Genomic DNA, 40,654 nt, shown 5'->3' with positions numbered 1-40,654 from the left:
CCGGCCGGCCGGCCCCAGGGCGCGGCGCGCAAGCGCCCGGCCCGGCGTCCGTCGCGCGCACCGAAAACGGCGCAGCGGGCCTGAACCGGCCACGATACGCGCAAACGTGAGCCGCCGCGACATCGCGGCGGCTTGCGACTTTCCGGCCGGCGCGTCTATCTGCCGCCATGGCCAAGCTTTATTTTCATTATTCCACGATGAATGCCGGCAAGAGCACGCTCTTGCTGCAGGCGTCCTACAATTACCGCGAGCGCGGCATGGCGACGCTGCTTCTGACCGCGGCGCTGGACGACCGCGCCGGCCCCGGCCGGATCGCCAGCCGCATCGGCATCGCCGAATCCGCGCTGGGGTTCACCTCCGAGGCCGACCTTTTCGCCATGGTCGAGACCCGGGGCCGCGGCGCCGCCTGCATCTTCGTCGACGAGGCGCAGTTCCTGACCGAGGAGCAGGTCTGGCAGCTGGCCCGCGTCGCCGACGACCTTGGCCAGCCAGTGATGTGCTACGGGCTGCGCGTCGATTTCCGCGGCCGGCTGTTTCCCGGCTCGGCGGCGCTGCTGGCGCTGGCCGACGACCTGCGCGAGGTGCGCACCATCTGCCATTGCGGGCGCAAGGCCACCATGGTCGTGCGCCAGGACGAACAGGGCCGCGCGCTTCGCGAGGGCGCGCAGGTGCAGATCGGCGGCAATGAAACCTATGTCTCGCTCTGCCGGCGCCATTGGCGCGAAGCGATGGGAGAAATCCGATGAAAGCCAGCAATACCGCCCGCGCCTATGGCTGGGTCGCCCGCATGTTCCACTGGACGGTCGCCGTGCTGATCCTGGCCGCCATCGCCATCGGGCTTTACGCGGACACCCTGCCCGAGGGCGGGGAAACGCAGCTGCAGACGATCTTCACCGCCTATTCCGTGCACAAGACCGTGGGCATGGCGGCGCTGGCCCTCGCCGCCCTGCGCGTCGTCTGGACCCTGACCCAGCGGAAGCCGCGCCCGCTGCATCCCGAGCGGCGGCTGGAAAGCTTCGGCGCCGAGGTGGTGCATTGGGCGCTGTGGATCGGCATGGTGGTCATGCCGCTGTCCGGCTGGCTTCTGCATTCCGCGGCGCCGGGCGGCTTCGCCCGCATCCTCTGGTCCTTTGGCCAGCGGCTGCCCCTGGTGCCCGAGGACGCGGCGCTGTCCGGGCGTTTCGCGGCCTTCCACGAATTCGGCTGGTGGCTGCTGGCCGGGCTGATCCTGCTGCATGTCGCGGGGGCGCTGAAGCACGCGATCATCGACCGCGACGGCACCATGCGCCGCATGGCCGGCAATCCCGAGCGCGCGCCCGAGCCCCCGGTCGCGCAGCCCCACCTCCTGCCGCATGTCCTGGCCGCCCTGGCGGGGCTGGCGATCTGGGTGGGGGTCGCCTTCATCCCGGCCGACACCCCGGAGGCGCAGGAGATGCCCGCCGCCGCATCCGCCCCTGCGGCCGCGGCCGGATCGGGCTGGGCGGTCGAACAGGGCGCTTTGCAGATCGAGGTCATACAGGCCGGCAACACGGTCACGGGGCAATTCGGGCAATGGCAGGCCGATATCGCCTATGACCCGGAGACCCAGACCGGGCGGGTGACGGTCGATGTCGACATCGCCTCGCTGACGCTGGGCGCGGTCAGCGACGCGGCCAAGGGACCGGATTTCCTGAACGCCGCCGCCCATCCCACCGCGCGTTTCGAGGCCGAGATCCTGCCGCCCGCGGCCGAGGGCCAGCCGCATGCCGCGCAGGGCCGGCTGACCATCGCCGGCCAGACGGTCGAGGCCGATTTGCCCTTCGAGCTGACGCTTCAGGGTGACGTGGCGCAGGCGAAGGGGCAGATGCGCGTCGATCGCCGCGATTTCGGTATCGGCGCGAGCTATGCCGATGAAAGCACCGTGGGATTCGGCGTCGAGATCGGCTTCGAGCTGACCGCGAGGCGGCAATAGGAGAAAGGGCCGCCTCGATGGGCGGCCCTTTCCTTTGGGTATTTGGGGAACGAAGAAGCCGGGGCTCAGCCGACCAGTTCGAGGCCCGAGAAGAAGAAGGCGATTTCTTCCTTGGCGGTTTCCGGCGCGTCGGAGCCGTGGACCGAATTCTCGCCAACCGACAGGGCGAATTCCTTGCGGATGGTGCCTTCATCGGCATTGGCCGGGTTGGTGGCGCCCATCACTTCGCGGTTCTTGGCGATGGCGTTCTCGCCTTCCAGCACCTGCACGACGACCGGGCCCGAGGCCATGAACTCGACCAGTTCACCATAGAAGGGGCGGTCCTTGTGGACGATGTAGAACTGGCCGGCCTGGGCGGGCGACAGGTGGATGCGCTTCTGCGCGATGATGCGCAGGCCGGCATCCTCGAACTTGGCGTTGATCTTGCCGGTCAGGTTGCGCTTGGTGGCGTCGGGTTTGATGATCGAGAGCGTGCGTTCGATGGCCATATCGGTCGTCCTTTTTCCTTGTTCCGGCCGCAATGGCCAGGAAATCCGCGCCCCGTTAACACGCGCCGCGGCGCTTGAAAAGCCGGCGCGGCCCCGGCTTGCACCTTGGCATCGGCCCTTGATGTCGGCATTGACGCCCGCCGCGGCTTGCGCCATGCGGTGGCCCATGCTGCGCATCGACGACATATCCTATTCCATCGCCGGACGGCCGCTGTTCGAGCACGCTTCGGCCACCATCCCCGACGGCCACAAGGTCGGCCTGGTCGGCCCGAACGGCGCCGGCAAGACCACGCTGTTCCGGCTGATCCGGGGCGAGCTGGGCCTTGACGGCGGCGCCATCACCCTGCCGCCCCGCGCCCGCATCGGCGGCGTCGCGCAGGAGGCGCCGGGCACCGCGACCAGCGTGCTGGAGACGGTGCTGGCGGCCGACACGGAACGCGCCGCGCTGCTGGCCGAATCCGCCAATGCCACCGACGCCCATCGCATCGCCGAGATCCAGACCCGCCTGGCCGATATCGACGCCTGGTCGGCCGAGGCGCGGGCCGCGACCATCCTGCGCGGCCTGGGCTTCTCGACCGAGGACCAGGCACGGCCGACCGCCGACTATTCCGGCGGCTGGCGGATGCGGGTGGCGCTGGCCGGGGTGCTGTTCTCGCAGCCCGACCTGCTGCTGCTGGACGAGCCGACCAACTACCTGGACCTGGAGGGCGCGCTGTGGCTGGAAAGCTATCTGCAGCGCTATCCGCATACCGTCATCGTCATCAGCCACGACCGCGACCTTCTGAACCGCGCCGTCGGCCATATCCTGCATCTCGAGGAGCGCCGGCTGGTGCTCTATTCCGGCGGCTACGACACCTTCGCGCGGACCCGGGCCGAGAAACGCGCCTTGCAGGCCGCCGAGGCGAAGAAGCAGGACGCCCGCCGCGCGCATCTGCAAAGCTTCGTCGACCGTTTCCGCGCCAAGGCCACCAAGGCCCGGCAGGCCCAGGCCCGCATCAAGATGCTGGAAAGGATGGAGCCGATCACCGCCCCGGAGGAGGCGAAATTCCACCGCTTCGGCTTTCCGCAGCCCGACCAGCTGTCGCCGCCCATCGTCTCGCTGGACGGGGTGACGGTGGGCTATGACGGCCGGGCCGTGCTGCGGCGGCTGGCGCTGCGCATCGACCAGGACGACCGCATCGCGCTGCTGGGGCGCAACGGCCAGGGCAAATCCACGCTCTCGAAGCTGCTTGCCGGCCGGCTGGAGCCGATGGAGGGGCGGATCGCGCGATCCGGCAAGCTGCGCATCGGCTATTTCGCCCAGCACCAGGTCGATGAGCTGGAATTGGACGAGACCCCCATCGCCCATGTCCGCCGGCTGCGCCCGGACGAGCCGCCGGCGAAGCTGCGCGCCCGGCTGGCCGGCTTCGGGTTGATGGAGGCCCAGGCCGAGACCAAGGTGAACCAGCTTTCGGGCGGGCAGAAGGCGCGGCTGTCCTTGCTGCTTGCCACCATCGACGCGCCGCATCTGCTGATCCTCGACGAGCCGACCAACCACCTGGACATCGAGAGCCGCGAGGCGCTGACCGAGGCGCTGAACGACTATACCGGCGCCGTGGTGCTGGTCAGCCACGACATGCACCTGCTGAATCTGGTGGCGGACCGGCTGTGGCTGGTCGATCAGGGCGGGGTCAGCCCGTGGCAGGGCGACCTGGACGATTATCGCCGCATGCTGCTGGCCGGCGAGGACAGGCCCGAGCCGAAAGCCGAGGCGAAGCCGGCGCCGAAACGCCCCGGGCGCGACAGGATCCTGGAGCTGCGCGCCGAGGCGAGGCGCGCCGAGGAGCGGGTCGAGAAGCTGTCCGCCATGCTGGAGAAGCTGGACGCGATCATGGCCGATCCGGCGACCTATGACGACGCGCAGAAGGCCGAAGCCTGGGGCCGCAAGCATGCCGAGGCCAGCGAGGCCATGCTGCGCGCCGAGACGCTGTGGATGGAGGCACTGGAGCGGCTGGAGGCGGCGGAACGCGCCTGAATGCCACACGTTTCCGCTTTTCGTCCCCTGCGGCGCATTGCGGACTTGCCCCGCTGGCCGGTTTCGCCCAATGGGTTCCGACAAGTTCGATAAGGATTCGCCCATGACCCGGATGATCGCATTCGCCCTGCTCTCTGCGACCGCGCTCGGCGCGCCGGCCATGGCGCAGTCGCTGTCCGGGCACGAATTCTCGGTCGATGCGGGGTTGGGGGTGAAATACAGCCCTGAATTCATGGGCTCGGACAACCTGGACCCTTCGCCCTGGTTCATCCTGCGCAACGCCGATGCCGACCGCGACAAGCCGGACGGGTTCTCGATCCTGCCCTCGCTGAACTATGTCGGCAAGCGCGACGCCGATGATTACGATGACCTGCGCGGCATGGACGACATCGGCTATGCCGGCGAGATCGGGGTGAAGCTGTCCTATCGCATGGGCGAGCTGACCAGCTATGGCGCCATCCGCAAGGGCTTCGGCGGCCATCACGGCGTGGTGGGCGAGCTGGGCGCGAAATACCGCTTCGAGGCCAGCGACAAGCTGACGCTGTGGACCGGGGCCGAGCTGGGCATGGGCAGCGACGACTTCACCGGCACCTATTTCGGCGTGACCTCGGACGAATCGCTTTCCAGCGGCCACCGCGCCCATGATCCCGACGGCGGCGCCTATATCGCCCGGCTCAGCGTCGAGGCACGCTACGAATTCATGCCCGACACGGCGCTGATGGGCCGCGTCACCTATGGCCGGCTGCTGGGCGATGCCGGCGACAGCCCGCTGGTCGAGACGCGCAACCAGCCCTCGATCAGCATCGGCGTGGCGCGGCGGCTGAACTTCCGCTTCTAGGCAGCGCACTGGACCCTGCCCTGTCCAGGTCCTATATACGGGACAGGCTTTTGACAGGACGCGCCGCATGACCGAAGACACCCTCAAGGAAGGCGATCCGCTGATCGCGCCGTCAACCACCGAGCATCCGCTTTACGAAAGCGTGGTCGAGGCCTGCAAGACCGTCTACGACCCCGAGATCCCGGTGAACATCTTCGACCTCGGGCTGATCTATACCATTGACATCAGCCAGGAAAACGCCGTACGCATCGTCATGACCCTGACCGCGCCGGGGTGTCCCGTCGCGGGTGAAATGCCCGGCTGGGTCGCCGATGCCATCGAGCCCCTGCCCGGCGTCAAGCAAGTGGATGTCGAAATGACCTTTCAGCCACAATGGGGCATGGACATGATGTCCGACGAAGCCCGACTGGAGCTTGGATTCATTTGACGGCGCATGAGGACATGCTGGCCGGCCGCCCCTATGAACCGGGCGACGGCGAGCTGGTGGCGATGCGCAGGGTCGCGCAGGGCTTGATGCGCGACTACAATGCCACGATCATCGGCGACAAGACCCGCGCCCGCACCCTGACCCAGCTGCTGGGCACCTGGAACGGCACGGTGATCCGCGCGCCCTTTCATGTCGATTACGGCAAGCATATCCATTTCGGGCCGGATTGCTTCGTCAATTACGGCTGTTTCTTCATGGATATCTGCGAGATCAGGATCGGCGCGCGCTGCCAGTTCGGCACCGCCGTGCAGCTGCTGACCGAGGACCGGCCGCGTGACGCCGCCAGCCGCGCGGCGGGGGTGGAATGGGGCAAGCCCATCACCATCGGCGACGATGTCTGGGTCGGTGGCGGCGCCATCGTCCTGCCCGGCGTGACCATCGGCGACGGCGCCATCGTCGGGGCCGGCGCGGTGGTGACGCGGGACGTGCCGCCCAATGCCACCGTGGTCGGAAATCCGGCCCGTCCCCTGCCGCCCCGCACCTAGTAGAACACCCGGTGCCGGCCACGGCTGACGAGATGCAGCGCGCCCTGCGTCACCGGCATCTCGGCCAGGCGCTCGCGGGGCAGTCCCATCGCCACCAGCCGCAACATGCGCAGGGTGATGCCATGGGTGACGATCAGCGCCGGGCGGTCGAGCTCCTGCAGGAAGGACCGGACGCGGGCCTCGAGCCCGGCGAAATGCTCGCCCCCCGGCGCAAGGTCGTACCAGTCCAGCCCGCCGCCCGCAAAGATCTCGGGCCGCTCGGCCCGCAGCTCGTCCCAGAGCCGGCCGGTGAAATCGCCGATGTCGATCTCGTGCAGCCGCGCGTCGCTGGTGAAGTCCTGCCCGGCGAAGACGATCCGCGCCGTCTGCTGCGCCCGCCCGGCGGTGCTGGCATAGCGCGCCACGCCGCGCAGGTCGCGCACCAGCCAGCCCTGCCGCCGCGCCTGCGCCAGGCCCAGCGGCGTCAGCGGCGAATCCAGCCGGCCCTGCATCCGCCCCTGGGCATTCCATTCGGTCTGGCCGTGCCGCATCAGGTAAAGGTCGGGCCAGCCCGGCATCAGACCCATTTCGCCAGCGGCGGCAGGCTCATCAGCACCGCCTCGGGGTCGTGGCCGGTGGCCAGGCCGAACTTGGTGCCGCGGTCATAGACCAGGTTGTATTCGGCATAAAGGCCGCGATGGATCAGCTGCGCATCCTTCTCGGCCTCGCCCCAGGGCTGGGCCATGCGCTTTTCGGCGAGCGGCAGGAAGGCGGGCAGGAAGGCCTCGCCCACCGCCCTGGTAAAGGCGAAATCGGCATGCCAGTCGCCGGTGTTGAGATCATCGTAGAAGATGCCGCCGACGCCCCGCGCCCGGCCGCGATGCGGGATGAAGAAATACTCGTCCGCCCAGGCCTTGAAGCGGTCGTAGTAATCGGCGCCGTGGGGGGCGCAGGCGTCGCGCAGGGTGGCGTGGAAATGCGCGGTGTCCTCGGCAACTTCCAGGCAGGGGTTCAGGTCGGCGCCGCCGCCGAACCACCAGGCGCCGGGGGTCCAGAACATGCGGGTGTTCATGTGCACCGCCGGCGCATGCGGGTTCTGCATATGCGCGACCAGGCTGATGCCCGAGGCCCAGAAGCGCGGGTCGGCCCCGATCCCCGGCACGCCGCGCGCCGCCATGGACTGGCGGGCGGCGACGGACAATTCGCCATGCACGGCCGACCAGTTCACGCCCACCTTCTCGAAGACCCGGCCGCCGCGCATCACCGACATCAGGCCGCCGCCGCCCTCCTCGCCGCGCTTCGTCTCGCGGATCTCGAACCGGCCGGGTGGGGCGGTGCCGGGACCGCGATCCTCGAGCGCCTCGAAGGCCGCGACGATCCGGTCGCGCAGGGCCCGGAACCAGGCCGCGGCCTCCTGTCGCTCGTCCTGCATTTCCATGGGCTTGCCTCCGGATTCGTGAATTGCCCTGCCGCGGGGGCAGGCTTATGCTTCCGGCGAAACAACTAGAGATCCCCGCCATGACCCGCAACATCCTGCTTGCCCTGATGCCTGTCCTGGTCGTCGCAGGCTGCGGCACGCCGCAGGAGCAGTGCATCGGCCGCAACACCCGGGAATATCGCACGATCTCGAGATTGCTGGCCGAGGTCGAGGGCAACCTGGCCCGCGGCTATGCCTGGGAGGAGCGTACCGTCACCCGCACCGAATGGGAATCCTGCCCCTATGTGCTGCGCGACAAGGAGGGCAATGCTCGCATCCTCCATCGCTCCTGCATGCGCGACGTGACAGATACCGAACGCTACCGGGTGCCGATCGACCCGGCGGCCGAGACCCGCAAGCGCGACAACCTGCTGACCCGCAAGCAGGCGCTGGCGCCCTCCGCCCGCGCCGCGGTCCAGGCCTGCAAGGCGGCCTATCCCGAAGAGGAGCGGTCCTAGTAGACCCCCGGCGCCAGCGGATCGCCCAGGCTGCGCCCGCCATCGACGCGCAGGATCTGGCCGGTGACGAAGCTCGACGCCTCGCTGGCCAGGAACTGCACCGTCGCCGCCAGCTCGTCTGCGCCGGCGATGCGGCCCAGGGGCGTCGCCGCGACCATGCGGTCGCGCAGGCCCGGATCCTCGCGCAGCTTCAGCTGCATGTTGTTCGACATGATGCTGGCGAAGGCCACGCCGTTGACGCGGATGCGCCGGGGCGCCAGGGCCGAGGCCAGCGAGCGCGTCGCCTGCGCCTGCGCGGCGCTGGCGATGGAATAGGCCAGCATCTGCGGCTGCGGCCAGTCGGCGGCCAGCGAGGTCAGGTTGACAATGGCGCCGTTCTGGATCGCCTCGGCTTCCTCGGCATCGGCCTGCGCCATCATGCGCTTGGCGACCATCTGCGACAGGCGCAGCCCCGAGATCATGTTCTGACGCAGCATCTCGCCCAGCTGGTCCTCGTTCACCGCCAGCGGGTCACAGCCCTGCACCATGCGATGCGCGTTCACCAGGATATCCACCCGGTCGAAGGCGTCGATGGTGGCCGAGACCAGATTGGCCAGCGTCAGCTTCTGGCCAAGATCGCCGGCAAAGGCGCGCACCGGCCCGTCGCCGGCGGCCTCGGCGCCCAGCTCGGCATCCAGCGCTGATTCGTCGCTGTCGGCGAACATGACATTGGCGCCCGCCTCCTCGAAATGCCGGGCGATGGCCAGGCCGATGCCGCGCGCGGCGCCGGTCACGATGGCGGTCTTGCCCTGGATCGACAGGCTCATCGTCTTCCACCTTTCGGCTGCGTCCGACCGGCCCCGGCGCGGCGCGCGCCCGAAGCGGTCAGGATCTTGAACCGGGAATCGCCGCCCAGTTCCGTGACGTCGGCGAAGCAATCCCGCAGCGCCTGCTCATAGGGCAGGTGCCGGTTGGCGACCATCCACAGCCGCCTGGCCCCGGTCAGCAGCCCCGCCGCGGCACGGATGAACCCCGCACCGATCCGGGGATCCGCCGCACGCCCCTCGTGGAAGGGCGGGTTCATGATGACGCCGTTCACCGGCTCGGGCAGGCGGAAGTCCAGCGCATCCGCCCAGTGGAAGCGCGCCCGCGGGTCGGTCACGTTGCGCCGCGCGCAATCCAGCGCCGCGGCATCGGCCTCGACCAGATGCAGCACCTCGACGCCGGGATGCTTCAGGATCTCGGCCGAGAGCCAGCCCCAGCCCGCGCCCAGATCGACGATGCGGGTCGGCAGCTTCTCGGGCAGCGCCGCCGCCAGCGCCTGCGAGGCGGGATCCGGCCCGTCGGCCGAGAACACCCCCGGCCGCGTCACCATGCCAGGCGCCGCCTCGTGATCGCTTGCCGCCCAATCCGCGGGCAGCCAGCCGGCGGCGGGCAGGGTCACGCGGAAGATCTTGCCATGGGCGCGGGAATGGATCTCCTCGACCGGCGCCAGCGCGCGCATCTCCTTCAGGACCGCGTCGACGCCGTCGGTCTTCTGCCCGTCGATCCACAGCGCCGCACCGGGCGCCAGCCGCGAGGCGGCCTCGACGATGCGCGCCCGCGCCGCGGCCCGCGCGCGCGGCAGGAAGACCACCGCGGTGTCGAAATCGCCGGCCGCCTCGGTCACCGCATCGAAACCGCGGGCCTTCAATGCGCTGTGGTCGGGATAAAACCCCTGCAGGATCTGCGTCCTGCCGGCGTCGAAAGGCTCAAGATCGGTCGCGGCGCCGGCGCCGACAAGCAGCATGCGCCCTTCGGGCGGCGTGCCGCCAAAGACAAGTTCCAGCCGTGATCCAGCCAATTTCTACTCTTTTTCCATGGTGCATTGCAGCGGATGCTGCTGACGGCGGGCAAGTTCCATCACCTGCGCCACCTTGGTCTCGGCGATCTCATGCGAGAAGACGCCGACCACGGCCACCCCCTTGCGATGGACGGTCAGCATGATCTCGATCGCCTGGGCGTGGCTCATGTTGAACAGCCGCTCGAGCACATGCACGACGAATTCCATCGGCGTGAAATCATCGTTCAGCAGCAGGACCTTGTACATCGGTGGCCGCTGCGTGCGGGGACGGGTCTTCACCCCGAGCTCGACCTCGTCGCGGTCTCCGGGTCGGTTGGTCATCAGCGGATTGGTCACGACACTTGTAACGGATGTGGACGGGATGTGGACGTTCTGCGACCGAATATAGGAGTTTTCGCCGGGCTTGATAACCCCCGCCCCGCCGCCCTGTCCGAAAGCCGTTCGCAAGCTTGCGCAACCCAGGGAAGATTGCGCCGGAAGCCCTGCAAACTTACGGTTTCCGTGCGAAGAAAGCCGTGTTATTGTGCTTTTATTAACGAAGGGTCCGCATAATGAACGGGCCCTCAGAGGCAGAAAGACCGGGACCGTGAGCAGAATCACCAAACAAGTCCGCTTGGGACTGATGATCCTAATTGCCTGGGCCATGCCCCTGGCCGTGGCCGCAGCGCCTTTCGCGGCCTTCGTCATGGATGCGCGAACCGGGCAGGAGATCTATGCCCGCAACGCCGATACGCGGCTGCATCCGGCTTCGCTGACCAAGATGATGACGCTCTACCTGGCCTTCAGCGCCATCGAGCGCGGGCAGGTGCGGCTGGACAGCAAGTTCCTCGTCAGCAGCCACGCCGCCGCGCAGCCGCCGTCGCGGCTTGGGCTCAAGGCCGGGCAGCGGATCGAGCTGCGCTACCTGATCCGGGCCGCGGCGGTGAAATCCGCCAATGACGCCGCCACGGTGATCGGCGAGGGGCTGGCCGGTTCCGAAGCAAAATTCGCCGCGCAGATGACGCAGATGGCCAGGGCGCTCGGCATGCGCAACACGAAGTTTCGCAATGCCAACGGCCTGACGACCGAAGGGCATTATTCGACCGCCCGCGACATGACCATTCTCGGCCGCCGGCTGTTCTACGACTTCCCGCAATATTACTCGATCTTCTCGCGCCGCTCGGCGGATACGGGCATCGCCACCGTCTCCAGCACCAACCGGCGCTTCCTGGACAGCTACGAGGGCGCGGACGGCATCAAGACCGGCTATACCCGGGCGGCCGGATTCAACCTGACCGCCTCGGCGAAGCGCGGCTCGAAGCGGATCGTCGCCACCGTGCTGGGCGGCACCTCGACCGCGCAGCGCAACGCCATGATGGCGCAGCTGCTGGATGCCGGATTCGGAAAGGCCCCCAGCCGTGTGCGTGAGGTAAGGCCTGCGCCTCCGGTCTTCGTGGCCGAAAGAAAGGTGCGTCGCACCGTGCAGGTCGCCAGCACCGTGCCGGGTACCGCCTCCCGCGCCTCGACCGTGCGGCTCTCGTCCTCGGACCGGCCGGTCGCGCGGGCCTCGACCGTCGCAGTGGTCACGCCGGCGGCGATTTCCGCCGCCGTGGCGCGGGCCCAGGCCGCTGCCGCACCAGAACGCCGCGGCACCACGCTTGCGGCCAGCGCCCGGCCCAGCCCCAAGCCGGGCACCGGCACGGTCACCAATGCCTCGGTCGATCCCGAGGTTCTGGCCCGCGCCGCCCGTCCCGAAGCCCGCCCCGAGGAAGGCGATGCGGCCGATCGCAGCGTAAGCGAGATCGGCTCGGCCCGCCCCACCCCGGCACCGCGCGACGACCGCTCGGCCAGCCTGGCCGCCCCCCCCGCGCCCGCCGATCCCGGCTCGCCTTCGCTTTTCGCGCAGACGGCCAGGCCGCAGCCGGAAAGCATGGCCCTGCTCGCGGCACCGGCACCGGCGCCGCGCTCGGACGCGATCATCCTTACCTCGCTGGCGCCCGAGCCCGGCAGCGAGCCCGAGACGACCGAGATCGTCACCCGCGAAGCCAGCGCCGGCGGCGGGGACTGGGGCGTGACGCTGGGCCTGTTCCGCTCGCAGCGCGAGGCCGAGCAACTGCTGCTGAGAACCGCCCTGCAGGAAAGCGCATCGCTGGGCAGCGCGCTGAGCCGCGTCGCCAATACCAAGCGCGGCTTCGAGGCGAATTTCGTCGGCATGTCCAAGGAAACGGCCGATCTGGCATGCGACCGCATCGCCGCCCGCCAGCAGGATTGCCGGGTGATCGGGCCCTGATCACCGGGCCCTGATTCCGGTCGCCATCGACACATTGCACGAACCCCGGCCGCAGGACCGGGGTTCTTCTTTTGCAGCGGCCCGGTCAGCGGGCGGCCATCATGTCGGGCGAAGTCTTTCCTTTGCAGCGCACGGCGGCGGCCCGGTCAGGGCTTGGGATGGTCGTCCCATTCCGAACTGAGGATGCGGCGGGCGTCGCCCTTGGGATCCTCGTACTGCCGGCCGCGCAGCGCCCAGATGAAGGCCAGCAGGCCAAGCCCGCCCAGGCCCAGCGAAACCGGAATCAGGATGCCCAGGATCTGCATGCTCTTTTCCTCCTAGCGCAGCCGCAGCGCGTTCAGCGTCACGCTGATCGAGCTCAGCGACATGGCTAGCGCCGCCATCAGCGGCGTGGCGAAGCCGGCAATGGCGAATGGCACCGCCACCACGTTGTAGCCCAGCGAGATGGCGAAGTTTTCCTTGATCCGACGCCTGGCGCTGCGCGCAAGGTCAAGCGCCTCGGCCACCGGAACAAGATCACTGCCCATCAGCACGATATCCGAAGCGGTGCGCGCCGCATCCAGCGCCGAGGCGGGCGAAATCGAGACATGCGCCTCGGCCAGGGCGGCGGTATCGTTCAGCCCGTCGCCGACCATCAGCGCATGCAATCCCTGGGCGCCGAGATCGCGCAGCGCCTGCGCCTTTTCCAGCGGCGTCACGCCGGCGCGCCATTCCGCGATGCCCAGCCGCCGGGCCAGATCGCAGACCACGGGCGCGGCATCGCCCGAGAGCAGCAGCACCCGGCGGCCCGAGCCCAGCAGCCGCTCCACGCAGGCCTCGGCCCCCGGCCGCAGCCGGTCCGAGAACTCCAACCGGATCGGCGCCCCCTGCCCCAGCGACAGCCAGCTTGCCGAAAGGGTCGCATCGCCATGCTCGGCCCCCAGCCAGTCGGCGCGGCCCAGCCGCACCGCGCGGCCCTGCCAGGTCCCGGCGATGCCATGGCCCGGCACCTCGCGCAGATCGGCCAGCGCGGCGGGCTCGGTGCCGGCCTCGCGCAACGCCTGCGTCAGCGCCTGCGACAGCGGATGGCTCGAACCCTGCGCCAGCGCCAGCGCCAGCGGGCGGGCATCCATCGGGATCGGATCCAGCGAGACCAGCTGCGGCACGCCCATGGTCAGGGTGCCGGTCTTGTCGAAGACCACGGCATCGACCTCGGCCAGGCGTTCCAGCGCGGTGCCGTCCTTGATCAGCATGCCGCGCCGGAACAGCCGACCCGAGGCGGCGGTGATCACCGCCGGCACCGCCAGACCCAGCGCGCAGGGACAGGTGATGATCAGCACCGCCGCCGCCACGTTCACCGCCAGCCGCGGGTCACGCGTCGCCAGATACCAGCCAAGGAAGCTGCAGAAGGCCAGAAGATGCACCAGCGGCGAATAAAGCCGCGAGGCGCGGTCGGCGAGCCCGGTGTAATGGCCCCGTGCCGATTCCGCCGCCGCCACCAGCGCCGTCAGCCGCGCCAGCGAACTGTCGCGCCCAGCCGCCGTCACCCGCATGACCAGAGGCCCGGTCAGGTTCACCTCGCCCGCCGAAAGCGCCAGGCCGGGTCCGGCCGCAACCGGGATGCTCTCGCCGGTCAGGAGCGAGCGGTCGATCTCGCTGCTGCCCTCGGCGATCTCGCCATCGGCGGGGATGCGGGCGCCGGGGCGGATGCGGATCAGGTCGCCGGGGCGCAGCTCGGCCACCGGCACCGGCTCGTCGCCGGTCGGGGTGATGCGGAAGGCGCGCGGCACCTCCAGCGCCGTCAGCTCTTCGGCGGCGGAGCGGGCGACGGCGCGGGTGCGATAGTCCAGATAGCGCCCGATCAGCAGGAAGAAGCACAGCATCACCGCCGCGTCGAAATAGGCGTGATGGCCGGAATGCAGCGTCTCGTAGACCGAGATGGCGCTGGCCAGCACCAGCGCCAGCGAGATCGGCACGTCCATCCCCAGCCGCCCGTGCCGCAGCGCCCGCCAGGCGCTGGAAAAGAAGGGCTGGCCGGCAAAGGCGACGGTCGGCAGGGCGATGGCGCCCGAGATCCAGTGGAACATGTCGCGCGTGGCGTCCTCGGCCCCCGACCAGACCGCCACCGACAGGATCATGATGTTCATCATCGCAAAGCCCGCGACGCCGATGCGCATCAGGATGTCGCGGCCCTGACGGTCGGCGGCGCTGGCCGACAGCGCCGCGGGGTCGAGCTCATGCGCCTCGTAGCCGATGCTCTCGACCACGGGAATCAGTTCCTCGGCCGTCAGGCCGGGCGCGTCCACGGTCACGCGGCGCAACGTCAGGTTGACCCGCGCCTCGCGGACGCCGGGATGGCGGTTCAGCACCCGCTCGACATCGGTGATGCAGGTGGCGCAATGGATGGTCGGCAGCGACAGGATCACCTCGGCCTGCCCACCCTTGGCCCCGGCGATCCGCTGCGCCAGCGGCGCCGCGTCGCAGGCCGGGCAGGCCGAGAGCCGGCCATCGTGATCGTGCAGGGCGGCGTCCGACATCTCAGTTCACCCGGTTGCCGTGATAATGGTCGATGCGCTGGCGAAACAGCGTGCCGTCCGGCGCGGTGGCGGTCAGATGGATGTTCCACAGACCGGGCGCCAGTTTCAGCGGCGCGCGGAACAGCCCGCCCTGATAGGTGAATTGCGGATGCTGATCCTCGCGCACATGGGTCGGACGGCCGACGGTGACCTCGAGCGTGCGGACCGGGGCCGGGTTGCCCTGGCCGTCGCGGATCGCCAGCACCAGCTCCTGCCCGTCGTAATCGGGCGTCACCGTCCAGTTCAGCGCCGCCTGGGCATTGCGGTCGCGGTCGAAGCTTTGCGAGGCGACATAGCTGTTCCTGACCTCGAGCCCCGGAAAGGTGCCGACCGCCTTGACCGCCATGAACAGGTTCACCGCGATGATGGTGCCGAAAGCGGCAAGGGTGATCATCAGCACATGGCGGCCGGTCAGTTCGCGAGGCATCATTCGCTCCTTCCGTGGAAGACGGTATCGACATGGGCGCGCTGCCCATCGGTGGCATCCTCGACCCAGAGCGTCAACTCTGCCTGCCCACCCTCGGCCAGGGCCGAGCCCTTTTCGGCGGTGATATAGAGCCGCTGGGTATGGGTGCTGTCGGCCGGCACGCTGACCGCGGCCCCCGGCAGGCCCTCCAGCGCCAGGCCGACGCCCTGCGGCGCGGCGCCGTCGGGGCCGGCGACCGAGACGGTGAAGTCGCGCGCATCCCCCTGCTTGTTGCGCAGCCGCAGCGCATAGGTGTTGCGAATCGCGCCGTCGGCCATGGTGACGTAAAGCGGGTTGCGCACCGGCGTCACGTTCAGATCAAAGGGCGAGCGCAGGAACAGCGCCACCACCAGCGCCACGCCGATCCCGGCCCAGAGCGTGAAATACAGCACCGTGCGCGGCCGCAGGATGTGCTTCATCAGTGGCTTGGGCACGGCGCCGGCGCGCTCGGCGGTCTCGTCCTTCAGCGCCATGTAGTCGATCAGTCCGCGCGGCTTGCCGATCCTGCCCATCACCTCGTCGCAGGCGTCGATGCAGAGGGCGCAGGTGATGCATTCCATCTGCTGCCCGTCGCGAATGTCGATGCCCATGGGGCAGACGTTGACGCAGGCCATGCAGTCGATGCAGTCGCCCTTGGCGCCGCCGTCGGATTTCGTCGCTTCGCCCTTGTGCAGCTTGCCGCGCGGCTCGCCCCGCCAGTCACGATAGGCGACGGTCAGCGTGTCCTCGTCCATCATCGCGGCCTGGATGCGCGGCCAGGGGCAGGCATAGATGCAGATCTGCTCGCGCGCGAAGCCGCCGAAGACGAAGGTGGTCGCGGTCAGGATGGCCATGGTGGTATAGGCGACCGGATGCGCCTGGCCGGCCAGCAGGTTGCCCAGCAGCGTCGGCGCGTCGGTGAAATAGAAAATCCAGGCACCGCCGGTCGCCAGCGCGATCAGCAGCCAGAGCAGCCATTTCGTCAGCCGCAGCCGCAGCTTCCTGGCGTCCCAGGGCGCGTTCCACAGCCGGACGCGGGCGTTGCGGTCGCCCTCGACCCAGCGCTCGGTCAGGATGAACAGGTCGGTCCAGACGGTCTGCGGGCAGGCATAGCCGCACCAGACCCGTCCCAGGGCCGAGGTGAACAGGAACAGCCCCAGCCCCGCCATGACCAGCAGCCCGGCGACGAAATAGAATTCGTGCGGCCAGATCTCGATCCAGAAGAAATAGAAGCGGCGGTTGGCCAGATCGACCAGCACCGCCTGGTCGGGCATGCCGGGGCCGCGGTCCCAGCGGATCCAGGGCGTGACGTAATAGATCGCCAGGGTCACCGCCATGATGATCCATTTCAGGTTGCGAAACCAGCCCTTGACCCGGCGCGGAAAGATCGGCTCTCGGGCGGCATATAGACGTGGCGGGTCGATGTCGGGACTCGACATGATTGGCTCCTGTTTCGCGTGTCTCGGGTATAGGACCTGACCGCGCGGGCGCATTGATCTGAGTCAAGCGCGGGCGCGTCGGCTTATACCGGGGGCGAAACCGCTGCGGCATGGGCCGCATTGTCGCATCTCGCAGACAAAAGGCGGGGTGCCGGCTTGCACCGGACCCTGCCCTGGCCTTTCATAAGAGCACCGGCCCCCCTGGAAACGCGCGAACAGGACGGGGGGCCGGTGCCTCCGGGGCCGGTCGCCCGGCCGCGGATCTCGGGATTTCTGAGCCTCGGCGGCCTATTCGCCGCCGCCGAGGCTGTGGACATAGGAGGCCACGGCACGGATGTCTGCCTCGGACAGCCGCCCGGACCAGGCCGGCATCACCCCATAGGGGCCGTCATGCACGATCCGGGTGATCGTCGCCGGGTCCGAACCATAGAGCCAGACCGCATCCGTCAGGTCCGGGGCGCCTTGGGCACGGTCGCCGGTACCGTCCTCGGCGTGGCAGGACGCGCAGTTGTCGGCAAAGACCGTCTCGCCCTCGGCCGCCAGCGCGGGGTCATGCGGCAGGCCGCCCAGGGCCAGCACATGGTTCACCACCTGGCCGATCTGCGCATTCTCCAGCAACTCGTCGGTGCCGAAGCGCGGCATCTCGGAATAGCGGGTCTCCTCGTCCTTGGGATCGCGGATACCGTGCTGGATGGTGGTGTGGATCTCCTCCAGCGTGCCGCCCCAGAGCCAGTCGTTGTCGAGCAGCGTCGGATAGCCCGAAGCCCCGCCGGCGCCCGAACCGTGGCATTGCGCGCACCAGGTGCGGAAGATCGCGGCACCGGCATTGGCGGTATAGTTCGCCAGTTCCGGGTCGCCGGCGATCTCCTCCAGCGGCGTCTCGACCAGCTTGGCCTGGATCGGGGCGTTGGCCTCGTTGAAGCGCTGGATCTCGGCCGCGACATCGGCACGGTAGTTCTGGCCCAACAGGCCCTGGGTGGCGCCGTTCACCAACGGGATCGCCGGATAGGCGACGACATAGGCCAGTCCCCAGACGATGGTGGCGTAGAAGGTCCAGAGCCACCAGCGGGGCAGCGGGTTGTCGTATTCCTCGATCCCGTCCCAGCTATGGCCGGTCGAGGGCACCTCGACCACCTTGCGCGCGCCCTTGCGGTCGCGGACGACGCGGGTGGCACCGGGGCGGGGCACCGGCTTGTGCAACGGCTCGCTCTCGGGTCCCTCGGGTGGATGCGCGGCGATCTGCGCCTTGTGCTTCTCGTCCGCGGCCAGACGTTCCAGTCCGATGCGGTTGTCGGGATTCTGGGGGCTGGTGTGCTCGTCATCGGTGTCGGCCATCACTCGACCTCCTCTTGGCTCGCGGCGGCGGGCTTTTTCTCATTGCGGAAGATGCTCTCGGCGGCATCGCGGTGCAGCGGGTGCGAGCCGGGCCGGAAGGCGAACAGCACCGTGCCCAGGAAGAACAGCACCAGCAGCAGCAGCACCCAGCTGTCGGCCAGTTCGCGCAGGAAGGAATAGCTGTCCATGGCGGGCCTCAGCGGTTCGGATCGGGCTCGAAGGTCGAGAAGTCGACCATGGTGCCCAGCACCTGCAGATAGGCGACCAGGGCGTCCATCTCGGACACGCCGGGGCGGCGGTCGAAATTGCGCTGCTGCGCGCCGGGATAGCGCTCTTCCAGCCCCGAGGCATCGGCATCAGGATCGGCTTGGGCGCGGAAGTCGGCGACGGCATTGGTCACCATCTCCTCGCTGTAGGGCACGCCGACCAGCGCGTCGGTCGAAAGCCGCTGCTCCATGTTCGAGGCGTCGATGATCCGGTCGTGCAGGAAGCCGTATTTCGGCATGATCGATTCCGGCACCACCGCCTGCGGGTCGGTCAGGTGGTCGATATGCCATTCGTCCGAATAGCGGCCGCCGACGCGGGCCAGGTCCGGCCCGGTGCGCTTGGACCCCCATTGGAACGGGTGGTCATACATCGACTCGGCCGCCAGACTGTAATGGCCGTAGCGTTCCACCTCGTCGCGCATCGGCCGGATCATCTGGCTGTGGCAGACATAGCAGCCCTCGCGCACGTAGATGTCGCGGCCCTTCAGCTCGAGCGGCGTATAGGGGCGCATGCCCTCGACCTTCTCGATGGTGTTCTGCAGGTAGAACAGCGGCGCGATCTCGACGATGCCGCCGATGGTCACCACGAGGAAGGAAAAGACCAGCAGCAGCGTGGCGTTCTTTTCAAGGACCTTGTGCTTTTCAAGAATGGCCATGATCCGTCCTCACTCTGCCGGGACCGCGACCGTGGTCGCCTGGGTCTTGGGTTGCTTGGCGACGGTGGCCCAGAGGTTGTAGCACATGATCAGCGCACCGCTGAGATAGAGCACCCCGCCCAGGCCACGGACAACGTTCATCGGGAATTTCGCGGCGACCGTGTCGGCGAAGGCGTTGACCAGGAAACCCTGGCTGTCGACTTCGCGCCACATCAGCCCCTCCATGATGCCCGAGACCCACATCGAGGCGGCGTAGAGCACCAGGCCGATGGTGGCGAGCCAGAAATGCCAGCTGACCAGCGCGGTCGAATAGAGCCGGTCACGACCCCAGAGCCGCGGAGTCAGGTAATAGAGCGCGCCGAAAGTGATCATGCCGTTCCAGCCCAGGGCGCCGGAATGCACGTGACCGATGGTCCAGTCGGTATAATGCGACAGCGAGTTCACCGCCTTGATCGACATCATCGGCCCCTCGAAGGTCGCCATGCCGTAGAAGCCGACGGCCACCACCATCATGCGGATGATCGGGTCGGTGCGCAGCTTGTCCCAGGCGCCCGAGAGCGTCATCAGCCCGTTGATCATGCCGCCCCAGCTGGGCATCCACAGGATGATCGAGAACACCATGCCCAACGTCGAGGCCCAGTCGGGCAGCGCGGTATAATGCAGATGGTGCGGACCGGCCCAGATATAGAGGAAGATCAGCGCCCAGAAGTGGATGATCGACAGCTTGTAGCTGTAGACCGGACGCTCGGCCTGCTTGGGGATGAAGTAATACATCATGCCCAGGAAGCCGGCGGTCAGGAAGAAGCCCACGGCGTTGTGGCCATACCACCACTGCGTCATCGCGTCCTGCACGCCCGAGAAGAGCTGCACCGATTTCGAGCCGAAGGGGCTGACCGGGATCGCCAGGTTGTTGACGACATGCAGCATGGCGATGGTCACGATGAAGGACAGGTAGAACCAGTTCGCCACGTAGATATGCGGCTCTTTCCGCTTCAGGATGGTGCCCAGGAACACGGCCAGGTAGACGACCCAGACCACGGTCAGCCACCAGTCCACATACCATTCCGGCTCGGCGTATTCCTTGGACTGGGTGGCGCCCAGGATGTAGCCGGTCGCCGCCAGCAGGATGAAGAGCTGGTAGCCCCAGAACACGAACCAGGCGGCATTGCCGCCCCAGAGCCGCGCCGCCGAGGTGCGCTGCACGACATAGAACGAGGTCGCGATCAGCGCATTGCCGCCAAAGGCGAAGATCACCGCCGAAGTGTGCAGCGGCCGCAGCTTGCCGAAATTGGTATAGCCCATGGTCCAGTCGCTGAGGTTGAGCGCCGGGAAGGCCAGCTGGAAGGCGATGATCACGCCGACAAGAAAGCCTACCACGCCCCAGAAGGCGGTGGCGATGACCCCGGCCCGCACCACGCCGTCCATGTATTGCGTCTCGGGATGCGGTTCGAGCGAGGGTTGTCCATTGCCCATCTGGCGCAGCACCCGCAGGAACATGAAGCCCGCGGCCAGCATGACGATCAGCGCATTCACCATATAGGCGGGATCATCGGGTCGCGCGTAATTGGCGGCAAGAGCGGCCAGGACCGCAATCGTGCCAAGCGCGATCAGCTTGATGGTATCCAACATGAAATCCGTGTCCTTCATCCTGTGCCGACCGCCCGCGAATCGCATGGCCCTGCGCCGGGAATGCGGATCGACATGGCCCCTTCTACCGTCACACGGTTTTGTGAGACTTTGATCTGTATCAATCGGTATGCGTTAATAAGGTGTAAAATCGCCGAGTATCCGGCAGGATGCCGTGGCCGGCCTCGGCCAGCCCATCCCGCATCCGGAGAGCGACGACAGGCGCGCAAGGCGCCGAAAGGAGAGGATAATGGGCTACAAGACCATCCTGACCGTCTTGACCGACATGTCGCAGCATCAGCAGCTCGATGCCGCTGTCGCGATGACCCGGCGCGAGGACGCGCATCTCGACGTGTTCTGCATGGGCGTCGATCACACGCAGAGCGGCTATTACTATGCCGGCGCCTCGGCCTATGTGTTCCAGGAATCGATCGACAAGGCGATGGCCGCCGCCAGCGAGCTGGAGGAGAAGGTCCGCGAGAAGCTGAACCCCGAGGACATCCGCTGGTCGGTTGATTCGGCCGTGGCCCAGGTCGGCGGCCTGTCGACGCTGGTGGGGATGCGGGCGCGCTATTCCGACCTGGTGGTCCTGAATCGCCCATATGGCGAGGGTGCGACGCCCGATGCCGAGGCGGTGACCGAGGCGGCGCTGTTCGAGGGCTCGGCCCCCGTCCTCATCGTGCCGGACGGCCTGAAGGAACCGTTCGGCAAGAAGATCATGATCGCCTGGAACCAGTCGAACGAGGCGATGGCCGCCGTGCGCCGCGCCATGCCACTGCTGGTGGCGGCCGAAAGCGTCGAGATCACCGTCATCGACCCCTCGCCCAACGGACCCGAGCGCTCGGACCCGGGCGGCGCGCTTTGCCAGATGCTGACCCGCCACGGCGTCAAGGCCGAGATCGCGGTGCTGGCCCGCACCCTGCCGCTGATCAGCGACATCCTGAACCGCCGCGCCACCGAGATCGGCGCCGACATGCTGGTCATGGGCGCCTATGGCCATTCGCGCTTCCGCCAGGCGATCCTGGGCGGCGCGACCCGCAACATGCTGGAAAAGGCCGAGGTGCCGGTGTTGATGGCACGCTGAACGGCGCAGTGGACCGTCCCCGGATTCCTCCGGGGGCGGTCCGCTTCGGGGCGGTCAGCTCAGCGGACCGCCATCGGAATCGTCGCCGCTTTCCAGCACCAGCTTCTGGAACGAGGGCACGATCACCCGGCGCTTGCCCTCCAGCTCGATCACCCCTTCGCGCTTCAGCGCGCTCATCTGCCGGCTGACGGTTTCCAGCGTCAGCCCCAGGTAATCGGCCATCGCCTCGCGGGTCAGCGGTAGTTCCAGGGCGATGCGCCCCTCGGGCCGGCGCTTGATCAGCGCCGCCTCTCGCCGGGCCAGGATCACCAGAAGCGAGGCGATCTTCTCGCGCGCCGACTTGCGGCCCAGCAGCAGCAGCCAGTCGCGGGCGGCGTCCAGTTCGTCCAGCGTCATCTCCAGCAGGCGGCTGGCAATGCGGGGATTGTCGATCAGCAGCTTCTCGAAGGGCTTGCGACGAAAGCAGCACAGCATCAGGTCGCTGGTCGCGGTGACGGTATAGGCCGCGAATTCGCGCCCCGGCCGGCCCAGGAAGTCGCTGGGCAGCAGCAGCCCGACCATCTGCGTGCGCCCGTCCTCGAGCTGTTGGGTCAGGCCGGCCATGCCCACGACGACCGAGCCGACGAAGTCCATCCGGTCTCCGGCCCAAGTCACCACCTGCCCGGCGTCATAGCGCCGGTAGAATTTCATGCTTTCCAGCTCGTCCAGTTCCTCGCCTTCGCAATGCGCGCAGACGGCTCGGTAACGGATGGGACAGATCTCGCAGGGCTGCTGCGTCGCGCAGATGGCGGCGTCATGTGGCATTTGATTTGGGTCAAGGTCCTGGCGCGGGTTCCAAGCATATATAGCATTATGGAGCAGCAATCGCAACTTGAGCGGCTGGGACTGTTTGACGCGCGGGTGCCGCGCTATACCAGCTATCCCACCGCCCCGCATTTCACCACCGCCGTGGGCGAGCCGGTCTTCCGCGACTGGATCGCCGCGATCCCGGCCGGCGCCTCGATCTCCCTGTATATGCACGTGCCCTTCTGCCGGCGACTGTGCTGGTTCTGCGCCTGCCGCACCCAGGGCACGCAGTCGGACGAGCCGGTGCGCGCCTATGCCCAGGCCCTGCTGGCCGAGCTCGACATGCTGAAAGCGGCGCTGGCGCCCGGCGTCAGATTGTCGCGGCTGCATTGGGGCGGCGGCACGCCGACGCTGATGCCGGCCGGGATGATGCGGCGGGTCGCCGGCGCCGTGCTGGACAGCTTCCCGCTGGCCGAGGGCGCGGAATTCTCGGTCGAGATCGACCCGAACGAGATCGACGAGGCGCGCATGGACGCCCTGGCCGAGGCCGGGCTGACCCGCGCCTCGATCGGCGTGCAGGATTTCGACCCCGAGATCCAGAAGGTCATCGGCCGCGAGCAGAGCTTCGCGGTGACGAAACGCGCCGTGGACATGATCCGCGACCGCGGCATCGCCAGCCTGAACGCAGACATCCTTTACGGCCTGCCGCATCAGGATCCGCGCCGCATCGCCGAATCGGTGCAGAAGCTGCTGGCGCTGTCGCCCGACCGGGTAGCGCTTTACGGTTATGCGCATGTGCCCTGGATGGCCAAGCGCCAGGTGATGATCCCCTCGGAGGCGCTGCCGGACCCGCATGGCCGGCTGCAGCTGTTCGAGACCGCGCGCGCGTTGTTCCTGGCCGACGGCTATGACGAGATCGGCATCGACCATTTCGCCCGCCCCGGCGACGGGCTTGCCCGCGCACAAAAGGCCGGGCTGCTGCGCCGCAACTTCCAGGGCTATACCGACGACCGGGCCGAGGTGCTGGTGGGGCTGGGCGCCTCGTCGATCTCGCGCTTCCCGCAGGGCTATGCGCAGAACGCCCCGGCCACCGGCGCGCATCTGGGCAAGATCCGCGACGGCCGCTTCTCGACCACGCGCGGCCATGCCTTCTCGGCCGAGGATCGCTGGCGCTCGCGGATGATCGAGGCGCTGATGTGCGATTTCGAGATCCGGGCCGAGGAATTCATCCGCGACCACGGTTTCGACGCCGAAAGCCTGGGCCGGGTCTTCACCCCCGTCGCCGCGCATTTCGGCGCCATGGTCGAGGTCGACGCCTCGGGCCTGCGCATCACCCCCGGCGGGCGGCCACTGACCCGGATGATCGCGCGGATGTTTGACGGTTACGACATGGCGGCCTCGGGCCATTCCGCCGCGATCTGACCGCGGCGATCTGACCGCGGCGATCCAACGGCGGCGGCTTGGCGCTAAGGACGATGCCCGCCCTGGCCGTCGCCGCAGGCTTCGCCCGTGCGCTCGGTTTCGATGGTGGCATGGTCGATGCCGAAATCGCGCCGCAGCAAGGCCTTGACCCGGCGCACCGCCAGCACCGGATCGGCGCCCTCGCGCATGACCAGATGCGCCGACAGCGCCGTGCGCCGCTCGTCGATCTGCCACAGGTGCAGGTGATGCGCCCCGGCCACGCCCTCGACGCCGGCCATGGCGCCGGCCAACGCCGCGTGATCCACCCCGGCAGGCGCGGCCAGCATCAGCATGCGCATCACCGGCCCGATCTCCTGCCCGACATGCCACAGGATGACCGCCGAGATCAGCAGGGTCAGCACCGGATCGGCGATCTGCCAGCCGAAGGCCCAGATCAGCGCCCCGCCCAGGATCACCGCAACCGAGACCGCGGCATCGGCCAGGTTGTGCAGGAAGGCGGCGCGGATGTTCACGCTTTCCTTCGAGGCGCGCCAGACCAGCGCCGCCGTGGCCATGTCCACCAGCAGCGCGAAGCCCGCCAGCGCCATCACCAGCCCGCCCGCGACCTGCGGCGGCTCGACCAGCCGCCCCAGCGCCTCGATCCCCAGCCAGACCGAGACCGCGATCAGCGCGATGTAGTTGACGAAGGCCGCGACGATCTCGGCCCGGCCCCAGCCATAGCTCATGTCGGGGCTGGCGGGTCGTCGCGCCAGCCGCCGGGCACCAAAGGCCAGCACCAGCGCCAGCGCATCCGAGAGATTGTGCACCCCGTCCGCGATCAGCGCCGTGGAATCGGCGACATAGCCGCCGATGATCTGCGCCCCGGTCAGCGCCAGGTTGACCAGAACCGCGACCAGGATGGTGCCATCGCCCGCCCCGCCCGGCAGATGCGCATGGCCGTGCCCGCCGTCATGCGAATGCGAATGGCCCATCCCGTTCCCTCGCCGGCTTCTTCGTTCCCCAAATACCCATGCGGCCGCGCAGCCCACGCGACCGCCGCCGCTCAATGCGCCTCGGCCCAGTTCAGCCCCTGCCCGGCATCGACGATCAGCGGCACGTCCAGCCGGACCGCGGGATCGGCCGCGCCCTGCATGACGCCGCGCGCCGCCTCGATCAGCTCGGGCACCGCGGCCTCCTCGACCTCGAAGACCAGCTCGTCATGCACCTGCAGCAGCATCCTGGCCGGCAGGTGCCGGATGGCCTCCGGCATGCGGATCATCGCCCGGCGGATGATGTCGGCGGCCGCGCCCTGGATCGGGGCGTTGATCGCGGCGCGCCGCGCGCCACCGGCCGCCGGCCCGGACTGGTTGATGCCCGGCGTCATGATGCGCCGCCCGAACAGCGTGCGCACGAAACCGTCCTGCTTCGCCCCGGCCACGGTGCGGTCCATATAGGCGCGGATCTCGGGGAAGCGCTCGAAATAGGTGTCGATGAAGCTCTGCGCCTCGGCGCGCGGGATGCGCAGGTTGCGCGCCAGGCCGAAGCCCGAGATGCCGTAGATCACCCCGAAATTGATCGCCTTGGCGCGGCGGCGGATCATCGGATCCATGCCCTCGACCGGCACGCCGAACATCTGGCTGGCGGTCATGGCATGGATGTCGATCCCGTCGCGGAAAGCCTGCTTCAGCGCCGGGATCTGCGCCACATGCGCCAGGATCCGCAGCTCGATCTGGCTGTAGTCCAGGCTGACCAGCCGCATCCCCGGCCCGGCGACGAAGGCCTCGCGGATGCGCCGCCCCTCCTCGGTCCTCACCGGGATGTTCTGCAGGTTCGGATCGGTCGAGGCCAGCCGCCCGGTCTGCGCCCCGGCGATGGAATAGCTGGTGTGCACGCGCCCGGTCTCGGGGTTCACATGCAGGGGCAGCGCATCGGTATAGGTCGATTTCAGCTTCGAGATCGCCCGCCAGTCCAGCACCCGGGCGGGCAGCTCGTGTCCCTCGGCGGCCAGATCCTCCAGCACCTCGGCGCCGGTCGAATAGGCGCCGGTCTTGCCCTGCTTGCCGCCGGCCAGACCCATGCGCTGAAACAGGATCTCGCCCAGCTGCTTGGGGCTGCCGACATTGAAGGGCCCGCCGGCCAGATCGTGGATCTCGGCCTCCAGCCCCGCCATCTTCTGGGCAAAGGCGTTGGACATGCGCTTCAGATGCTCGGAATCGATGCGGATGCCGGCCATCTCCATATCGGCCAGCACCGCGATCATCGGCCGCTCCAGCCGCTCATAGGCGGTGGTGACATGGTTCGGCGCCAGTTTCGGGCGCAGGTGATGCCAGAGCCGCCAGGTCACCTCGGCATCCTCGGCGGCATATTCGCTGGCCTTGTCGATCGCCACCTGCGAGAAATTGATCTGCGCCTTGCCCGAGCCGATCAGATCCTTGATCGGCAGGCAGCGATGGCCCAGATACAGGTCCGCCAGCTCGTCCATGCCATGATTGTGCGCCCCCGCATTCAGCGCATAGGAGAGCAGCATGGTGTCATCCAGCGGCGCCATGCGGATGCCGTAACGGGCCAGCACCTTCCAGTCGTACTTGATGTTCTGGCCGATCTTCAGCACCGAGGGATCTTCCAGAACCGGCTTCAGCATCGCCAGCGCCCGGTCCAAGCCCATCTGCCCCTCGGCCCGCGCGCCCGAGCCGAACAGGTCGGCCGCGCCATCGACATGGCCCAGCGGCAGATAGGCCGCCCGTCCGGGCCCGGTGCAAAGCGAGACCCCGACCAGTTCGGCCTGCATCTCGTCCAGCCCGGTGGTCTCGGTGTCGATGGCGACCACGCCCTTTTCGGCGATTTCGGCCAGCCATTCGGCCAGCACGGCCTCGTCGCGGATGGTGACGTAAAGGCTGCGGTCGATGGCCGGCAGTTCGGCGGCGGGCGCGGCCGGCTCGGCACCCGGCGCCGTGGCCGCCACCTCGGCCACGGTCGGCGCCTCGGCGCCGAAGCGCTCGGCCACCCGCTTCGACAGGGTGCGCAGTTCCATCCGGGTCAGGAAGTCCAGCAGCGCCTCGGGATCAGGCTCGCGGATCTCCAGGCTTTCCAGGGTGAAATCCAGCGCCATGCGGCAATCCAGTTCGACCAGCCGCTTCGAGATGCGGATCTGCTCGGCATGGTCGATCAGGGTCTGGCGGCGCTTGGGCTGCCTGATCTCGGCCGCCCGCGCCAGCAGGGTTTCCAGGTCGCCATAGTCCTGGATCAGCTGCGCGGCGGTCTTGATGCCGATCCCCGGCGCGCCCGGCACGTTGTCGATGGAATCGCCGGCCAGAGCCTGCACATCCACAACCCGCTCGGGGCCGACGCCGAATTTCTCGCGCACCTCCTCGGGACCGATGGGCTTGCCCTTGATCGGGTCCATCATCTCGACCCCGCCACCGACCAGCTGCATCAGGTCCTTGTCGCTGCTGATGATCGTCACCCGCCCGCCCGCATCCCGCGCCTGGCAGGCAAGGCTGGCGATGATGTCGTCGGCCTCGAAGCCCTCGGTCTCGATGCAGGCGATGTTGAAGGCGCGCGTCGCCTCGCGGGTCAGCGGGAATTGCGGGCGCAGGTCCTCGGGCGGCTCGGGCCGGTTGGCCTTGTAGAGCGGATAGATGTCGTTGCGGAACGTCCGCCCGGAATGGTCGAAGATCACCGCAGCATGAGTGGGCTGGTCCGCGCCCTTGCCGTCCTGAAGATATTTCCACACCATGTTGCAGAAACCCGCCACCGCGCCGATGGGCAGCCCGTCCGAGCGCCGGGTCAGCGGCGGCAGCGCGTGATAGGCGCGGAAGATGAAGGCCGAGCCGTCGATCAGGTGCAGGTGATGGCCCTTGCCGAATCCGTCCGTCATATGCGCGCACCCCCTGCTCTTGCGTTCGGCAGCCTTGATGCCACGAAGCGGCCCCGGGGCCAAGGCCACGCGGCCCGGCTAGTCACCGTTGCCGAAACAGCCCCGCCAGAGGCGTCGCAGCGCCCCCGGCCGACACCTGGCTTCCGCCTGAAAGGGCCGTCGCGGCCGGGCCTCAGTGATCCTCGTGCGCGTGTTCGCGGTCGATCACGAAGCGCTTGTCGCAATAGCCGCATTCGACCCAGCCGGTGTCGCGCGGAATGGCCAGCCAGACGCGCGGATGGCCCAGTCCCCGCGCCTCGTCGCCGTCGCAGGCGACCTTCCAGCTGGTGACGGTCTGGATCTCGGGGGCCGGGATGGTCATGGCGGTTCCTTGAGCTTTGACGACAAACGCGGTTAAACCGGCGGCGATCATAATGAACGCGAAGAGCCGATGCCAGCCCCCGCAAGCAGTCCGAACGCCATCGAAATCAGAGGTCTGACCAAGACCTATGCCGCGGCCGGCAAGGCGCCGGCGAAACATGCGCTGAAGGGGCTGGACCTGTCGATCCCCGCCGGCTCGATCTTCGGGCTGCTCGGGCCCAACGGCGCCGGCAAGTCCACCACCATCAACATCATGGCCGGGCTGGTGCGCAAGAGCGCCGGTCAGGTGACGATCTGGGGCTTCGACCAGGACGTGAACCCGCGCCAGTCCCGCGCCGCCATCGGCGTCATGCCGCAGGAGCTGAACATCGACCCGTTCCTGACCCCGCGCGCCAGCCTCGAGGTGCAGGCCGGGCTTTACGGCGTGCCGAAGCGCGAGCGCTGGACCGACGAGCTTCTGGAACTGGTCGGGCTGACGGATCAGGCGGAAAGCTATTCGCGCCACCTCTCGGGCGGCATGAAGCGGCGGCTGCTGCTGGCCAAGGCGCTGGTGCACCGGCCGCAGATCCTGGTGCTGGACGAACCGACGGCGGGCGTCGACATCCAGCTGCGCGAGATGCTGTGGCGCAACGTGCGGCGGCTGAACGACCAGGGCATGACCATCATCCTGACCACACATTACCTGGAAGAGGCCGAAGAGATGTGCGACCGCATCGCCATCATCAACCATGGCGCGCTGATCCTCTGCGAGGAAACCGCCGCCCTGCTCGGCCGCGCCGATTCCAAGACGCTAGTGGTCGATACCGGCGATGCCCGCGCCCTGCCCGCCCTGCCCGAGGACGTGCGAGCCGAACGGCGCGGCGACGGCCGGCTTGCGCTCAGCTATGCGCCTTCGCGCATCCCGGCGGACCGGCTGATCGACGCGCTGCGCGCCGCCGGCCTGCCGATCCGCGACGTGGCGGTCGAGGCGCCGGACCTTGAGGACGTCTTCGTCCAGCTGACCTCGCGCCCGGCGCCTCAGGCCGGCTGAACCATCCGGCCCATCGGCCTGCCGCCCAGGATGTGCATGTGGAAATGCGGCACCTCCTGCACCCCGTCCGGCCCGGCATTGGTGATGGCGCGGAAGCCCCGCCCGCCGTCCAGCGCCACGCCCAGCTCCTGCGTGACCCGGGCCAGGGCGCGGTGGAAATCCACGATCTCGGCCTCCGAGGCGTTCGCCGCGAAGTCGTCATAGCTGACATAGGCGCCCTTGGGGATCACCAGCACATGCACCGGCGCCTGCGGGCGGATGTCGCGGAAGACCAGCGTGTGCTCGGTCTCCAGCACCGTGTCGTTGGGGATCTCGCCGCGCAGGATGCGGGCGAAGATGTTGCCGTCGTCATAGGCAGGCCTGGTGGCGGGCATGGCGGTTCTCTCCTCAATCGTCGAACAGGTATTCGGTCATGGCCAGTTTCAGCGCCGTATCGGGCAAGAGGTCGAGGAAGCGCGCCAGCTGCACGGCATTCTCCTCGGCCGAGCGCCAGGGGGCGATGGAATGGAAGGCGGCGAAATCCATGTCGCGCAGCCGCTCGGCCTCGTGCTCCAGGTCGGCGCGCACGGTGGGCAGCAGCCGCTCGATCACCTCGGGCGCGGTCTGCGCCCCGGCCAGCCCGACCCGGCCGATATGGCCGCGCAGGTAGGCGTCATCGAATTGCGAATCGATCAGCAGCAGCCTCGTGTCGGCCTTGTCCGCCATCAGGTCCTGGATCAGGTGCAGCGCCGAAGGATCGAGGCAGATCACCAGCTGATGCGATTCGAACTGCTCGAACAGCAGCCGGATCAGCGCGCGGCGATGCCGGTCGCGCTTCTCGATCGTGGTCTCGACCCCGCCCAGGTCAGGCAGGTGCGCCTCGAGCTCGTTGAACAGGAAATCCACCGCCGGGATGGTGCTGTGCCGCCGGATCGCCGCGGTCAGCCGCTTGGCGACATGCCATTTCTTCGCCACCACCAGCAGCAGGGTATTGTCGCGGCCCAGGCTGCCCTCGGTCTCCCAGAAGCGCTGGCCGAAGCGGCGGCCCACCCGGCCCCGCGCGGTCAGGAAGCGAAACAGCCCGGTCGCCTCGTTCGAGATCGGGAAATGCACCCCCGAAGCCGCCCAGAGCGCCCCCAGCCGCTCGCGCAGCCGGATCGCCTCGGGGCTGATCTTGCGGGCGAACAGGTAGTTCTGCCCGATCAGCAGGTCGTAATGGTCGTTGTAGAAGGTGACCGGCATGCCGTAATCGGTGAAGACCAGATAGGTCAGCGTCCGGCCGCGGATCTCGCGCCGCGGCACCACATGCGGCACGATGGTCTGGAAGAAGGTCTCGTCCGGGATCCAGGTGGTCGAGAAGAATCGCAGCACGTCCGGGCGGCTGGCGCAGAATTCCAGCACCTTCTCGACGGTCTGGCGGCGCAGGCACCACCATTGCGACCCGATCATGACCTGGATGTCGGCCGGCACCTTGCGGCTCAGGCCCAGGCGCTTCTGCAGGTCGTAGCTGGCATAGAACAGCCATTTCCGCTTGCGCTCGTTGAACCAGTGCCGATAGATCAGCCGCTCTTCCTTGAAGCCGGTCTTGATCCAGTCCGACTCGAAGAAGTCGAGATTCTCGATATAGTCGCAATCCTCGGCGTCCAGGAAGGCATGGGCGTATTCGGCGGACTTGATCGGCATGCAATCGCCCGACAGCATGTAGAAATGCGTGGCCTGCGGGAAGGCCGCCACCGCCGCGCGCACTGCCTCCAGCGTGGCGCCGACCAGCGACCACTCGCCCCAGCCGCATTTCCAGCGCCGCTGCGCGAAGACCACCGAGGGATTGCCCCCCAGCGCCGTGCGGATCCGCTCGAAGTCCTTCGGCTTGGCGCGGCCGTCGAAATGGATCGAGACATAGTCGCCCGAGGCGGCCAGCCGCTGCGCCTGCGCAATCACCCCCTCCGGGTCCTTGTGGCAGAGCAGAATGAAGGCGATCCGTGCCATGCTAATTCACCATCCTGTCCCACCCGCGCCCGGAACGCTCTGCAGCAGGTTGAATCTCTGCCACCGATTTGCTTTGTGTCCTTACCGATTTTGGCTGGACGGGCAACCCGGGCGCGTGCCTTGTCCCGGCCGGGCGCAGAGATTTGAAGGGGAAGGCAGAGAATGGGTTTTCCAGGCACCTGGATGACGGAAAGCGCGAGCATGGTCTATCGCGTGGTCCCGAAATGCGCCTGCTCCTCGATCGGGCAGATCATGTTCTATTCCGACCACGGGCGCTATTTCGACGGCGACATCCACGATGCCACCAGCGGCCTGCACAAGTGGAACCAGGAGGAAAGCCAGCCGCTGATCGAGGAAAACGTCAAGGCCCACAAGTCCCTGACCTTCACCTGCGTGCGCAACCCCTATGCGCGCATCCTGTCCTCGTTTTTCGACAAGATCGCCGGCATCCAGCGGAACGGCAAGCGCTATCGCGGCAACCTGGTGCCGCAGCTGATCCAGCGCTACGGCATCGACGTCGGCAGCCCCGAGAACGGCTTCGAGTTCGACCAGATCGCCAGCTTCCGCCGCTTCCTGCTGTTCGCGCGCGACACCATCCGCTGGCGCCGTCCGATGGAGCCGGACATCCACTGGTCGGCCATGTCCGGCCATATCTCGACCTTCATCGTGAACGGCGGCCGCTACGACCAGATCTTCTTCACCGAGAAGTTCAACGAGGGCATGCAGAAGGTGCTGGACGCCGCGCCGACGCCGGTCAAGCTCGACGTGAACGAGGTGCCCAAGTTCAACGAATCCGAAGGCCACGGGCCGAAGCGCGCCCACAAGGTCAGCGCCTATTTCGACGACCTGTCGCGGCACCTGATCTGGGAAATCTACAAGAAGGACTTCCAGCTGTTCAAATACGACTTCGACGATCCCGACAACAAGTTTCCCCGGCACGAGATCGACCTGGACGAAATCCACGCCAAGCTGGGCCGTTAGGCCCGCCGCGCCGGCCCGCACCCCCGGCCGGCGCTTTCCGTTTTCCCAATACCCCCGCCGGAGGCAGCGTCGCGGCGCGACGCTTTCGCCTTCCTCGCGCCGCGGCCAAGTTTTCCCTTGCGAAAACCTGAAAACCCGCTATTTTCCCGCCTTCATTCGACCGGCGGGGGATGACCCGGACCGTTGCCCCCGTGCGCGCTGCCCTGTTTCGCGCCTTGCGGCCGACGCTCTCTTGGCCTATGCCCCGCCCCAGAACCGAAATCAGAATCCGGGGCCGCCCTGCCGGGTTGCCCCCCGAACCCCTTGAGGTTGAGACATGGCCGTCCCTCAGAACCGAGTTACCCGGTCCCGCCGCAACATGCGCCGCTCGCATGACGCGCTCGTTGCCGGCAACCCGAACGAATGCCCGAACTGCGGCGAGCTGAAGCGCCCGCATCACGTCTGCCCCTCCTGCGGCCATTACGCCGACCGCGAGGTCGTCGCGCAGGCCAACGAGGTCGATCTGGACGAAGACGCGGCCTGAGCGGACTGACCGCGGATATGGTCTCGGCAGATTCCAGGACTCTGCCGCGCAACCCTGACGACGGGGGCGTGGTGATCTCGGTTGACGCGATGGGCGGCGACCGCGGCCCGGCCGCGGTGGTCGCGGGCATCGCCGAAAGCGCCGTCCGGAACCCCGATATCCGCTTCATCGTCCATGGCCCGCAGGCCGAACTGGCGCGGCTGATCGGCCGCCGCCAGGATCTGGCCGCGCGCTGCGACATCCGCGATGCCGCCGGCATCGTGACCATGGGCGACAAGCCCAGCCAGGTGCTGCGCAAGGGCGAAGGCACCTCGATGTGGTCGGCCATCGAATCGGTGCGCCAGGGCGAGGCGCGGGTCGCCGTCTCCTGCGGCAATACCGGCGCGCTGATGGCGCTGTCGATGATCCGGCTGCGCAAGCTGCCCGGCGTGAACCGCCCGGCCATTGCCTGCCTGTGGCCGTCGCGCAATCCGCAGGGCTTCAACGTCATGCTCGATGTCGGCGCCGACATCCGCGCCGACGCCCAGGATCTGCTGACCTATGCGCTGATGGGCGCCTCCTATGCCCGCAACGGCTTCGGCCTGGCGCGGCCGCGCGTCGGGCTGCTGAACGTCGGCACCGAGGAGCACAAGGGCCGGCCCGAGCTGAAACAGGCGCATGAACTGATGCCCGCCACCGCGCAGGCGGCGAATTTCGACTATGTCGGCTTCGTCGAGGGCGGCGACCTGCCCTCGGCCCGTGTCGATGTGATCGTGACCGACGGCTTCACCGGCAATGTCGCGCTGAAGACCGGCGAGGGCACGGCCAAGCTGGTCGGGGACTTCCTGAAGGAAGCCTTCGCCAAATCCATCCTGTCGAAATTCGCGGCGCTGCTGGCCATGGGCTCGCTGAAGCGCCTGCAGAAGCGGATCGACCCGCGCCGCGTCAATGGCGGCGTCTTCCTGGGGCTGAACGGAACCGTGGTGAAATCGCATGGCTCGGCCGATGCGACCGGGGTCTCGGCAGCCATCAAGCTGGCCTTCCAGCTGGCGCAATCCGGCTTCCAGGACCGGCTGGCCGCCCGCGTGGCCCAGATCCATGCCGACAGCGGCGACACCAACGGCAGCAAGGAAAGCGAGGCCTCCTGATGCGGCGTGCGATCGTCCGGGGAACCGGCCATTACCTGCCCGAGCGCGTGATCGAGAACAGCTGGTTCGAGGACAGGCTGGACACCAGCGACGAATGGATCCGCACCCGCACCGGGATCGAGCGGCGCCATTTCGCCGCCGAGGACCAGCGTACCAGCGACCTGGGCATCCTGGCCGCCCGCGCCGCGCTGGACAAGGCCGGCATCGCCGCCGACCGGATCGACGCGGTGATCGTGGCGACCTCGACCCCCGACCTGACCTTTCCCTCGGTCGCGACCATGGTCCAGGCCGGGCTGGGAATGCACGGCGGCTTCGCCTATGACCTGCAGGCGGTCTGCGCCGGCTTCGTCTATGCGCTCGCCAATGCCGATGCGATGATCCGCGCCGGCCTGGCCGAGCGGGTCTTGGTCATCGGCGCCGAGACCTTCAGCCGCATCATGGACTGGACCGACCGCGGCACCTGCGTGCTGTTCGGCGATGGCGCCGGCGCCGTGGTGCTGGAGGCCGCCGAGGGCGAGGGCACCCCGGCCGACCGCGGCATCCTCGCCACCGACCTGAACAGCGACGGGCAATATCGCGACCTGCTCTATGTCGATGGCGGCGTCGCCTCGACCGGCACGGCCGGGCATCTGCGCATGCAGGGCAACCTGGTGTTCCGCCACGCGGTCGAGAAGCTGGCCGACACCGCCCACCGGGCGCTGGACAAGGCCGGGCTGGCGCCCGAGCAGGTGGACTGGCTGGTGCCGCACCAGGCCAACCTGCGCATCATCGAGGCCACCGCCAGGCGCATGCACCTGCCGATGGAAAAGGTGGTGCTGACCGTCGCCGATCACGGCAATACCTCGGCCGCCTCGATCCCGCTGGCGCTGTCGGTGGCCGATGCCGAGGGTCGCTTCAAGCCTGGCGACGTGCTGGTGGCCGAGGCCATCGGCGGCGGCCTGGCCTGGGGCTCGGTCGTCCTGCGCTGGTAAGCCCTTATTTCAGCTGAGAATCCTTCGAGCCGCGCCGGTTGATCCCGGCTGCCGGCCGCCAGGCCTTGTCGCGTCCCGACTGGCAGTCCACGCACAGCCGGACGCCGGGAATCGCCTGCCGGCGCGCCTCAGGGATCGGCTCGTCGCATTCGTCGCAGAATTCGGCGCTGTCCCGGGCCACGCGCTGCGCATTGCGCAGCCGCATCCGCTCGATCGCCTCCTGCGTCGAGACGTCGATCTGTTCGTTCACCGCGTCGTCGCGTGCCCAGCCGCCCGCCATGACATCCCCGTTTCGTCCGTGCCTTCCCTTTCAAGATAGGGGGCAATTCCTGCCGATCCAAGCGGCAGCGGCGGCGATCCGCGCGGTGTCCTGCCGGTAAGGCGCGAATAACGCGGAACAAAATCGCGGCTCCCGGGAACGGAATCGGGCCGGGGTTGTTGACTTGGCGCCGTAAAGAAATCATCCTTCCCACCATTCAAGAGGTTTCCGAGATGAGCGACTCTACCCTGACCCGCATGGACCTGGCCGAGGCGGTGTTCCGTGAGGTGGGCCTCTCCCGCCACGAATCGGCCCAACTTGTCGAAAGCGTGCTCGGCCATATCTCGGACGCGCTGGTGCGCGGCGAGCAGGTCAAGATCTCCTCCTTCGGCACCTTCTCGGTGCGCGACAAGAACGAACGCATCGGCCGCAACCCCAAGACCGGCGAAGAAGTGCCGATCACGCCGCGCCGGGTGCTGTCCTTCCGCCCCTCGCATCTGATGAAGGACCGCGTGGCCGCCGGGAACAGGCGCAAGGGCTGATGAGCAAATCCCCCGACGCCTTTCGTTCCATCGGAGAGGTCTCGCGCCTCGTGGGCGTCGCACCGCATGTCCTGCGCTATTGGGAAACGCAATTCTCGCAGCTTTCGCCGGTGAAGCGCGCCGACGGGCGTCGCTATTACCGGCCCGACGACGTGCGCCTGGCCGCCGGGCTTTGCCAGGTGATGCGCGAGGAAGGACTGAGCATCCGCGGCGCCAAGCGGCTGATCGCCGCCGACCGCGGCGCCGGCCTGCGCCAGATCGGCGCCGCCCGTCTGGGCGAGACCCTGGCCGAGGGCGCCGCCACCGAGCGTCCCGCCCGCACCCCGGCCGTGCGTCTGGCCATCCCTGGCCTGCAATCCGAGATCATGCTCGAGGCGGGTGGCTCCGCCCTGCCCGCCGCTTCGGTCGCGAAACCACCCCGCCCAATGCGCAGCGCTTCCTGGCAGCCCGAATCGCTGCCGCTTTTCGCCAGTCTGGAACCACCGCCGGCGACCGGCTGGCTTGGCCGCCTCGCCGCCGCTGCGGCCAATCTGCGCGGTTGCGAATTGCAGGGCCGGTCCTTGCCTGCCCAGGCCGAAGACCTGCGCACTGCGCTGCAGGACGCCCGCTAGGCCGCATGGCGGATGCGCTTCCCGCCCCGGGCCGCAGCCTGTCCACGGCAATCGAGATTCTCGCCGAAATTTCCGTGCTTCGCCCCTTGTGCTGGCGGCCCGCTTCGCTCTATATGCCCCTCGTCGGGCCGTGGCGCAGCCTGGTTAGCGCGTCCGTCTGGGGGGCGGAAGGCCGCGAGTTCGAATCTCGCCGGCCCGACCATTCCGAAAACGCCCATCCCCGTCCGGGGGTGGGCGTTTCCTTTTGCCGAAAGGGTTTCGCGTGAACGGTGTGCTTCCCGATTCGTCCCTGCGCCAGCTGATTGCCAGCGGTGCCATCGCGGCGAACCAGCCGATCCTGCCCGAACAGGTCCAGCCCGCCAGCCTCGACCTGCGGCTGGGCGCGACGGCCTGGCGGCTGCGCGCCTCGTTCCTGGCCGGGCGCGGGCGCAGGGTCAGCGACCGGCTCAGGGATTTCGAGATGCACCGCATGGATCTCACCGATGGCGCGGTGCTGGAAAAGGGCTGCGTCTACCTGGTGCCGCTGATGGAGCGGCTGTCGCTGCCCCAGGGCCTGGACGCGGTGGCCAATGCCAAAAGCTCGACCGGGCGGCTCGACCTCCTGACGCGGCTGGTCACCGACGAGGGCACCGAATTCGACCGCCTGCCCGAGGGCTATGACGGCCCGATCTATGCCGAGATCTGCCCGCGCAGCTTCTCGGTGCTGGTGCGGCCCGGGATGCGGCTGAACCAGCTGCGGCTGCGCCAGGGCCAGGCGGTGCTGAGCGATGCCGAGCTGCGCGCCCTGCACGCGGCCGAGCCGCTGGTGACGGGCGAGGCGCTGATCGACGACGGCCTGGGCTTCTCGGTCGATCTGCGCCCCGCATCGGGCGACCTGGTCGGCTATCGCGCCCGCCCGCATAGCGGCGTCATCGACCTCGACCGCATCGGCGCCTACCAGGCCCGCGACTTCTGGGACGAGCTGCGCACCAGCGACGGCCAGCTGATCCTCGACCCCGGTGCCTTCTACATCCTGGTCAGCCGCGAATCGGTGGCGATCCCGCCCGATTACGCCGCCGAGATGGCGCCCTATCTGGCCATGGTAGGCGAGTTCCGGGTGCATTACGCCGGCTTCTTCGACCCCGGCTTCGGCCATGGCGCGGCGGGCCAGGGCGCGCGCGGCGTGCTCGAGGTGCGCTGCCACGAGGCGCCCTTCGCGCTGGAACATGGCCAGGTCGTCGGCCGCCTGGTCTATGAGCGCATGGCCGCCCGGCCCGAACGGCTCTATGGCAGCGGCATTGCCTCGAACTATCAGGGCCAGGGGCTGAAGCTCGCCAAGCAATTCGCCTGAGTCGCGGCCGGCCGCCGGCGCTTCTTCGCTGTGGAAATACCCCGGGGGAGGCGCGCGCCAGCGCGCCCGGGGGCAGCGCCCCCTAGCGCATCCGCCGGGCGATCCGAGCCGCCTGCCGGGCGCGCTTCACCGCCTCGCGCGCGGCCTTGTCACGGGCGCGTTGCTGCGGGCTCTGTCGGGTGCCGGGCCTGGGCGCGTTCACCCGGCGGATGCCCCAGTTCAGCAACCGATTGGTGACCATGCGAACCAGCATGTTGATGAACTGGTTCATGTTCATCGGGTTAGGCTCAGTTCCTCATTCATCCTCGAACAAATCTTCGGCCATGGCCGCCGAATCCCCGCCGTCGTCGTCGCGGAACAGGCCGGGCGCCATGCCCTCGCCCGGCGGGCGCGATTCCAGCAGGCCGGCCGCGCGCAGCTCGGCCAGGCCCGGCAGGTCGCGGGCGCTTTCCAGGCCGAAATGATCCAGGAAGGTCTCGGTCACCACGAAAGTCACCGGCCGGCCGGGGGTCTGGCGGCGGCGGCCGATGCGGACCCAGTCCAGCTCGATCAGCTGGTCCAGGGTGCCGCGGCTGACGGCAACGCCGCGGATCTCCTCGATCTCGGCACGGGTGACCGGCTGGTGATAGGCGATGATCGCCAGGGTCTCGGTCGCGGCGCGCGACAGGCGGCGGCTTTCGACCACGCTTTCCTGCATCAGGAAACCCAGGTCGGCGGCGGTGCGAAAGGCCCAGGCGTCGCCCACGCGGGCAAGCTGCACCCCGCGCCCCTGGTAGCGGCCGCGCAGGGCCTGCAGTGCCTCGGCCACATCGCAGCCCGCCGGCAGGCGCGCGGCGATCTCGCGCGTGCCCATCGGCTCGGCCGAGGCGAACAGGATCGCCTCGACCATGCGCTCCTGCTCGGAAAGCGGTGGCGGCGGGAAGCGCTGCGGGTCGGCGGCGGCGGTCTCGTCCTGGCTCATTGCGGGCGCCTGCGGATGGTGATGGGGGCGAAGGTGCCGGCCTGGGCGATCTCGACCGCGCCCTGCCGCGCCAGCTCCAGCGTGGCGGCGAAGGTCGCGGCGGTGGCCGAGCGGCGGCGCTGCGGATCGGCCTCCCAGCCCTCGGGCAGGAAGGCGGCAAGCGCGGTCCAGTCGCCGGCAAAGCCGATCAGCCCGCGCACCCGGTCCAGCGCCTGTTCCATGGTGAAGACGTCGCGGCGGTCGAAGGCATAGGGCCGGAATTCGTCGCGGGTGCGCAGCCGGGCATAGGCGCGCATCAGGTCGATCAGCCCGGCCTGCCAGGCGACCTGGCGCTGGCGGGCGACGGTTTCCGGCGCGCCGCGCGCAAAGCGGTCCTGCCCCAGCCGGTCGCGGGCCATCAGCCGCGCCGCCGCCTCCCGCATGGCGTTCAGCCGTTCCAGCTGGAAGGCCAGATGCGCCGCCAGCTCTTCGGCCGAGGGCCCTTCGGCCTCGGGATCGGGCGGCAGCAGCAGGCGCGATTTCAGATAGGCGAGCCAGGCCGCCATGACCAGGTAATCCGCCGCCAGCTCGATGCGCAGCGCCCGCGCCTCCTCGACGAAGGCCAGATACTGGTCGGCGAGCTCCAGCACCGAGATCTGCATCAGATCGACCTTCTGCGTGCGCGACAGCGTCAAGAGCAGGTCCAGCGGCCCCTCGAAACCCGAGACGTCGACGACCAGCACCTCCTCGGCGCGGCGCTCGGCCGTCGGCTGCGGTGCCAGCCCCGGCAGATGCGGCGCAGAATCGGGGGCGGGCACGGGGGTCAGATAGGGCACCTTGGTCATGACGCTTCCGGGCAAGGGGGTCGGCGCAGAATCGGCCATGGGCCGGGTTTAGTCAACCGATCAGGCCGCCAACCCGCCAAGCGCCGCCAGTTCGGCGCGCAGCGCGGCGGTGTCCCCGGCCAGCGGCGCCCGGCGCAGGGCCAGCGCCGCCTGCCCCCGCACCAGGGCGCGCGGGCTCATGGTTCCGGCCGCGGAGACGATCTCTTCCATCTGCGCCAGGGTCTCGTTGCAGGACAGCACCAGGTCGCAGCCGGCGGCGATGGTGGTGGCGGCGCGTTCGGCCGGGCTGCCCGACAGCGCCTGCATGCCGATATCGTCCGACATCAGCAGCCCGTCAAAGCCGATCTCGCGCCGGATCAGCTCGATCACCGCGGCCGAGGCGGTGGCGGGCGCATCGTCGATGGCGGTAAAGCGGATATGCGCGGTCATCGCCATGGGCAGGTCGGCCAGCGCCCGGAACGGGGCGAAATCCGTGGCGCGCAGCTCGTCCAGCGATGCCTCGACCACCGGCAGGTCCTTGTGGCTGTCCACCCGCGCCCGGCCATGGCCCGGCATGTGCTTGACGACCGGCAGCACGCCCGCGGCCAGCATCGCCTGCGCCGCGACCCGGCCCAGCCGGATCACCGTATCGGCATCCGCGCCCAAGCAGCGGTTCTTCAGGAAGGGATGGGTGTCGGCGCGGGCGATGTCCAGCACCGGCGCGCAATCGGCGTCGATGCCGACGGCGCGCAATTCCTGCGCCAGCAGGTGATGGTGCAGCCAGATCGCGCGCTCGCCCCGCCCGGCCTGGTCCAGCGGCGCCGGCCAGTCGGTCCAGTGCGGGGCGCGCATGCGCTGCACCCGCCCGCCTTCCTGGTCGATCAGCACCGGGGCGTCCCGGCCCACCGTCTCGCGCAATTCGGCGGTCAGCCGGCGCAGGCGGTCCGGCGTGTCGACATTGCGGGCGAACAGGATGAAGCCCCAGGGATCGGCGGCGCGGAAGAAATCCCGCTCGGCCCGGTCCAGATCCGGGCCGGCGATGCCGCCGAGAATGGTGGCGCCGGTCATCTCAGCGGCTCATTTCGCGGTGGCGGGGATGCAGTCCACCCCTTCGGCGATCAGCGCCGCGCAGAAGCGGCGCGCCTCGTCGCGCGAGGCGAAGCCGGCGGCGCGCAGGCGCCAGAAGGTGCGGCCGTTGGCCTTGTGCTCCTGCACCACCATCGCCTTGCCCGAGAAGAGCGCGCCGAACTTGTCCGAGACGCGGTTCCATTCGCCCTTGGCCAGCGAGTCGCTGTCGAAGGCGCCGATCTGCACCAGCGAGGCGCCCGAGGCGACCTGGGCAGGGGCGGGAGCGGGGGCCGGCGCTTCGGCCGGGCGGGTTTCGGCAGCAGCGGGGCGCGGCGCGGCATCGCTGGCAACCACGGGGGCCGCGGCCAGACGACGCGGGCGCGGT

The 40,654-nt window shown here is 68.6% G+C and carries 44 protein-coding genes and 1 tRNA gene; 19 read left to right on the top strand and 26 right to left on the bottom strand.

Annotated features, from left to right (window positions below; translation table 11 throughout):
- Positions 1-167: 167 nt before the first annotated feature.
- Together I9P22_RS08685 and I9P22_RS08680 are read left to right on the top strand one after the other, a co-directional pair.
- Positions 168-746 (top strand): thymidine kinase, encoded by a 579-nt coding sequence (locus I9P22_RS08685; protein WP_199259121.1) that lies wholly within the window; start codon positions 168-170, stop codon positions 744-746.
- Entirely contained in the window at positions 743-1,951 is a 1,209-nt protein-coding gene (locus I9P22_RS08680) for a cytochrome b/b6 domain-containing protein (protein ID WP_199259120.1), read from the top strand. The genes I9P22_RS08685 and I9P22_RS08680 overlap by 4 nt, the downstream gene beginning before the upstream one ends.
- Positions 1,952-2,016: 65 nt before the next feature.
- Here the strand turns inward: I9P22_RS08680 and ndk are convergent, their stop codons facing one another.
- A complete protein-coding gene (gene ndk / locus I9P22_RS08675) occupies positions 2,017-2,439 on the bottom strand; it encodes a nucleoside-diphosphate kinase (protein ID WP_024845406.1) in 423 nt (140 codons plus the stop codon).
- A 166-nt stretch (positions 2,440-2,605) separates the two neighbouring features.
- Between ndk and abc-f the strand changes: the two genes are divergently transcribed.
- From abc-f to I9P22_RS08655, 4 genes are all read left to right on the top strand, one after another.
- On the top strand, positions 2,606-4,453 hold the full coding sequence (abc-f, locus tag I9P22_RS08670; protein ID WP_199259124.1) for a ribosomal protection-like ABC-F family protein: 1,848 nt from the start codon (positions 2,606-2,608) through the stop codon (positions 4,451-4,453).
- A gap of 103 nt (positions 4,454-4,556) precedes the next feature.
- Entirely contained in the window at positions 4,557-5,291 is a 735-nt protein-coding gene (locus tag I9P22_RS08665; RefSeq protein ID WP_199259119.1) for a MipA/OmpV family protein, read from the top strand.
- A gap of 67 nt (positions 5,292-5,358) precedes the next feature.
- Positions 5,359-5,718 carry an SUF system Fe-S cluster assembly protein gene (locus I9P22_RS08660; RefSeq protein WP_199259118.1) on the top strand — a complete coding sequence of 120 codons (360 nt, stop codon included), beginning with the start codon at positions 5,359-5,361 and terminating at the stop codon, positions 5,716-5,718.
- Positions 5,715-6,263, top strand: a complete 549-nt coding sequence (locus I9P22_RS08655; protein WP_233253289.1) for a sugar O-acetyltransferase — start codon at positions 5,715-5,717, stop codon at positions 6,261-6,263. Before I9P22_RS08660 ends, I9P22_RS08655 begins: the two co-directional genes overlap by 4 nt.
- Here I9P22_RS08655 and I9P22_RS08650 read toward each other — a convergent pair.
- On the bottom strand, positions 6,260-6,820 hold the full coding sequence (locus I9P22_RS08650) for a histidine phosphatase family protein (RefSeq protein WP_233253288.1): 561 nt from the start codon (positions 6,818-6,820) through the stop codon (positions 6,260-6,262). The genes I9P22_RS08655 and I9P22_RS08650 overlap by 4 nt on opposite strands.
- Positions 6,820-7,680: an oxygen-dependent coproporphyrinogen oxidase gene (hemF, locus tag I9P22_RS08645; RefSeq protein WP_199259116.1), complete on the bottom strand. Its 861-nt coding sequence runs from the start codon at positions 7,678-7,680 to the stop codon at positions 6,820-6,822. Before hemF ends, I9P22_RS08650 begins: the two co-directional genes overlap by 1 nt.
- Positions 7,681-7,760: 80 nt before the next feature.
- Between hemF and I9P22_RS08640 the strand changes: the two genes are divergently transcribed.
- Entirely contained in the window at positions 7,761-8,177 is a 417-nt protein-coding gene (locus I9P22_RS08640; RefSeq protein WP_199259115.1) for a hypothetical protein, read from the top strand.
- Here I9P22_RS08640 and I9P22_RS08635 read toward each other — a convergent pair.
- From I9P22_RS08635 to clpS, 3 genes are read right to left on the bottom strand one after another with little or no spacing between them, the layout of a single operon-like run.
- Positions 8,174-8,983, bottom strand: a complete 810-nt coding sequence (locus I9P22_RS08635) for an SDR family NAD(P)-dependent oxidoreductase (RefSeq protein WP_199259114.1) — start codon at positions 8,981-8,983, stop codon at positions 8,174-8,176. The two genes, I9P22_RS08640 and I9P22_RS08635, sit on opposite strands and share 4 nt — an antisense overlap.
- Positions 8,980-9,999 carry a methyltransferase gene (locus I9P22_RS08630; RefSeq protein ID WP_199259113.1) on the bottom strand — a complete coding sequence of 340 codons (1,020 nt, stop codon included), beginning with the start codon at positions 9,997-9,999 and terminating at the stop codon, positions 8,980-8,982. The genes I9P22_RS08635 and I9P22_RS08630 overlap by 4 nt, the downstream gene beginning before the upstream one ends.
- 3 nt (positions 10,000-10,002) lie before the next feature.
- On the bottom strand, positions 10,003-10,320 hold the full coding sequence (gene clpS / locus I9P22_RS08625) for an ATP-dependent Clp protease adapter ClpS (RefSeq protein ID WP_199259112.1): 318 nt from the start codon (positions 10,318-10,320) through the stop codon (positions 10,003-10,005).
- Positions 10,321-10,585: 265 nt separating this feature from the next.
- Between clpS and I9P22_RS08620 the strand changes: the two genes are divergently transcribed.
- The gene (locus I9P22_RS08620) at positions 10,586-12,268 is read left to right on the top strand and encodes a serine hydrolase (protein WP_408635174.1); all 1,683 of its coding nucleotides are present in this window, start codon (positions 10,586-10,588) and stop codon (positions 12,266-12,268) included.
- A 146-nt stretch (positions 12,269-12,414) separates the two neighbouring features.
- Here I9P22_RS08620 and ccoS read toward each other — a convergent pair whose 3' ends face one another.
- From ccoS to ccoN, 8 genes are all read right to left on the bottom strand, one after another.
- Positions 12,415-12,573, bottom strand: coding sequence for a cbb3-type cytochrome oxidase assembly protein CcoS (gene ccoS, locus I9P22_RS08615; RefSeq protein ID WP_199259111.1), 159 nt, complete (start codon positions 12,571-12,573; stop codon positions 12,415-12,417).
- 12 nt (positions 12,574-12,585) lie between these two features.
- The gene (locus I9P22_RS08610) at positions 12,586-14,784 is read right to left on the bottom strand and encodes a heavy metal translocating P-type ATPase (RefSeq protein WP_199259110.1); all 2,199 of its coding nucleotides are present in this window, start codon (positions 14,782-14,784) and stop codon (positions 12,586-12,588) included.
- A gap of 1 nt (position 14,785) precedes the next feature.
- The gene (locus tag I9P22_RS08605; RefSeq protein ID WP_199259109.1) at positions 14,786-15,250 is read right to left on the bottom strand and encodes a FixH family protein; all 465 of its coding nucleotides are present in this window, start codon (positions 15,248-15,250) and stop codon (positions 14,786-14,788) included.
- Positions 15,250-16,707, bottom strand: a complete 1,458-nt coding sequence (gene ccoG, locus I9P22_RS08600; RefSeq protein ID WP_199259108.1) for a cytochrome c oxidase accessory protein CcoG — start codon at positions 16,705-16,707, stop codon at positions 15,250-15,252. The genes I9P22_RS08605 and ccoG overlap by 1 nt, the downstream gene beginning before the upstream one ends.
- Before the next feature lie 288 nt (positions 16,708-16,995).
- Positions 16,996-18,042, bottom strand: a complete 1,047-nt coding sequence (gene ccoP / locus I9P22_RS08595; RefSeq protein ID WP_199259107.1) for a cytochrome-c oxidase, cbb3-type subunit III — start codon at positions 18,040-18,042, stop codon at positions 16,996-16,998.
- The gene (locus I9P22_RS08590; RefSeq protein WP_199259106.1) at positions 18,042-18,230 is read right to left on the bottom strand and encodes a cbb3-type cytochrome c oxidase subunit 3; all 189 of its coding nucleotides are present in this window, start codon (positions 18,228-18,230) and stop codon (positions 18,042-18,044) included. Before I9P22_RS08590 ends, ccoP begins: the two co-directional genes overlap by 1 nt.
- Positions 18,231-18,238: 8 nt before the next feature.
- Entirely contained in the window at positions 18,239-18,964 is a 726-nt protein-coding gene (gene ccoO, locus I9P22_RS08585) for a cytochrome-c oxidase, cbb3-type subunit II (protein WP_199259105.1), read from the bottom strand.
- Between the two features lie 9 nt (positions 18,965-18,973).
- Complete coding sequence (gene ccoN, locus I9P22_RS08580; RefSeq protein WP_199259104.1) at positions 18,974-20,593, bottom strand: cytochrome-c oxidase, cbb3-type subunit I; 1,620 nt, start codon at positions 20,591-20,593, stop codon at positions 18,974-18,976.
- A gap of 247 nt (positions 20,594-20,840) precedes the next feature.
- Between ccoN and I9P22_RS08575 the strand changes: the two genes are divergently transcribed.
- On the top strand, positions 20,841-21,674 hold the full coding sequence (locus I9P22_RS08575; RefSeq protein ID WP_199259103.1) for a universal stress protein: 834 nt from the start codon (positions 20,841-20,843) through the stop codon (positions 21,672-21,674).
- A 54-nt stretch (positions 21,675-21,728) separates the two neighbouring features.
- Here the strand turns inward: I9P22_RS08575 and fnrL are convergent, their stop codons facing one another.
- A complete protein-coding gene (gene fnrL, locus I9P22_RS08570; RefSeq protein ID WP_199259102.1) occupies positions 21,729-22,478 on the bottom strand; it encodes a transcriptional regulator FnrL in 750 nt (249 codons plus the stop codon).
- 48 nt (positions 22,479-22,526) lie between these two features.
- Between fnrL and hemN the strand changes: the two genes are divergently transcribed.
- Positions 22,527-23,882, top strand: coding sequence for an oxygen-independent coproporphyrinogen III oxidase (gene hemN / locus I9P22_RS08565; RefSeq protein ID WP_199259101.1), 1,356 nt, complete (start codon positions 22,527-22,529; stop codon positions 23,880-23,882).
- Between the two features lie 44 nt (positions 23,883-23,926).
- Here hemN and I9P22_RS08560 read toward each other — a convergent pair whose 3' ends face one another.
- The 3 genes from I9P22_RS08560 to I9P22_RS08550 all read right to left on the bottom strand — a co-directional run bounded on the left by I9P22_RS08560 (position 23,927) and on the right by I9P22_RS08550 (position 28,099).
- Positions 23,927-24,853, bottom strand: coding sequence for a cation diffusion facilitator family transporter (locus I9P22_RS08560; protein WP_199259100.1), 927 nt, complete (start codon positions 24,851-24,853; stop codon positions 23,927-23,929).
- A gap of 71 nt (positions 24,854-24,924) precedes the next feature.
- A complete protein-coding gene (gene polA / locus I9P22_RS08555; RefSeq protein WP_199259099.1) occupies positions 24,925-27,738 on the bottom strand; it encodes a DNA polymerase I in 2,814 nt (937 codons plus the stop codon).
- Between the two features lie 172 nt (positions 27,739-27,910).
- Complete coding sequence (locus I9P22_RS08550) at positions 27,911-28,099, bottom strand: zinc-finger domain-containing protein (RefSeq protein ID WP_058100428.1); 189 nt, start codon at positions 28,097-28,099, stop codon at positions 27,911-27,913.
- A 69-nt stretch (positions 28,100-28,168) separates the two neighbouring features.
- Between I9P22_RS08550 and I9P22_RS08545 the strand changes: the two genes are divergently transcribed.
- Entirely contained in the window at positions 28,169-29,128 is a 960-nt protein-coding gene (locus I9P22_RS08545; RefSeq protein WP_199259098.1) for an ABC transporter ATP-binding protein, read from the top strand.
- On the opposite strand, the gene I9P22_RS08540 is transcribed toward I9P22_RS08545, so the two are convergent.
- On the bottom strand, positions 29,116-29,502 hold the full coding sequence (locus I9P22_RS08540) for a histidine triad nucleotide-binding protein (RefSeq protein ID WP_199259097.1): 387 nt from the start codon (positions 29,500-29,502) through the stop codon (positions 29,116-29,118). The two genes, I9P22_RS08545 and I9P22_RS08540, sit on opposite strands and share 13 nt — an antisense overlap.
- Positions 29,503-29,515: 13 nt before the next feature.
- The gene (locus tag I9P22_RS08535; RefSeq protein WP_199259096.1) at positions 29,516-31,093 is read right to left on the bottom strand and encodes a DUF5928 domain-containing protein; all 1,578 of its coding nucleotides are present in this window, start codon (positions 31,091-31,093) and stop codon (positions 29,516-29,518) included.
- Between the two features lie 162 nt (positions 31,094-31,255).
- Here I9P22_RS08535 and I9P22_RS08530 point away from each other — a divergent pair, with 162 nt between their 5' ends.
- From I9P22_RS08530 to I9P22_RS08515, 4 genes are all read left to right on the top strand, one after another.
- Positions 31,256-32,074, top strand: a complete 819-nt coding sequence (locus I9P22_RS08530) for a sulfotransferase family protein (protein ID WP_199259095.1) — start codon at positions 31,256-31,258, stop codon at positions 32,072-32,074.
- 316 nt (positions 32,075-32,390) lie between these two features.
- A complete protein-coding gene (gene rpmF, locus I9P22_RS08525; protein ID WP_010392407.1) occupies positions 32,391-32,597 on the top strand; it encodes a 50S ribosomal protein L32 in 207 nt (68 codons plus the stop codon).
- Positions 32,598-32,614: 17 nt separating this feature from the next.
- The gene (gene plsX / locus I9P22_RS08520; RefSeq protein ID WP_199259094.1) at positions 32,615-33,724 is read left to right on the top strand and encodes a phosphate acyltransferase PlsX; all 1,110 of its coding nucleotides are present in this window, start codon (positions 32,615-32,617) and stop codon (positions 33,722-33,724) included.
- The gene (locus I9P22_RS08515; RefSeq protein WP_199259093.1) at positions 33,724-34,695 is read left to right on the top strand and encodes a beta-ketoacyl-ACP synthase III; all 972 of its coding nucleotides are present in this window, start codon (positions 33,724-33,726) and stop codon (positions 34,693-34,695) included. The genes plsX and I9P22_RS08515 overlap by 1 nt, the downstream gene beginning before the upstream one ends.
- A gap of 4 nt (positions 34,696-34,699) precedes the next feature.
- Here I9P22_RS08515 and I9P22_RS08510 read toward each other — a convergent pair whose 3' ends face one another.
- Positions 34,700-34,975 (bottom strand): DksA/TraR family C4-type zinc finger protein, encoded by a 276-nt coding sequence (locus tag I9P22_RS08510; protein WP_199259092.1) that lies wholly within the window; start codon positions 34,973-34,975, stop codon positions 34,700-34,702.
- Between the two features lie 212 nt (positions 34,976-35,187).
- Between I9P22_RS08510 and ihfA the strand changes: the two genes are divergently transcribed.
- From ihfA to I9P22_RS08490, 4 genes are all read left to right on the top strand, one after another.
- Positions 35,188-35,496, top strand: a complete 309-nt coding sequence (gene ihfA, locus I9P22_RS08505) for an integration host factor subunit alpha (RefSeq protein ID WP_011748157.1) — start codon at positions 35,188-35,190, stop codon at positions 35,494-35,496.
- Positions 35,496-36,107 carry a MerR family transcriptional regulator gene (locus I9P22_RS08500; protein WP_199259091.1) on the top strand — a complete coding sequence of 204 codons (612 nt, stop codon included), beginning with the start codon at positions 35,496-35,498 and terminating at the stop codon, positions 36,105-36,107. Before ihfA ends, I9P22_RS08500 begins: the two co-directional genes overlap by 1 nt.
- Before the next feature lie 124 nt (positions 36,108-36,231).
- Positions 36,232-36,309: transfer RNA gene (locus I9P22_RS08495), tRNA-Pro, on the top strand.
- A 60-nt stretch (positions 36,310-36,369) separates the two neighbouring features.
- Positions 36,370-37,437: a 2'-deoxycytidine 5'-triphosphate deaminase gene (locus tag I9P22_RS08490; protein ID WP_199259090.1), complete on the top strand. Its 1,068-nt coding sequence runs from the start codon at positions 36,370-36,372 to the stop codon at positions 37,435-37,437.
- A gap of 82 nt (positions 37,438-37,519) precedes the next feature.
- Here the strand turns inward: I9P22_RS08490 and I9P22_RS08485 are convergent, their stop codons facing one another.
- From I9P22_RS08485 to I9P22_RS08465, 5 genes are all read right to left on the bottom strand, one after another.
- Positions 37,520-37,714 carry a hypothetical protein gene (locus I9P22_RS08485; RefSeq protein ID WP_199259089.1) on the bottom strand — a complete coding sequence of 65 codons (195 nt, stop codon included), beginning with the start codon at positions 37,712-37,714 and terminating at the stop codon, positions 37,520-37,522.
- A gap of 18 nt (positions 37,715-37,732) precedes the next feature.
- Positions 37,733-38,398 (bottom strand): SMC-Scp complex subunit ScpB, encoded by a 666-nt coding sequence (scpB, locus tag I9P22_RS08480; protein WP_199259088.1) that lies wholly within the window; start codon positions 38,396-38,398, stop codon positions 37,733-37,735.
- A complete protein-coding gene (locus tag I9P22_RS08475; protein ID WP_199259087.1) occupies positions 38,395-39,222 on the bottom strand; it encodes a segregation and condensation protein A in 828 nt (275 codons plus the stop codon). Before I9P22_RS08475 ends, scpB begins: the two co-directional genes overlap by 4 nt.
- Positions 39,223-39,282: 60 nt before the next feature.
- Positions 39,283-40,269: a beta-N-acetylhexosaminidase gene (gene nagZ / locus I9P22_RS08470; RefSeq protein ID WP_199259086.1), complete on the bottom strand. Its 987-nt coding sequence runs from the start codon at positions 40,267-40,269 to the stop codon at positions 39,283-39,285.
- 9 nt (positions 40,270-40,278) lie between these two features.
- The coding region (locus tag I9P22_RS08465; protein WP_199259085.1) for an SPOR domain-containing protein at positions 40,279-40,654 on the bottom strand (376 nt) is incomplete at its 5' end.

Origin of the sequence: Paracoccus binzhouensis (assembly GCF_016446475.1) — a bacterium.
Taxonomy (GTDB): Bacteria; Pseudomonadota; Alphaproteobacteria; order Rhodobacterales; family Rhodobacteraceae; genus Paracoccus; species Paracoccus binzhouensis.
The sequence above is the reverse complement of the archived record's forward strand: the minus strand, read 5'-3'. Positions and strand labels throughout refer to the sequence as shown.

Excerpts from the sequence above, each read along its gene's own strand:
- I9P22_RS08685 (WP_199259121.1), top strand. The coding sequence starts at position 168 with ATGGCCAAGCTTTATTTTCATTATTCCACGATGAATGCCGGCAAGAGC.
- I9P22_RS08680 (WP_199259120.1), top strand. The coding sequence starts at position 743 with ATGAAAGCCAGCAATACCGCCCGCGCCTATGGCTGGGTCGCCCGCATG.
- ndk (WP_024845406.1), bottom strand. The coding sequence starts at position 2,439 with ATGGCCATCGAACGCACGCTCTCGATCATCAAACCCGACGCCACCAAG.
- abc-f (WP_199259124.1), top strand. The coding sequence starts at position 2,606 with ATGCTGCGCATCGACGACATATCCTATTCCATCGCCGGACGGCCGCTG.
- I9P22_RS08665 (WP_199259119.1), top strand. The coding sequence starts at position 4,557 with ATGACCCGGATGATCGCATTCGCCCTGCTCTCTGCGACCGCGCTCGGC.
- I9P22_RS08660 (WP_199259118.1), top strand. The coding sequence starts at position 5,359 with ATGACCGAAGACACCCTCAAGGAAGGCGATCCGCTGATCGCGCCGTCA.
- I9P22_RS08650 (WP_233253288.1), bottom strand. The coding sequence starts at position 6,820 with ATGCCGGGCTGGCCCGACCTTTACCTGATGCGGCACGGCCAGACCGAA.
- hemF (WP_199259116.1), bottom strand. The coding sequence starts at position 7,680 with ATGGAAATGCAGGACGAGCGACAGGAGGCCGCGGCCTGGTTCCGGGCC.
- I9P22_RS08640 (WP_199259115.1), top strand. The coding sequence starts at position 7,761 with ATGACCCGCAACATCCTGCTTGCCCTGATGCCTGTCCTGGTCGTCGCA.
- I9P22_RS08635 (WP_199259114.1), bottom strand. The coding sequence starts at position 8,983 with ATGAGCCTGTCGATCCAGGGCAAGACCGCCATCGTGACCGGCGCCGCG.
- clpS (WP_199259112.1), bottom strand. The coding sequence starts at position 10,320 with ATGACCAACCGACCCGGAGACCGCGACGAGGTCGAGCTCGGGGTGAAG.
- ccoS (WP_199259111.1), bottom strand. The coding sequence starts at position 12,573 with ATGCAGATCCTGGGCATCCTGATTCCGGTTTCGCTGGGCCTGGGCGGG.
- I9P22_RS08610 (WP_199259110.1), bottom strand. The coding sequence starts at position 14,784 with ATGTCGGACGCCGCCCTGCACGATCACGATGGCCGGCTCTCGGCCTGC.
- I9P22_RS08605 (WP_199259109.1), bottom strand. The coding sequence starts at position 15,250 with ATGCCTCGCGAACTGACCGGCCGCCATGTGCTGATGATCACCCTTGCC.
- ccoG (WP_199259108.1), bottom strand. The coding sequence starts at position 16,707 with ATGTCGAGTCCCGACATCGACCCGCCACGTCTATATGCCGCCCGAGAG.
- ccoP (WP_199259107.1), bottom strand. The coding sequence starts at position 18,042 with ATGGCCGACACCGATGACGAGCACACCAGCCCCCAGAATCCCGACAAC.
- I9P22_RS08590 (WP_199259106.1), bottom strand. The coding sequence starts at position 18,230 with ATGGACAGCTATTCCTTCCTGCGCGAACTGGCCGACAGCTGGGTGCTG.
- ccoO (WP_199259105.1), bottom strand. The coding sequence starts at position 18,964 with ATGGCCATTCTTGAAAAGCACAAGGTCCTTGAAAAGAACGCCACGCTG.
- ccoN (WP_199259104.1), bottom strand. The coding sequence starts at position 20,593 with ATGTTGGATACCATCAAGCTGATCGCGCTTGGCACGATTGCGGTCCTG.
- I9P22_RS08575 (WP_199259103.1), top strand. The coding sequence starts at position 20,841 with ATGGGCTACAAGACCATCCTGACCGTCTTGACCGACATGTCGCAGCAT.
- fnrL (WP_199259102.1), bottom strand. The coding sequence starts at position 22,478 with ATGCCACATGACGCCGCCATCTGCGCGACGCAGCAGCCCTGCGAGATC.
- hemN (WP_199259101.1), top strand. The coding sequence starts at position 22,527 with ATGGAGCAGCAATCGCAACTTGAGCGGCTGGGACTGTTTGACGCGCGG.
- I9P22_RS08560 (WP_199259100.1), bottom strand. The coding sequence starts at position 24,853 with ATGGGCCATTCGCATTCGCATGACGGCGGGCACGGCCATGCGCATCTG.
- polA (WP_199259099.1), bottom strand. The coding sequence starts at position 27,738 with ATGACGGACGGATTCGGCAAGGGCCATCACCTGCACCTGATCGACGGC.
- I9P22_RS08550 (WP_058100428.1), bottom strand. The coding sequence starts at position 28,099 with ATGACCATCCCGGCCCCCGAGATCCAGACCGTCACCAGCTGGAAGGTC.
- I9P22_RS08545 (WP_199259098.1), top strand. The coding sequence starts at position 28,169 with ATGCCAGCCCCCGCAAGCAGTCCGAACGCCATCGAAATCAGAGGTCTG.
- I9P22_RS08540 (WP_199259097.1), bottom strand. The coding sequence starts at position 29,502 with ATGCCCGCCACCAGGCCTGCCTATGACGACGGCAACATCTTCGCCCGC.
- I9P22_RS08535 (WP_199259096.1), bottom strand. The coding sequence starts at position 31,093 with ATGGCACGGATCGCCTTCATTCTGCTCTGCCACAAGGACCCGGAGGGG.
- I9P22_RS08530 (WP_199259095.1), top strand. The coding sequence starts at position 31,256 with ATGGGTTTTCCAGGCACCTGGATGACGGAAAGCGCGAGCATGGTCTAT.
- rpmF (WP_010392407.1), top strand. The coding sequence starts at position 32,391 with ATGGCCGTCCCTCAGAACCGAGTTACCCGGTCCCGCCGCAACATGCGC.
- plsX (WP_199259094.1), top strand. The coding sequence starts at position 32,615 with ATGGTCTCGGCAGATTCCAGGACTCTGCCGCGCAACCCTGACGACGGG.
- I9P22_RS08515 (WP_199259093.1), top strand. The coding sequence starts at position 33,724 with ATGCGGCGTGCGATCGTCCGGGGAACCGGCCATTACCTGCCCGAGCGC.
- I9P22_RS08510 (WP_199259092.1), bottom strand. The coding sequence starts at position 34,975 with ATGGCGGGCGGCTGGGCACGCGACGACGCGGTGAACGAACAGATCGAC.
- ihfA (WP_011748157.1), top strand. The coding sequence starts at position 35,188 with ATGAGCGACTCTACCCTGACCCGCATGGACCTGGCCGAGGCGGTGTTC.
- I9P22_RS08500 (WP_199259091.1), top strand. The coding sequence starts at position 35,496 with ATGAGCAAATCCCCCGACGCCTTTCGTTCCATCGGAGAGGTCTCGCGC.
- I9P22_RS08485 (WP_199259089.1), bottom strand. The coding sequence starts at position 37,714 with ATGAACATGAACCAGTTCATCAACATGCTGGTTCGCATGGTCACCAAT.
- scpB (WP_199259088.1), bottom strand. The coding sequence starts at position 38,398 with ATGAGCCAGGACGAGACCGCCGCCGCCGACCCGCAGCGCTTCCCGCCG.
- I9P22_RS08475 (WP_199259087.1), bottom strand. The coding sequence starts at position 39,222 with ATGACCAAGGTGCCCTATCTGACCCCCGTGCCCGCCCCCGATTCTGCG.
- nagZ (WP_199259086.1), bottom strand. The coding sequence starts at position 40,269 with ATGACCGGCGCCACCATTCTCGGCGGCATCGCCGGCCCGGATCTGGAC.